Source organism: Spirillospora sp. NPDC048911, assembly GCF_043198015.1.
Taxonomy (GTDB): Bacteria; Actinomycetota; Actinomycetes; order Streptosporangiales; family Streptosporangiaceae; genus Spirillospora.
Map to the genome: position 1 here is coordinate 220695 of NZ_JBICUD010000015.1, position 57671 is coordinate 278365.

Genomic DNA, 57671 nt, shown 5'->3' on the forward strand with positions numbered 1-57671 from the left:
ACCGACCCGCCTTGACCGCCCGGATCATGCGCTCTACCAGGCGTCAACTCATCGCCGCGCCCTCGGACCCCCGCGACGTGCGCACCACCCAGACCGCTGGGGGCTCGCCTCGACTCCTGCAGCCGCCGTGCGGGGCAGTGGCTTCAGTGCCACGGCGCCGATGGTGGCCAGCGGCACTGGCAAGACCGTTCCGGCGCTGATCAGCGCGGCGGCCATGGTCCAGGTGCCCTGCAGCAGGTAAGCGACGGCCAAAAACACCAGGATCAAGACCGCCATCGTCAGGGTGACGGCGACCGCGGCCAGCCCGCAATGCCTGCGGTGAGTGCCGCCTGCAGACTCAGGCGGTCATGCCGGGGCCGGTCTGGGGGCGGCCGGCCTGTTTGGTGCGCTTGCTATCGTGCGGTTTGCTGCTCGGCCCACCACTGCTTCATGCGCATCATCTGCTCTGGTCGCCCTCGACGTGAAATCGCCCTGACACAGGAAATGATCATGAGCGGGATGGGGTTCGAAGTCGGGCGTTTCCACCCGCCGTGTTTCACGCGGCCCTATTCCTCGGACGCGGCGTGCTCCGGCGGCGCGGCGTGCTCCGGCGGCGGAGAAAATCGAGTCTCACCGGGGTCGGACGGCAGGAATTGGAGGGCCGGACTGGCCCCGGCTTTTCTGGGCACACCCCCAGGTTCCAGCGAAACCAGGCGGAGAAGAGGCGGGTGGCATGGCCGCGGCCCAGGATCCACTGGCATCCAGGTTGAACGTCAACATCAGGCCGGCCCACCGGTGGCAGATCGTGGAGGTCGGCGGGGACCTGGATCTGGTCACCGCCCCGGCGCTGAGGGACCAGATCGGTGCGCTGATCGACGCGCGGACCGCGCCCCGCATCGCACTGGAGATGTCCCGGCTGACCTTTTGCGACTCCTCCGGCCTGAACGCGTTGATCCGGCTGTGGAAACGGGCCGTCGCCGCAGGCGGCCAACTGGTGCTGCTGCGTCCCGGATCCGGTTTGATCAGGATGCTGGAGACCACCGGGCTGAACCGGTTCCTGCGCGTGGTCGACACACCGCTCGCGCTGGCCCTGGCCCAGCACTGACCACACTCACACCGCGCAAGACGGCGACCGCGATGGGGTCCGGATCGGCCTGGTTCGTCGATCGAGGCGCCTCAGTCCTCGGCCTGCTCGGCCTCGATGACGGCCTGATCCTGTTCGGCCTGCGTCGCCTGCCGATCCTGAGCCGCGTGCTGCCGGTCCACCCGCGCCCGCTTCTGATCCTCAGCGGCCGCCCGTCGATCCCGACGAGCACCCCGCCGCCCGCTCCGAGCCACCGCCAATGCCGCCCGCATCAACCCCAACTCCTGCCGCAACAGCACACGATCAGCCTCGGCTTGATCCCGGTCGGCTTCCCGAGCCAGTTCCGCCTGCCCCCGCGCCACCGGATCATCCACACCGACCGCATCGCACTCAGACTGCCCGGCGTGCCGGACCGCAGCCTGGTCCCGCAACTCGGCCGCCCACAACACATCGTGCGTCCGCCGGTCGGCCGCCGCCGCCACGTCATCGGCCACCTCATTGGCCGCGTCCCGATTGTGAGCGCGCAGATCACGCTCGCGCGCCCGCAGGTCCCGGCCCTTAGCGGCCTCATCCCGGACCCGGGCGGCATCGTCCCGGTCCAGACATGCCTCCCGCCACCCCGCCACGATCGCAGCAACCCTCCCAGTCTTCGCGGACCCGGTCTCGGAGGGCTTGGTCTCCGAGGGCTCGGTCTCCGCGGGCTCGGTCTCCGCGGGTGGGGCCGCCGCAAGCCGCTCACGCAGCAGCGCCGCCATCCGCGCCGCCGCCGGACTCAACCGATCCTGCGGCCGACTCGACGCCAACTCCTCCAGCAACCCCGCGATCTCAGCGACCTGCCGCTCATCCAGCACAACCAACACCCCTCCAACCGCCCATCCAGCCGATCGCCAACGGTGATCGGCCCGGCGCGTGCCCAGGCCCGGCCGACTCCTTGCCCTTCCCAATATGTGCCCTGGGGACAGGCCTCTGCCAACACCGGCCACACAAGCCTCTAACCAGGCACCCGACCCGATGCGGCGTCGACAGACTGGTGACGGCATTGCCGCACGGCAGCGGTACGCAACTCGGCAGCCTCCAGGCACAACTGCCGTGAGCCAGCACACAGCGCAGCCGCCCGCAGCGCCCCCTGCTCCAACTCCACCAGAAGCTCAACGTTCGTATCCCGCAAAATCACCAAGAGCTCACCGTGGAACTGCCCATCACTCATAGACACCACACTCATCCACCAGTCCGCCTCACACAAGCGCCAGGCACCCACACGTCGGCAACCCCGGCTCGCGGCGACTGGTTGGCCACCGGACGCACGGCAACTCGGGTGATTGTGTACGAGTTATCACGAACGGAGGGGTCCGATGACCCAACGAGGCAGCAGGCCAGGCGGGGCAGACAGCAGAGCGGACGGTTGGACGGACATCGATTGATGAGCCGCATCCGGCGAGGTAGCGCATCCTCGGTTCCGCTTGGCCCGCCTAGAAAGGTCTGTCCCATACCCGACCGCACTAGAATCCCCCTTACCGCCTACACGCTCACCGACCTGCGTCGGCGCCGTGCCAGAACGGTGTTCACCGACCACGAACTGCTGGCAGTCGCCGCGCTCGCCGACCGCACGACGTACGAATCATCACCGACGAGATCCTCGCGCCACTGACCTACACCGCCCGCACGCCATGTGCCCTTCCTCTTGTTGGACGCACCGGCCGCCGCCCGGTCGATCAGCCTCGTCTCGGCGTCCAAGCGTGGAACCTCTCCGGGCTGAAGGCCGCGCTGGCCGTGCCCGGTCCGGCCGCCCGCGACGTGGCCGCCGCCATCCACCACCGCACCCCGCCTGCCGGGCACGTGCCGAGCTCGCCCCGTGCGACGGGTGGACCCTGCAGCAGCTGCGGCACTCAGCCCTCACCCACGAAGCCGAAGACGGCACCGATACCCCCACCTTGCTCGCCCGGCCCGGCGTCGACGCCGTCGCCCACCACGTCGCCCGCCGCGGCACCGGCCAACGCCGATGACCTTGTCGAAGGTGCCGTCGACTCCGTTGCGGACACCATCGGAAGTGCCGTGGGCACCGTCGGCTGAAGCTTTGGCTTCTGGATTGAGTCCGGTGGCGGGTGTGCCGAGGCGAGGAAAGGTGTGGCCGATATGGGCGTGGCTCTATGCAGGACGTGGCCAGGAGGCGTAGGCAGAGGAGCAGGAAGGCCCGGCGCACCCGTGAGCGTTCGGGCTGATCAACGGGTTAAATGAGCCGAAGGTCTCCTTCCGGCTTTCTCTGGCCGACACGAGCGGTCTGCACGGATCGTGTCAGGTGTTCCACTCACGCCATGCCGGCATGGATGTGAGCGTCAGCCGTGCCGGTGCGACGGAGGTCGCCATGGGCAGTTCAGGTATCGAGGTCAAGTCGGCAAGCGAGAGTTGTTTTGTGGCCGATGAGGATTTCGGTGTTCAGCCGATCTTGACGTCGGGTCAGATCGTCACCGTCGAGCTTGCGACCACCCGCTGCGTCGGGTCGGTCGACGAGGACGGATTCCTGACCAAGGTGCAGGACCATCTGGCCCAGGAAACGCTGGCCGAGAAGCTGCTGCTCACCATCGTGGCCAGGATTACGGGCTCTGATGCCGGCGGCAAGCTGGGACGCGACAACGTCAATGTCGAGGTCTTTGTCAACAACACCCTGGGCACCGGCGGCGGCGTGCGGTCGCTCGGCAGCCTGGAGGGCGACTTCGGTCTTCACTTCGGTGCCGGAGGCTCTGGCTGGCAGGTGTTCACGCTGGACGTCGGCGTGCAGGACGTGCGCTTTCCCGCCGACCCCTGCGTGGGGCAAAGTCCGACGGGACGGTGCGGACAGCGACCCGAGCCCCGACCCAACGAGATCTCCTTTGAGTTCACCGGCAACATCCACAGCGGCCTAGGCATCTCGTTGGAGGTCGACTGGCTTGCTCTGGAACCCAAGGACGAGCCGGGCTTGGCTTGGCGTCCCTTCCTGCTGGTCCATGGCTGGTACTCCAGCGCCCGCAACCTCGACGCCGCCGAGATGGGGCCGGGCACCGCCTGGGCTGACGGCCTGGCGGCGCGAGATGTGGCCTCCTACGCCCCTGAACTCGGCGGCGGCGGCACCATCGCCACCAATGCCGCGGCGATCGGGCTGGCGGTGGCCGACCTGAAGAACCGGTTCGGCGTCGAGCGCATCAACGTGATCGGCCATGACAAGGGAGGTATCGACACACGGCACTACGTGCGCGACCACAACGACGTCGAGACGCTGGTCATGCTGGCCACACCGAACCAGGGCAGCTTCGGAGCGTTCATGCTGATGTCGACGGCCTGGTGGGGCAAGGCGTTGAGCGCCCAGAGCATCGCGGAGATGCTCAGGATCCGGATGCTGGCCTACAACGCCCTGTGCTCGGTGCGCAACACCCAGACCCGCTACGTCGCCTACTCCAGCGTCTACGATTCGATGACCGCGCTTGCTTGGAGTTCACTGTTCGGCCCCAACGATGAATTCGTCGAGGAAACAAGCGTGCAGGCGCTGCCCTACGCACTCGCGGAACTAGGACACGCCTCGACCGGCGACTCAGAAAGCCGCCGCTCCCCGCACCTGACCAACCACTCCTGCCTGCGTCACTACCCCAGCATCGTGGACCGGCTGTTCCCGCTCTACTTGACCAGGCTCACCGCACCACCGGCACCCGTGAGCGACGCTGACGCCGCGATCGGTCAGGCACGGGAAGCAGAGGCCGTCGCCGACCTGCAAGGCGTGGTGTCCGACACCGCTGTTGTCCCACCCGGCGGCGAGGTCGGGTCCCACACCGTTGTCATCGACGCTGTCGACACGGCGCTGTTCTATGTGGTCCTGGACGGTGACCCGCCAAGCGTGGAAGCCGACCTGCCGGGCGTGGAGCTCGTCAGCCCCAGCGGACGGCGCATCGACGCCGCTACCCCGCTGACCGACCCCGCCGTCGTCCATTCTCCGCTCCTGGACACCGGGCCGTTCTACTACACCGGATACCAGTTGCGCGATCCCGAGACCGGCCGCTGGACCCTGGAGGTATCGGGCACCGGCGAACCATCGGACACCACCTATGGTGTCGCCGTGCTCGCCCACCTGCCACCCGGCGCCGGGGTGGTCATGCAGGCACGAGCCGACGCAGAGGTCTACCTGGCCGGGGCTCCGGTGACGATCGCCGCGACCGTGACGGCCGACGGCCTACCGATCACCGGCGCGGCCATGCGGGCGCTCGTCGTCCACCCCGACGGCGCGATCACCGACATCGTCCTCACCGACGACGACACCGGCGGCGGCGGGGAGCACACTGGACTGTTCACCGACACCACACTCATCGGCCTGTACGCCGCCGTGGTCATCGCCGAGGGCGACAGCCCCGCCTTCGCCCGGCAGCAGCCGCTGGTGATCAGCGTCGTGCCGAGCGGCACCACGTTCTCCGGCATGTTCTCCGATCATGGCCTGGACACCGACGCCGACGGCCGGTACGACCATCTCGTCATCGACGTCGGGCTGAACGTGGACGTGGCCGCCGCCTACCGCCTGTTCGGCACCCTCACCGACAGCGCCGGAACGACCATCGAACAGATCTGCACCGACCAGCATCTGCAGCCCGGCCCGCAGACCACGCCACTCACCTTCGACGGCGCCCTGCTGGCCGCCCTCGGCCACGACGGCCCATACCTGCTCGACAGCCTGATGATCGAAGATGTCGCGACCGGCACCAGCCTGGCGCGCGGCCCGGCCTACACCACCGCCGCCTACTCCCACACCGACTTCCAACGTCCGCCATTTCTGCTGACCGGCCGTACCAGCGACCACGGCGCGCACGCCGAGCACATGGACCGGCTGCCCTACGAAGCACTGATCATCGAAGTCGAAGTGGACGGCACCGCCGCGATCGACATCGAAGCGGTGGCCAAGCTGTATGCCCAAGACGGCACCTTCATCACCACCGTGAGCGCCTTGGCCACCCTCACCCCTGGACAGGGCACGCTGGAGTTCGACGCGCCCGCCCACAACATCTTCTCCACCGGCAAACCCGGCCCGTACACCCTCAAGCTGTTCAGCATGTGGGGCACCACCACCGACGGCGTGCCGGTGTCGCTGCGGATCGACGACACCGTAGCGGTCACCCAGCCCTACCACCTCGAAGACTTCGCCGAAAGCCCCGTCTACACCGTTGGCGGAATCGTCACGGGCCTGGCCTCCATCGGGCAACTCGAACTAGAGCTCACCGCCCACAACCGCTTCGGCTCACCCACCGCGCGCATCAAACCCCGCAATGGCTTCTTCAGCTTCAGCTTCCACCCGATCGTCAGCGGAAACACCTACCAGGTGCGCGTTCTCAAACAACCCACCAACCCTGCGCAGATATGCACCATCGCCAACGCCAGCGGCACCATCGAAGACGCCAACATCACCGACATCACCGTCGAATGCACCTAGGCACCTGGGCTCTGACCCGAAGCCGAACTCAACAAGAAGACCGTCACAGGCGCACGGTCCTTCGCGGAACCGCGTCAGGCGGTGCGCCGGTCCGCGTGCGGGTAGCTCGCCGAACGGTCCTGGAAGGACAGGATCGCCGGATTCTGGACGACGCCTTCGCGGATCTCGATGGCGCGCCGGATCGTCTGATCGGCCTGCCAGGCCGCCGGCCCGGCGAGCACCGTCGGCAGATGCGAGAGCAGCGCCTGGCTGATCTCCCAGGTGGCCGAGTCCCACAGGTATGACGGGCTGTGATCGACGCCGTAGTAGCGGACGTTGTCGCCGACGGTGAACATCGGCTCGGTGAACGTGGTCGGCCGGGCCCATTCGAACCCCATTCCCGCGTCGCAGGACACGTCGATGATGAGCGTGCCCGGCGCGAACACCGGCAACTCGTCGGTGGCGGCGAACATCAGCGGGGCTGTGGTGTTCTGCAGCACGCAGTTGACGACGATGTCGTGTTCGGCGAGGAAGATCGCCATCGGTACCGGTTTCCCGTCGACCAGGGCACGCGTGCGGGTCGGGCGGTCGGCGTCATGGTCGAAGTGGACGATGTCGGAGGAGTGGATCGGCGAGGCCACCGCGGTGACCCCGCGGTGGGTGAGCACGTGCACGTCGTGCACGCCGTGCGCGTTGAGGGCGGTCACCGCGCCGCGCGCGGTCGCCCCGAAGCTGATGACGGCCGCCCGCAGCCGGCGGCCGTAGTCGCCGGTCACTCCGGTGAGCGCGAGGGCGTGCAGGACCGAGGAGTAGCCCGCCAGTTCGTTGTTCTTGTGGAAGACGTGCAGGCTGAATCCGCCGCTGGCGGACCAGTGATTCATCGCCTCGAAGGCGATGAGCGTCAGCCGCCGGTCGATGGCCAGCTGAGTGATCTCCCGGTCCTGGACGCAGTGCGGCCAGCCCCACAGGGTCTGTCCTTCGCGCAGCTCCGCCAGATCCTGGACGAGCGGCTTGGGATTGAGGATGACGTCGCAGTCGGCGATGAGCCGGTCGCGGGGAAGGATCCCGGCCGCGAAGGGGGCCAGCTGCGCGTCGGTCATGCCGAAGTCCGCGCCGTACCCGCGTTCAAGGAAGATCCTGGACCGTATGCCGGGTTCGATCAGCGGCAGGTGGAGGGGATGGATGGGCAGCCGCCGTTCGTTCTCCTTGCGGGACCGCGCCATCACCCCGAGGCTGAGCATCAACGCAGGGCCGAAACCTTGGCGCGGGACGGCCGGACGGCGCCGTGCCGGGTGAGCGGCCAGGCCAGCGCGTCGGCCACGGTCGCTCGGACGGTGAGGCCACGATCCAGGCCGGTCGCTTCCAGCAGCTTGACGACCTGGGGGCAAGGCGCAGCTAGAACGAAGGCGACGCCGAGCGCGTTGGCGCGACGCCAGGTGCCGAGCAGGACGCCCAGCCCCGCCGCGTCGCAGAACGGCACTCCCGCCAGGTCCAGAACCAGCAGCCGGGTGTCGGGACGAACGGCGGCCAGCAGCCTGTCCCGCAGGGGCGGCGCGGTGGCGACGTCGAGCTCGCCCCGCAGCCGGGCGACGGTGTGGGCGGGTCTTCGCAGGACCGAGAGAGCCTTGTCGGCTCGCTCCGGCGCGGGGCGTTGGACGGTGTGAAGCATGAAAATCTCCATCTTCGACCTGCGCCAGCAGGTCAGGGTTGTTGAGCCGGCCGGTCGGCCACACGGAACATGATGTGGGCGACGGGCCCTGGCCGATGACATCGGCGGTGTGGTCCGGAAGGCGGTGATCGCGGGCGTCTGATCGCTCCTGAGACGCCGCCGGGCCCCGCGTTGGATGTGGTGTCGACGTGACATCCCCTTCAGGGGGAGTCAAAGTGGCGAACCGGCCTCAATAGTGAGATTTCATCGTTGTCAGATATCTGAAAGTCTACGCGCATTTTCGCTAAAATGCCAAAAAAGGATCAATTATTCCGCGGCGCTCGCTTCCAATTTTCCACCCGCCACACCTGGCGGACGCCCGGGCTGTCGGCTGGCTGCCCGGTCGTTCATTCAGTGGCGGGGACAGGATTTGAACCTGCATGACCCGGCTTATGAGACCGGTGGGCTTCCGTCCGAGCTGGCAAATTGCAGAGGATCACGCTGATGACACGCGCCTTACCCGGACCCCACCTCGGCCCGCGCCCCACGTCTAGACGTCCGGACCGGGCGGTGAACAGCGCTCGCTCTCGCTCCGTCGGCGTAGCTGATCAGGCGTTACGGGATTACGGGACTCCCCTGCTCCCGTGGCGGTCTGGCTTCCACTAAGCGCCTTTTTGAGACTACCGACGGCGTACTCGCCTCCTGGTGTCCGAGCTGGGACTACCGGCCCGATTCTGTGGACGACCCCGAGCACGGGTGGTTTGCCGCGCCACCCGACAATGCCGGTCACGGTCAGACGAGCGGGGACGGTCGGCGGCGTCGGCCAGGCAGTAGAGGGGCGGGTTGGGCGGTCACAGGTATTGGCCGGTGGTGGCGCTGTCTGTGCTGGTCACGCGGACGGAGACGACGTTGTCGAGGTTGATGACCACTGCGTTGAGGTCGGGTTCGCGGTTGTAGCGGGCCTGGGTCAGGCTCAGGCTGCGGTGTTCGTCCAGGGCTTGAGTGATGGCGTGCAGTGCTTGTGCGGGTGTGTCGAAGTCGGTGGTGGAGACGGTGAGGTCCTCGCCTGCGACCGGGTGGAAGCGCATGATCAGTTCGTTGGTGTCGGGCATGACGGGCCTTTCTCTGGTTATCTTTCCTGGTCATCGATGGCCATACCCCGCCTCAGGCCGCAACTGACAGGGGTCACTGGTCGGTGGTGAGTCGTTCGATGGCCTTCTGCCGGTCTTGGGGGGTGGGCCGGCTGTAGCGGCGGGCGGTTTGGACCGAGTGGCCAAGAAGTTCGGCGACGATGACGATGTCGGTGCCCTGACTGGCCATGGTGGTGCCGGCGGTGTCCCGTAGAACGCGCGGAGTGAAGACGCCGTCGCGGCCCAGCGGCAGGCCCGCCGCGTCGGCGATGGTGCGCAGTGCGGTGTAGGCCGAGCGGGTCGACAGGCGGCCGCCGCGGCGGTTGAGGAACAGCGCGGGGCTGGTATCGGCGCCCTTCCAGCCGGAACGCTCGCGCAGCCACTCCTCCAGCACGGCGCGGAGTTTGGGGTGCAGGGGGACCTCGCGGTAGCTGCCGTTCTTGCCGTGCCGGACGATCAGCTGGCCCTTGCGAGCCGACATGCGGACGTCGCCGATGTCCAGGCCGGTGGTCTCGCTGATGCGGGTGCCGGCGTAGAAGGCGGTGAACGCGATCGCCTTGTCACGCAGCGCGGCGCGGTCGGCCTCGCGCAGCAGCCGGACCTGGTCGCGTTTGTCCAGCGCGCGGGGAGCGGCCGGTGTCAGATCGGCGCGTTCAGCGGCGGTCGGGCCGAGGCCGCGACGGCGGTAGAGATCGTCGACCGCGGTCAGGTGCGCGTTGATGGTGGCGGGTTTGCGCCTGGCGACGGTCTGCAGATGGGTGCGGTAGTCGCGGGCGGCCCGGTCGCGGGCGTCGGGCTCGGTCAACGGGTCGCCTTGCACTGTCCCGGTTGCCAGGGCGGCGGCGAGCCAGGCCAGGTACTGGCGGACCCGGGAGACATAGACGCGGACGGTGCCGGTATCCAGTGATCCGCCCGGCGCGGCGACGTCGCGCTGGTATGCGGCGAACACCGCCTGTAGCTCCCGCGGGAGCGGGGTCGGGCGGGCGCCTGGGCGCCCCCGCTCGCGGTGCGGTCGACCCGGTGGTGCGTCTGCGGATGGGCGCCGCGAAGCACCGGAAGCGGTCTGCGCGGACCGAGAACCGGCGTGTGGGTGAGGATCGGAAGCCACACCGCCAGTCTAGTTCAGATATTGATGGATATCGGAAGTCATCTCGCGTAGAATCAGGGGTATCCGGCAACGACGACATCCCACCCTGAGGCTGACCCGCCACACCGGCTCACCCCGACAAGGGGAATGTTCATGCCGACCCTTTATCGCCGCCGCCGACCCGCGTGGCCCAGGGCCGCCCTGGCCGGACGGGCCTCCTGGATGAATCAGGCCTGGCCCACCGCGATCACACTCACCGCGGCGATCGTGTTCATCCTCTTTCTGGTCCAGGCCACGCTCGCGGCGGCGCTGCTCATGGCGGTGGTCACCCTGCTGGCCGGTGGGATCCTGCTCACGCTGGTGTCGGGAACCGCCTGGATCGGCCAGCTCCGCGAACTCCCCGCGGGCCTGCGGCGACGCCACTGATCCGGCCGCTCATCTCCAGTCCGTCGACATCCCCCGGGACCATCCGAACGGGTGGCCTGGGGCGAAAGGGGGCAGTGGCCATGTGGACCACCGTCGAACGCGCAACGACCATCAGCCTGTCGCCGCCCTCGGCTCCCCGGCTGCGGCTGCAGTCACGTCCTCCGCCCGGCTCGCCGCGAACTCCTCTGGACGGCGCCTGGTGGCCGCGCTCGGCCGACCCGGTCGCCGAACTGCCCGGGCTGATCCTGGCACTGCAGACACACACCCACACCGCCGACGGCGATAGCCACCACGCCGAGCACGGCCCCATCGCCCACATCATGCTGCGGGTAGCGGATTGGACCAGCCGCCCACGCCGACTGCGCGTCGACGGCCCGGCCGACACCCGAGTAGTGCGCCTGAGCTGGTTCGACACCCTGCCCACCGGACTGCTCACCGCGATCTGGGCCGACGGCCGACGCGTCGATCTGCTCACCATCCCACCCGGCACCAACCCGGACGCCGCCGCCACAGCGCTGGACCTGACCGCCCACCCCGCCAACCACCTCCACACCCCCGACCTACTGGCCGCGCTCACTCCACCAGTGCTCACCCCACCGGCCGTCCCGGCAGATCGGGTCGCAGTCCTGGCCCCAGACCAGACCGCATCGGAAAGCAGCTGGGAAACCGAGGGCGGGCGGCTGCGAGAACCCGCGCTGTGACAGGCACTGTGAAATGCCCGGTTCACGCCCGGCCGGTCCCGCACTCCCACCCCACCCTCGACCGGAGCTCACCTTGACCACCACCATGGCCGCAGCCACCGGCACCGGCACCGGCACGTCCACCCGCCGTCCCAGGGCCCCGGCCGAAGTGACCATGCCCACCCGCCGCCGCCCCGGCCACACCATCGTCGCGCTGCACGGCGCCCTCGACATCGCCGCCGCCCCGGCCCTGCGCGAGCACCTGGCCGGGATGCTCGGCCATAGCCCCCGGCACCTGACCCTGGACCTGGGCGAGGTGTCGTTCTGCGACACCTCCGGACTGGCCGTGCTGATCGGCACCCAACGCCGCGCCACCGGGCTCGGCATCACCCTGCGCCTGACCGGCCTCAACCCCCAGGTCACCAAACTGCTGCGCATCACCGGGCTGGACCACGCCCTCACCGTCAACCCCGCACCTCATCCCACCCCGCTCCCATCGCCCACCCAGACCCGGACGGCCGCATGAGCACCTGAATACCTGTTGTGCGAGGACCGCACGAGGCTCCGGTCGGCTCGGCCGCGCAGTCCGGCCACAAGAGCCCGACCAGTCGGAGTGCGTCGTACCCACCTCGGTGTGCGGGTCGACGAACGCGTGGGTTCAGCCGGTGGAGGACACCAGCCCGACCCGGTAGGCGAGGACGACGGCCTGGACTCGGTCGCGCAGGCCGAGTTTGGCCAGGATCCGCGACACGTAGGTCTTGACCGTCTCGGGGGTGATGAAGAGCTCCGCGGCGATCTCCGCGTTCGACAGCCCCTCAGCGATCTGCCGGAGCACCTCCAGCTCGCGCGGGGTCAGTGCCCGTACCACATTCTCCCTGGCCGGCCGGGAAGTATCGGCCGGACGCAGGTGTTCGGCGAAGTGGCCGATGAGCTGGCGGGTGACGGCGGGGGCCAGCAGGGCCTCGCCCCTGGCGACCGTCCGAATGCCGTTGACCAGCTCAGCCGGGGGCGCGTCCTTGAGGAGGAAGCCGCTGGCCCCGGCACCGAGCGCGTCGTAGACGTAGGCGTCAACGTTGAAGGTGGTGACGACCAGCACCTTCGGCGGTGCCTCGGCGTCGGGACCGGCCAGTCGCCGGGTCGCCTGGATGCCGCCGAGCAGGGGCATCCGGATGTCCATCACCACCACGTCGGGACGCAGGCGCCCTGCGGCCTGGACCGCCTCGTGCCCGTTCTCGGCCTCTCCGACGACCTCCATGTCGGGCTGGGCGGAGAAGATGGTGACGTAGCCGGTGCGCACCAGTGCCTGGTCGTCGCGGTGCATCGCTCACGGAGTCACTCCGATGCGGGCTTGGACGGAATTGTGGCGTGGACCTCGAACCCGCCTTCGGGCCGGGGTCCGGCCTCCAGTTCACCATCGACCATCCGCGCCCGTGCACGCAGCCCCGACAGTCCACGCCCGCCCGCAGGGTCCGGCTTCCGCACGGCAGGCGCGGCCGCCGGGGAGGCGGCGGGCCCGTCGGTGGTCACCTTGATCTCGATGCGCTCCTCGCCGTGCCGGACCAGGACCCGGGTCGTCTGCCCGGCGGCGTACTTCATCGCGTTGGTAAGCGCCTCTTGCACCACCCGGTATGCGGCCAGCTCCACGTCCACGGACTGCGCTCGCCGCTCACCCTGCTCGCTGAACTCGACCGGCTGCCCCGACCTGCGGGCCTGTTCGACCAGGTCCCCGAGCCGTCCGAGGGTGGGTGCATGGTCCGCGCGCGCCGGGTCCGCGGACGCCGACTCGCCGGTCGCCTCCAGCACGCCGAGCAGGTATCGCAGCTCTGTCAGCGCCCGACGGCCGGTGTCGCTGACGGCCGAGAGTCCCTCGCCGACCTTGTCCGGTGCGGAGGCGAGCAGGAACTGTGCCGCGTCCGCCTGGACCACCATGGCCGTCACATGATGGGTGACCACGTCGTGCAGCTCGCTGGCGATTCGTGCCCGCTCTGCGGCCGTGGCCACTTCGGCGGCCAGCCGCCGCCGCTCCGCCTCTTCCACCCGCCGTGTGCGCACAGTGCTCCCCACCAGCCAGAACGCGGCCAAAGTCAGATAGAACGCGAGAAAGTCCGCGATACCCTGCGGTGAGCCGAGGCGGTGCAGGACGAGGGCCAGCACGGCATAGCACGCACTCACCACGCCCGCCAGGCCATGGCGGAAGCGGACCTGGTGGGCCCCAGCCGAGTACAGGGCCAGATACAGCCCCAGACTCGCGAACGTCGTCGCGAAGCCCAGCGCTTGGTGCGCGGCGAACGCGCCCGCGACGACGGCCAGACAGCCCGCGGGCCACCGCCGGCGGGCCGCCAGCGGCAGGGTCTGGGCCAGGATCAGCCCGACGCTCAGCGCGCTCGCCGGCCGCTCGGGCAGATCCCCGATCTGCCCTCCGATATTGGACAAGGTAGGCACGAAGGCCGACAGGGCCAGCACCAGGGCGAGGACGCCGTCCTTGAGGAAGGCGTCCCGCTCCTCCCACCAGTCGAGCGGCGCCCGGAGCAGCGCACGGCTCCAGGGCGCCTGAGGGGACATCACTACCGTTTCCTCCGGTCAGCCGGCCTGAGTGTGTCGTGCGGATCGACGGGGCAGCAGACGGCCGCCGCGGCGGGCGAGGACGAACATTCGGACGGCGAGCAGCACACCGATGACGACGGGCACCAGCGCCGCCTCCAGGCCGAAGCCACCGCCGGTCAGCACAGCGGAGCCATGCGCGTCGACGGTGAACAGGCCCTCGGAGGTGTGCCCGGAGACCGGGATGCCGAGCAACTGCTCGGAGGTGTTCCAGGCGAAGTGCAGACCCGCGACGAACCAGATGTTACGCCGCCACAGGAACGCGGCGCCGAGCATCACGCCCGCCTCCACCGCGATCGCCAGCGCACTCCACGCACTGGCTCCGGGAGCTCCCAGATGGGCGATGCCGAAGAACAGCCCGGTGATCACGATGGCGGTCCGGCTGCCCCACAGCTGCTCCAGAGCCTGCAGCGCAAGACCGCGGAACAACAGTTCCTCGGTGACCGCTGCGCCGATCTGCACCATGACCGCGGACCAGACGACCGCCATGAAGCCATGGCCCGCCCAGGAGAACGAGTAGCCCCCGAACGCCGTGATCAGCAAGGCGGACACCAGCACGAAGCCCAGGCCGATCGCGCCGCCCAGCAGCGCCTCCCGGCCGGCTCCCCGCCGGGCGATCTCCGGCGTCGAGCGTCGCGCGACACGGCGCATGACCAGCCAGTAGACGACCACCGCGGCCACCGCGCCCAGCACCGGAACCGGACCAGGGCCCGTGGCGGTCAGGCCCGAGACCAGGCCGACGCCGACCAGGCCCGTCAGCATCCAGCCGAGCGGAGAGCGGCCGATCCGGTCGAGACGACCGCCGCGAGCCTCGTGACCCTCGGGGCCCGTGTCCGGGCCGGGGCCTCCGGCGTGCCGTGCGGTGGACGTTGTACTCATCGTGGCCTCCCATGTAGCGGTCGCACAGGCTGCGACCTGACAGCCACGCTAGGAATCTGGCGCCGTCCGCGAATCACCCGCACATGGACAGCTCCTGTAGCTCTCGCGGGGGATGCGTCCCGAAAAGGGCCACCGGGTTCTACGTCGCCGGGAATGGCAGCGGCCTGAGTCTCCAAAATGTGGTGTCGAGGCAACCAGGCGGCTCGCCGTGCATGTAAGAGATGTGAACATCGACATAGTGGGCACTGTGGGAGATCCGCCTGCCGTGGACCCTCCCCCCGTGGATTCGGGGAGGACGCTTGCGACGCTCTTTCGTGAGCACCAGGCCGGACTCGTGTGCATGGCGTTGCTCATCGTCGGCGATCAGCCGACGGCCGAGGACGCCGTCCAGGACGCGTTCGCGGCGGTCCACCGCCGGATGGACCGGCTCGCCGACCATGCCCGGGTCCTTCCGTACATCCGGGCCGCTGTGGTGAACCAATGCCGGATGGTCCTCCGCCGCCGCAAGATCGCCCAACGTCTCGGCCGGACACACGAGCCGCCGGTCTGGTCGGCGGAGTCGGCCGCGATGCTCAGTGAGGATCGGCGTGAGGGGTTCCTGGCCCTGCGCGAACTGCCGCAACGCCAGCGTGAGGCGCTGGTGCTGCGCTACTACCTGGACCTCGACGAGGCGGAGATCGCCGAGGTCATGGGAGTCAGCCGCGGCACCGTCAAGTCAACGACGTCTCGAGGGATCGCCGCGCTCGCCAACAGACTCCGGGAGGGCTCATGATCCGCGCCGAAGACCGCTTCGCCGAAGACCGTCTCAAGGACGCGTTCAAGGGTGCTGTCGAGACCGTACGGACCGACGAGCTGCGCCCGCTCACCGCGTCCGCGCACAAGCGTCTGCCGGGCCGAGTCTGGGCGCCTGGGCTCGTGGCGGCCTGTGTCGTGCTCATCATGGTCGCCTGCATAGCGATCTTCGGGCGCCTGGGTGGGGTCGGAGCCGATCGCGCCGTACTCGGTGGCGCCCTACGGCACCTCATCGCCGTTGATTTCGACGGACGGGCGAGCGTGGTGGACGCGGCGACGGGCCGGATCGCCAGCGTCATCCCCGCGCGCAAGGGGGCTTACCGCGCGGTGGCCGGAACGGCCGAGTCGGGCACCTTCGTCCTGATGGCTGCGACATCGGACGACGCCGTTGTGCCCTACGTCGTGACCCTGAGCTCGGACGGCGTCGCGAGCCGTCCGAAGGAGATCCCGGGCGGCCCGGTCAGCCCGGCCAACATGGACCCGAACATGCGGGGATCTGCGGCGCTGAGCCCCGATGGTTCGACGCTCGCTCTCGCCGGAGTCCGCAACGGCACTGCCACGGTCACCACCGTCGATGTCAGGAGCGGCCGGCGTCGAGCATGGAGTGCGTCTCTCACCGCCGCTGCGGTGGACTCTCCGAGTGCGATCCGCAGTGTGGCCTGGTCCCCCGATAACCGCACGCTCGGCTTCGTCCTGGAGGACGGCAGCATGGACGGCAGGGAGGCCTCCGCCAGGCTCCGCCTGCTCGACACGAAACAGCAGGAGCGTGACCTGCTCGCCTCTCGCCCGCTGCGCCATTGGACGATCCGTCAGGGGCACCTGCGCAACGGGCGCATCGACCAGTTCCTCTTCAATCCCGATGGACGCACCCTCTCGGTGCTCCTCGAAGGCGCCGGGGTCCGCACCGACGACGCCGACTACCACCTCACCGGGCTGTCGATCCGGACGGGTGAGCCGATCGGCAAGGTCATCGATCTCCCGACCACCCTCGTCGTCAAGGCCGACGGGACGGGACGTCATTTTCTGGTTGTCGCCGACCGCGGGACCGGGCTGGCCCGCATCGACGGGGACAAGGTCTCCCCGATAGGCCGCGGCGCTGACCGTTCCTACGCAGACGCCGCCTGGTGACGCGCCTGCAGATCGATCCCGCTTCTATCTGACTCCCTAACGAACTCAGCCAGGCTGGGCGACCTCTCCGGCCGTCGGGTCACTTGAGGCTGCCATCCACGCATTCACTTCAGAGGGTGAGTCGTCCATGCTTCAGTTCAGACCGCGGTTTCTGTGTGGGGTGAACGGCGGCCTCGCCGCCGTCTTCCTCACTCTCTGCTGGACCGCCGCCGCTTGGTCGGTGCTGCACCGCCCCACCGTGGACCTGACTGGAGCCGTTCCTGCTCCTCGATGACTGGTCAGCCGCGCGTGTGCCCGAGGTGTACCCGAGCGTCCCGGTACCCCGAGGGATCAGGTGGGATGAGCCGGGACGCCAGCTCAGGGGCACCTACAAGGTGGTCGGTCAAGCGGGATCTGGCGCGACACCGGTTCGGCGGCTGGTTGATGGGGGTTCGCGCGCCCCGCTAACGGCGCCGGGACTCGGTGTGCCGTGGCCGTGTGGTCGGGAGAGTGCGGCCGCGGTGAGTGAAACGTCGACGCTGGTTTCTGGGCCTGCGGAAAATCGTTCGCCTGGCTTGGGCGGGCCGGTGCAGCATGGAGGGGCGGCGGCTTGGGAGGGCGTGTGGCTGGGCTAGGTGTGCGGGACGGCCAGTCGCCTCGGAAGCGAGCGGTGCTGCTGGCTCTGCGCTACTACCTCGATGTTCTGCGCCGCCAGCGGCGGATCTCGATTCCGGCGATGACTCTGCCGGCGCTCGGGAACGTCTGCCTGCTCTACCTGACGCCGTTGGTGGTGGCCGCTCTGGTCGGGCACCTGGCCGATGGTGGGCAGGGCGATTTCGCGACGATCCTTCCCTATGTCCTTGGCTTCGGCGGGCTGATGCTGGCGGGCGAGGTGCTGTGGCGGGTGGGGATCCACTTCCTCAACCGGACGGACGCCCGAGGCATCGAGTGGCTCGGCATCGTCGGGATGGACGAGTTGCTCGCCAAGGACTCCGCGTTCTTCCACGACAACTTCGCCGGTGCGCTGACCAAACGGATACTGAACTTCTCCAGCGGGTTCGAGCACTTCTCGGACACGCTCGCGTTCTCGATCATGGCGAACGTGATCCCGCTGTTCTTCGCCTCCGTGGTCTTGTGGCGCTATCACCCGCTTCTGGTCGTCGTGCTTGTCGGGCTGCTTGTCGTCACCGGTCTGCTCGTCGTTCCGTTCATCCGGCGGCGGCAGGTGATGGTGGACGAGCGCGAGGTCGCCAAGGTGCGGGTGTCGGGCCACGTCGCGGACGTGATGTCCAACATGGAGACGGTCCGCGCGTTCGCCGCCGAGGAGCGGGAGGCCGACGAGTTCCGGGATCGTGCGGCCGAACAGCGCCGGCTGTCGCTGCGTTCCTGGGACTACGCCAATCTCCGGGTCGACACCATTGTCGCTCCGATGTCGATCCTGACGAGTTCCCTGGGCCTGCTCGTCGCGGTGGCGCTGCGGGGCGGTCTTGGGGTCGAGGCCATCGTGGTGACGTTCTCCTATTACACGAACGCCACCCGGATCATGTTCGAGTTCAACCAGGTGTACCGGCGTATCGAGAGCACACTGACCGAGGCCGCGCAGTTCACCGAGTTGCTTCTGATGCCGCCGGCCGTTGTCGACACGCCCGACCCGCAGCCGTTGCGGCCGGCCGATGCGGCGGTTCGTTTCGAGCGGGTGTTCTTCGCGCATGGCGATGGGCCGCTGTTGTTCGACGGGCTGGAGCTGGAGATTCCCAGCGGCACGAAGATCGGTTTGGTCGGGCGGTCCGGGGGCGGCAAGACCACGCTCACCCGGTTGCTGCTGCGGCTGATGGATGTGGACGGGGGCCGGATTCTCGTCGGCGGCCAGGACATCTCTCGGCTGAGCCAGGCCGACCTGCGGAGTCTGATCGCGTATGTGCCGCAGGAACCCGCGATGTTCCACCGGTCCGTCCGCGACAACATCGCCTTCGCCAGGCCGGGCGCTACCGAAGCAGAGGTTCTCGAGGCCGCGCGGGCGGCACACGTCACCGAGTTCGTTGAAGGTCTCCCGGACGGCTTCGACACCTTGGTCGGCGAACGAGGCGTCAAGCTCTCCGGAGGGCAGCGTCAGCGGGTCGCGCTTGCCCGCGCCATCCTGAGGGACGCCCCGATTCTGCTGTTGGACGAGGCCACCAGCGCGCTGGACTCCGAGAGCGAGCTTCTCGTCCAAGAGGCTCTTTGGCGCCTGATGCGCGACCGCACCGCGCTCGTCGTCGCACACCGCTTGAGCACGGTCGTGCGGATGGATCGCCTGGTCGTTCTCGATCGGGGCCAGATCGTCGAACAGGGCTCGCACCGAGAGCTCCTCCAAGCCGAGGGCCCTTATGCCCGCTTGTGGCACCACCAGTCGGGCGGCTTTCTCACCGAGGAGTCCACCTCGGACGATCTCGACCGCCGCCCGGCGTGACGCTCGTTCCGGGGCGGCGGTGACCGATTGTTTGTGGTTCGGCGGCCGTGCGAGAAGATCGGCGGCATCTGCCACTTTCGGACCCTCAGGAGGACCCGTGGCCAGAGACAAGATCGCCGCACTTCGCGACTACCTCGTCGAGGTCGCCGGGGACTTCCCGGGCGCCGTCCGGGCGGAGGTCGTGGAGGACGAGACGGGCATGTTCAGCGTCGAGCTCGAAAGCGGCGAGGAGTTGTTCGTCGCCATCGCGGCCGTCGTCGCCTGACGGATGGGTCTCGGGCGCCCCGCAACGTGGTGGGGACCGCAGAGGCCCCGACCTCAGGGGGTCGGGGCCTCTGCCTGTCAGCGGTCGGGGTTCGTTACTAGCAGCGGCTCCCTCGGTTGATGCAGGAGACCGCGCGGTTCATGAGCCTGTTGGACATGACGTTGACGAAGTCGCCGTGGTCGGTGACCGGGTTGTGCAGCTGCTCGGGGAAGCTGTCCACGGCGTAGACACGGCCCTGGGCGACCTGCTGGCGGCTGAGGTTGATGTTGTAGGTGAGCTTCATCTGGAGGCGGGGGACCGCCCGCGTACCGGCGGGGCAGTTGCCGCGCTGGTCGGCGAAGGCGACGTGCGTCCTGTGGTTGGCGCTGTCGGTGTTCTTACCGTCCCAGCAGCTCGGGAAGTCCAGGATGCGCGTCACCCGGCTGCCGCGGGGGCAGAGCGGGTACTTGTCGGTCAGCCGCCGGTTCTCGAAGCCGGTGCAGGTCCAGGAGGCGCGGGCGTTGGCCGGGCCGTTGGTGGCGGCCTTGGCGTCGCCGGTGATGACGCGCATGAAGCGCGGCATCGCGGTCACCTTGCTCTTGGCGTTGCCCTGGAACTGGAGGGTGACCGAGGCGGGACGCTGGATGCGGCCGATGTTGCCGTCCGCGGCGCTCTGGTCGTTCTGCGGCGGGTCGTTGGGGCTGCGCAGCCGTACGACCGGCCAGAAGTAAGGCGACTTGTCGCCGTTGGAACAGGTGGTGCCTGCCGCGGCGAGGCTCTCATCGGTGGAGTTGCCGTCGGTGCTGAGGTTTCCGACGTAGTCGTGCTGGTGGTGCGCGCCGTTCGCCACGCCTGGCGCGACGATGAAGTTGTCGGAGTTGAAGTGTCCGTTCTCGTTGCGTCCACAGCGTGAGGTGAACGTGCCGCGCGATCCGCGAGATTGGGTGCGGGCCTGCTGGGCGTTGGGCCGAACTTGGCGGATGTCCACGAAGTCAGAGGCGACCGGGCGTTGCTGCCCCTGGTTGCCGTTTCCCTGGCCCGGATTGTTGTTCCCCTGACCGGGGTTGTTGTTCCCTTGGCCCGGATTGTTGTTGCCCTGGCCGGGGTTATTGCCCTGGCCACCGCCGTTCTGGCCACCGTTCTGGCCGCCGCCTTGGGCGCCGTCGTCAGCCACCGTGCAGGTGGCCAGGGCGTCCAGGCCGGCGGGACGCTGCGCCACGCGACCGATGGCCGTGGCGATGCGGTTGATTGCGGCAACACGCTTGTCCCGTAGCGGACCAAGGATCGCGTTCTGGACGAAGTTCGGACCGCCCTGGCCCACTGAGTTGGCCAGGCGTGTGTTCGCCTCTTGAATCTGCGTGTTGAGGGCCGCGAGGTTGCGGTCCACTTCAGCCTTGGCCTGCGCGGGTACTGCAGGAAGCTGGCTGGCCACGTCCGGGCAGTTGATGGTCTGCGCCCTGGCCGCGGACAGCGCGGGGACGCTCGCCTGGGCCGTTACCGGCCCGAAGCTCGCCGTGACGAGACAGCCCCCGGCGATCAGGGTGAGTGTGCGCGAAAAAGAGCGCGGTCGCCGTGCATAGCGCATGCGGCGCTCCCTCCTTTTTAAGGGTGTGAGGAAGTGCACCCGGCTCCGATCAAGTGGTACGCACCATCGGTCACTCTGGTTCAAGGCGATTTCAGAATTTCCGAAGCCCCACTCCGTCGTCACACTCGGCGACCGCACGGTGCTCGGATGGCGACACACGCTTAGTGGCCGCTCAGCCTTGGTTCAAGTGAGGCTTAAGAGGACGGGTCAGGGGCCTGGGGCGGTCTAATCTCAGCCGCGACGTCATCAACGTTGAGCGAGTGGCCCGCGCGGCCTCCATGTTCACCCGGCTTCCTACCGCGCGGGCCGCTCGCTCCTCTCCACCACAACTCGCGACGACGTTCGCCGCACATCGCACGACGTTCACTTCTCTCCGCTGTGAGAGGTCCAGAAGGTAGGTGATGAAGGAGGGGGCGATGCAGGAGAAGGCGGGGGACGGGAGCTGGCCGTTCACGCGTCGAACGTTCCGTTCGCGCGGCGAGCTGTCGATTCGTCCGTCGAACCGTTCGTTCATCGGTCCAACGGTCATTGACGCGTCGATGAGTGGTACGCGTCCATCGCCGCGCCCGTTCAACGCCGGTCCGCACCGAAGGAACATCCACGCCGACGGTTGAGTCCGCCGTGAGGTGAACCGAACGTCCGGGATCACCCGTATGACATCTCGACGGGCTCGCCCGAGCCGACGACCGCGCTTCCCGGACACCTCGCGGAGGATCGTGTGCAGGCAGGGAATACGGTCCCCAGCAACGAGACGTACGGTGGCGATTGGGACCAGCGCCAGACGGCCGTACGCCAAGCCCCCGATCTGCCCTGGCCTGTAGGCGGGGCAGGCGGCGGAGCCGAACGCGACTCCCGCTTCGACGACGGCCGGGAGGAGTTCAGGCCCCCGCCTCCCGACCCGGCCCTGGAACCGCAGCAGCGATTCCAAGCGCCGGCGACGAAGGTCGCCGGCAACAAGCTGCTGGTGGTCCTGCTGTTCTGGGGGATGCTGGCCACCAGCATCGCGCTGTGGGCCTTCGGCACACCGCGCAGCACGCTGAGCGGTACGCCCGAAATGGTCATCGCCGGTGGACGGGTCACGGGCCTGATCGCCGGGTACCTCCTTCTTGCGCAGGTGCTGATGATGAGCCGGGTCGCCTGGCTGGAGAACTGGGTCGGCGGCCATGACCTGATGCGCTGGCATCGCCAGGTGGGCATCTACCTGCTGCTGTCAGTACTGGCGCACGCCGGTTACATCACCGTCGGCTACTCCATGCTTGCCGACGTCACGTTCGTCGACCAGACGGTCACACTGTTCGAGACCGTTGACGGAATGGTCGGGGCGTACACCGCCACCGGCATCATGGTGGCCGTCAGCATGCTGGCGATCCGGGCCATCCGCCGCCGGATGCCATACGAGCTGTGGCACTGGCTGCACCTGACCACCTACGCGGTACTGATCCTGGGCTACGGTCACCAGTTCTCCCAAGGCACGGAGCTCTCCAAGGGGAGCTTCGCCCACTGGTACTGGCTGAGCCTGTACGCCCTAGTGATCGCCTGCCTCTTCTGGGGACGTCTGGTCGAGCCGCTCTGGCTGAACCTGCGGCACCGGTTCGAGGTCATCGACGTCGTCCCAGAATCCGAGACGATGTTCTCTGTCTACATCGGCGGACAGCGACTGGACCGGCTGGAGGCAGAGGCCGGGCAGTACTTCCGCTGGCGGTTCCTGACGAGCGGAGGCTGGTGGCAGTCCCATCCGTTCTCACTGTCGGCGAGCCCCAACGACCAGTGGCTGCGGTTGACCGTCAACGCGGTCGGAAGCCACACGAACGAGCTGCGAAACCTGCGTCCGAGCACCCGGGTCTGGGCCATCGGCCCGTCCGGGACGTTCACCGCCGGTCACCGCACCCGCCAGCGCGCGCTGCTGATCGCCGGCGGGAGCGGCATCGCACCGATCCGCGCCCTGCTGGAGGACCTCCCCAACGGCAGCGTGGTCATCTACCGGGCCTCCGACGCCGACGACATCGTCTTCCGCGACGAGCTGCGCAGCCTGGCGCAGCGGCGCGGGCACGACCTGCGCTACGTGCTGGGCTCCCGTCACGAACCCGGCCCGCGCGACCTCTTCACCCCCAAGGGACTCCGGGAACTGGTCCCGGACGTCCGTCACCGCGACGTGTACGTATGCGGCCCGCCCGGCCTGGTCGAGGCCGCGGTCGTGACCCTGCGCCGGCTGCGAGTGCGCCGCCGGCAGATCCACCTTGACCCGTTCGAGTTCTGAAACGAGGGACGTGATGCGTCGAACCACGGCGGCCATCGCCGGCACGCTGAGCGGGGCCGCCCTGCTCCTCGCCGCCAAGTACGGAGCGGACGCCGCGTCCGTGGAGACCGGACAGGTGGCGGGCGAGACAGGCGATCTCGGGGCTGCCTCGCCGGCCCCCGGTGCGGCCGGCAATGCCCCGGCCGGAAACGGTGCGGGAGGGAACGGCACGGCCGGAAACGGCGCGGCCGGCAACGGCGCAGCCGGGAACGGCACGGGCGGAAACGCTGCGGGCGGCGGCAATGGCGCGACCGGTAACGCTCCGTCTGGGAACACCCCGGCCAGAGCTGCCAACGGGATGAAGGACGGTGTGTTCCGGGGAGCGGCCGCGCGCAACCAATACGGGCCTGTCCAGGTCACGATTCGCGTGGCCGGCGGACGAATCACGGGTCTCACCGCGACCACCGCCACGTCCCCGGCCATGACGGCGCAGGTCAACGGACGAGCCATCCCGCTGCTCAGGCAATCGGCACTGACCGCTCAAAGCGCCCAGGTCGACGCCGTCTCGGGAGCGACCTTCACCACCGGCTCGTTCAGGACCTCCCTCCAGTCGGCGCTCGCCGCGGCAAGGGCCTGACCGTGCGACACGTCGAGAACGTCATGGGCACGGCGGTCAGCATCGAGATCACCGATCTGCTCCCCCGCCGTACCCTCGCCGAGCTGATCGACGACACCTGTGCCTGGTTGCACGAGGTGGACCGCCGCTTCAGCACCTACAAGGACGACAGCGAGGTCAACCAGATCGAACGGGGCGAACTGGCCGTCGACCGGTGCTCGACCGACATGCGCACCGTCCTGGACGCCTGCGCGGCGCTGCGACGCGAGACCGACGGCTACTTCGACGACCGAGCCGCCGGGAGGTTCGACCCGTCCGGCTACGTCAAGGGCTGGTCGGTCGAGGTCGCCTCAGCGCGCCTGGCGCAGGCGGGCTCTCTCAACCACTGCATCAACGCCGGCGGCGACATCCGAAGTCGCGGTTGCCCCGAACCCGGCCGGTCGTGGCGCTTCGGGATCCGCCACCCCTGGGAGCACGACAAGCTGGCCTGGGTGCTGACCGGGACCGACCTGGCGGTGGCTACTTCTGGCACCTACGAGCGCGGTCTGCACGTGTTCGACCCGCACTCAGGCGAACCGGTGCGGGCCCTCCGCTCAGTCACCGTCACCGGTCCCAACCTGGCCTTGGCTGACGCGTACGCGACTGCTGCCATGGCGATGGGATCGAAGGGCCTCCTGTGGCTTGCAGGCCTTTCCGCGTCCGGCTACCAATCCGCCGCCATAACCCGCGACGGCCACGCCTACACCTCCGACCAACTCCCCATCCTCAAGGAAACTCCCAGCCCCAAGGACGCCGCCAGTACTGAGGGCGTCCCCAAGCCCCAAGCCGCCGCCAGAACCTGACCTGCCGAAGCCGCCGGGACCGCGAGACGTGGCCTTGGCCGCAGGGACGTCGCCAGAGCCAAGTCGCGGACGCCGGCAGAGCCGCGCACGCCATCAGAGCCGCGGACGCCGGCAGAGCCGCGGACGTCGCTGGTATCTCGGGCGTCCGTGGGGGCGTTGTCAGGCGGTTGTCCATCGGGTGTCAGCGAGGGCCGCGATCGTCAGGGTCATCGAGAACGACAAAGACCCTGATGGGAGTGGACGTAATGATCACCTTCGCCGCTGTGATGCAGGTTCTCATCGCGTTGGCCTTCGTGAGCATCCCGCTGGTGCGCCAGCGCTACGGGGGGAGCGCGGCGGCGAACGCGGAGGCGGAGTTGGAGCGCCAGGGCGTTCCAGCCCGCGTCCTGAAGGAGAACAAGATCAACTTTGACGCGAGCGGGCACGAGACGTGGGCGCCTGTTTCGATCGCTTCGGTGATGATGGCGCTGGCGGTCCTCAACCTGGTGGGAAGCAACTGGGGAGAGGTTCTGTCCTGGGTCTTCATGCCGCTCGTCTTCTGCGGCAACCTCGTCATCCTCTACAGCCAGCTGACCGCCGTTGAGTCGGTGCAGGCCGCGTTCAAGCGCAAGGGCGACCCGATGCTCCAGCGCATCGATGTGCCGGCGCTGATCGAGGCGGCGGGAAAAGGCTTCCCCACCTGGGTGATGCCCGTCCTCCAGAACGTTCGGCACGCGGTGGCGCTCGGCGGCGCGGTCCTCGCGGTGGTCGCGTTGATCATGGCCTGACGAAGCGGGCGGCCCTCCCTCTCTGGTTTTCAGAGGGGAGGGCTTTTGAGTTGCGGGACGTCCGCGCAGGTCGTGCGTGGGGCTTGGAGGGAGAGAGGCGATTGTCAGGATCAAGTTACTCGCGAGTAGGGCATCCTGGTGCTCATGAAGTCGAAGCCCATGCTCGCCGTTGCCGGTGCCGTCGGCGGTACGGTCCTCGCCACCGCGGGCGTTGCCGCGTTCCTCCTGTCGGGTGACGACGGCGGCGGGACGTCGGCCAGGCCCGGCGCGAGCGCCCGCGCCTACGGCGACACAGGAGAGATCGCGGCGGCCCTTCGCGAGCGGAAAGCGACCGGTTGCCGAGTCGATCGAGTACGTGTCGAATGCCGGTTCGGCGGGCGTTATGTCGCGGGGACGGTCCTGGGCTCGGGCTCCGGCTCGGGACTGACCATGGACACGGCCCTGGAGAGCTGGAAGACCGGCATCGGGCAGAGCGCCCTCGGCGAGCAGGGCGCCTTCGCGATCCTGTACGGCCCGAACTGGCTCGTCACCGGCCCGGGCGCGCTCATCGACAAGGTCCGCCCGACGCTCGGCGGGCAGGTCCTCCACTGCGATCGTCCCTTCGGCACCTGCGCCTGAGGCTCGACCTCCGTGACTCGGGGTCACAGGGGTGTCCGGGTTAGGGCAGGTCGGGTGGGGACAGTGGTAGATCCGTCAGATCTGCGGGCTGTCCTGGACCGTGCCTGAATGTGCCGAGTGCCCGAGCCGTGCTGTCGCATCGTGGCAGAATGAGGCCTCGCGCCCCCGAGGGTTCGGTGGGGCGGGATGAGGGGCCTGTGTCCGCGGAGGCGCCGGTTGCCGTCACGCTCCGTGCTCACGATCCTTCCCGCCTGAGGTGGGGGCGGCTCCAGCAGACCACGGCCGACGCCGGGAGGAGGTTCGGTGGGCGTGTCGCATGCCGGCCGACGCCGTACTCGACGTACCCGACCTGTCGGCCGCTTCGGCGTGCGAGCGACCGCGAGTCTCACCGCACTGACCCTCGCCGCGGCGGTCGCCGTCCCGGTGGCCCTCGCTCCGGACGGTTCCACCGGACGTTCGGCGGGCCAGTCCGACCAGGCGCGCCCGGCACGCGTCGCGGCGCGCGGAGCCGTCACCGGGGTCATGCGGTCCGCACCGGATCAGATCCGGCAGCGGGAGTGGCATCTCGACACGATGCGCATCCCCAGGGCATGGAAGTGGTCCAAGGGCCTCGGCGTCACCGTCGCGGTGCTCGACACCGGCGTCGACAAGCGCCACCCCGACCTGGTCGGCCGGGTCACCAACGGCCCCGACCTCACCGGCGGGACGCGGCGTCCCGGCGGCAAGTTCTGGGGCCTGCACGGCACGTCCATGGCCAGCATCATCGCCGGGCACGGCAACGGGCCGGGCTTCCAGCGCGGCGTCATCGGCGTCGCGCCGCAGAGCCGGATCCTGTCGATCCGGGTGACGTGGGAGAACGACGATCCCCTTCGCGGCAACGGCGGGACGAGCGGGCGCAACCGCGACGCCGTGGCGCAGGGCATCCGTTACGCCGTCGACCATGGCGCTGACGTCATCAACATGTCGCTCGGCGGCGGCAGGCTTTTCTATGACGGCGACAAGACCGAAGAAGAAGCGGTCCGGTACGCGCTGGGCAAGGGCGTCGTTCTCATCGCCTCGGCGGGCAACGACGGAGCCGGTTCCAACCGCCGCAACTACCCCGCCGCGTACGACGGAGTGATCGCCGTCGGCGCGCTCGACAATCGCGGGCGGGTCTGGAAGGACAGCAACCGGCGTTCGTACGTGGCGGTGTGCGCGCCCGGCGTCGAGATCGTCAGCGCGGACGCCAGCAACGGCTATGTGGTCGGCACGGGCACCAGCCCGTCCTCGGCGATCGCCGCCGGAGTGGCAGCCCTCGTCCGGGCCCGCTACCCGAAGCTGACGCCGGACGAGATCCGCCAGGCCCTCGTCCAGGGTTCCGTGCCACGAAGGCAGAAGGACGCGTCCAACTGCCCGGGCGTCCTCGACGCGACCCGCACCATCCTCGCCGCGAACAAGATCAACAAGACGGCGCACGGCCCGGGTGCCGCGCCCAAGCGAGCCGCGAAGCCCTCGCCGGTCGCCGACGCCCCGGTGGACGAGGGCACCGGCACCCTCGTGATCGCCGTCGTCGCGGGCGGTGCCATCCTCGTGCTCGTCGGACTGGTCCTCGGCTGGCGGCAGCGTCGCCGGCCCGACGAGGACGTCGACGAGGTCGACTACCTGCGGCACTCGGAATCCGAACGCCCGCGCGAGCCGATCGGAGCCATGACGGGCGGAGGCGCGCCGGGCGATTCCGACCCCGCGCCCGTTCATGTGCCGTTGTGGCAGAGCGGCGAGGTTTTCCCAGGAGGAATGCCGTCGGGTCCTAATACCCCGGAGGCGACGTCCCGGATGGGTGACGCGCACACATCACCTCCGCCGGGAGTGTGGGCTTCGCAAGACCAGAGCAACCATCCCTCCTGGCCGCCGCGTACCGCCTCTGGCGAGGGCAACGGTCAGGGCCAGGAAGGCGCGTACGGCTCAGCAAACGGCCATCAGCAGGGAAGCCCGTACGGCGCAGGTAACGGCCAAGGCATGGAGAGCCCGTATAGCGCAGGGCACGGCCAGCACCAGGAAAGCGCGTACGGGGCAGGGCACGGCCAGGCCCAGAACGATTCGTACGGCGCGGGGAACGACTCGTACGGCGCAGGAAGCGGCCATGACCAGAAGCCCGCACATGGCCGCAACGACAACAGCACGTATGGCCACGAATTCGGCCCGGTAGGACGCCCGCGGCGCCTTGAGCGCGAATACGGAGCCTTCGGCGGCGGGCAGAACGTAGAGCCCGGCGATGAACAACAGCACGACCGCGACCACGGGCTTGAACGCGGTGACGATCTGGATCGCGGATACGGCGAAAAGCGCGGCCGCAGGCACAAGCCTGAACCCGGCGACGACGACCGAATGCGAGAGCTCGGCGGTTATGGCTCGGAACCCATCCCGGAGCCGAACGGCGGGCCCCGCAGGGCCGAGGAGAAGCCTCCGTTCAGCCTCGGAGACCTCCGTCCCTACCGCCCCGGCGAGTTCACGGGTTCGGACAACGGACATGGCTCAAACGGCTCGGGTTCCCTGAACGGATTCGGGACCGCCGCAAGTAACGGCAATGGCCATGGGCTCAACGGCCACTCTGCTGTGAACGGCGAAACTGAGTCTTACAACGGAACCGCCTCCGCTGAATCTGAATCTGAATCTGAACCAGCCGAGCAGAATCCCCTGGACGACGAGAGCTGGGAACGTTTCCGCAGGAGCGCGCTTGAGGAGCCCAGCACAGCGGACGACGAGCCCAACTTCGACTTCGTACCCCACCAGGAGGACGAAGGCGCAGAGGGGCCGACAGACGCGATTCCTGTGCTACCTCACTTGGACGACTTCCCGGACGAGTCGCCCACCGCCACCTTCCCGGTGGTGCCACCCGCGGGCCTGGATGACGATGACCAGCACGGGAATCACTTCCCCGAGCCCGGATCGTCGGACGATGACCAGCCAGAACGCCGCGTCAGGCGCCAGCATCCCGAGGATGATGACGACTACCGCCCGCCGTGGTGGTGATCGCCGCACGGCTACCCGGTCGTCCGCCGAACCACCTCGACCAGCGCTGTGGCTTGACGCGCTTCCGCTCCCTACTCCACCGGGCGTAGCGGAGAAGCCTCCGGCCGTACGACGCCGCGCCCCGAACCTGTCGCCGAGCATCGACTTATCCGAAACAAGGAGGTCGATGACCATGCTGACCACGTTGGCGATGCAGGTTCACCCGGGTCCCTGGCACGAGAGCGGCACCACGGACGCGCCCGCTTGGTGGCCGGTGTTCCCGATCACGTTCGGGCTGTTCTGGTTGGCCGTAGTGGTCGCCGGGTTCTTCCTGGTGCGCCGCCGCATCGCGGCCGGCGCCGCGCAGTCCGACCCGATGGCCCGAGCCCAGTCGGTGCTCGCGGAGCGCTTCGCCCGGGGCGAGATCGACGAGGACGAGTACTACACCCGCCTGTCGACGCTGCGTAACGGCGCATGACGTCCGTACCGTGCCCGCCGTGCCTTCGTGGTCAACGAAGGCACGGCGGCCGGTCGGCCGCAGATTGGCGACGCAACCCGGCGAAAACCAAATCCGACCGCCATCGATAGCTGCAGGATCTCAGCCGGTCAAACCGCTGCTACTGGCTCTCACAACGAAGCCGAAACGCAGCCACTGGAACGCCGCGCCGCGCCTGCGAACGCCGCGCCGTGCCGCCTGGGAGCTCCGCATCGCGATGTCTGGGGGCTTCGCACCGCCACGCCCGAAGACTGCGCACCGCGACGCCACTCTGGCACCGCGGGCGCGTTCGGCGCGGAGCTCATACGCTCCAGGCCGGGCGGTGCAGGCGCCGCGGGGGAGTGATGGTCAGTCGGCCTGGGCCTCTTCGAAGATCTTGTCGATGCCGTCGAAGTCCATGGGACACCGGGCGGCGGCGTCGGCGAACCGGGTGAGGAGCCGGGCGAAGTCTTCGCGGTCCTCCTCCGACCAGCCCGTCATGAGCTCGCCCAGGTAGGCGCGGCGGAAACGGTCGGCGACCTGCTTGACGCGCATGCCGGCGTCGGTCAGCCCAAGGTTGGCGCGGCGCGCGTCCACCGGGGAGGGGCGCCGGGAGACCAGGCCCGCGTCGATCGCATGACCGACGAGCCTGCTGGCCGTGGACGGGTCGATTTCGAGCCGCTCGGCAACGGCCCCCACCGTGACCTCAGCGCCGGACTGCCGCTCGTTCTCGCCTTCACCGGGCTGGCGCTCACCTTCGGCCCCGTCGGCTCCGTTGACGCCGCTGAAAGCCTCCCGGCCATTCCTCTCGCTCGACTCCGCGGGTTCGAAGCTCAACGCGGCCACGGCGTGGACGACCATGAGATTGGAGAGCTGGAGCGGCCTGCCGCCGGGGCCGCTGGAAGTCTGTGCTCGGATGCGCTTCATGAGGTCGGGCTTGGCCCAGACCCGCCGGAGATGAAAGAGGGCGAGAGCGATGTCGGACAACGCCGGGTCAGAAGAGCCCCCGGTGTGATCGCCCTTGGAGGCGTTCTCGGTCTCCATGCAGGGCCTCCGTTCCGCGAGACGTCTCCCGACCGGGTACCCCGGTACAGATGCACGATACATGCTTAACGCATGCAGCATGCATGTGTCTGTGGTCGTGCCCCTCTCGAACGCGCCGGTCTAGTCGCCGATCACACCGTCCGTCCCCACTTCAGCCATGCCGCATCAAGCGTACGCAAAACGGCCAACTCCCCGAGCTTGCTTGGACGGGACGAGCCGGAAGGGGTTCACCCATACCGAGCTCGTCAGTACGCGACCGTCCCGGCACCTTCGTCCGAAAGGCAGGGTGAGCTACCGCTCCTGCCAGGAAGACCAGGCCAGTCAGAAAGCAAGAGAGACCAGGCCAAGCCAGCGCCATGGCCAAGCCAGGCCAGCGCCAGGCAGGCCAGCAGGTCGGCCCAAAGCCCAAGCCGGCGTAGTCGAAGCGGCGCAGAGCAAGCCAAGCGGGCGCAGCCAGACCAAGCCAGCGCAGGGCCCGGGCCAGCGCGAGCCAAGCCAGAGCAAACCAGGCAGAGCCAGCGCAGGCCAGCGCAAACTAGGCCTGGCTCACCTGCCGCGCTTTGCCATGTGGGAACGTGCCCAGCCTGCCGCGCCCAGGCGACCGCACCGTCGCGTCCAGGCGACCGCGTGGGATCTGATCAGGGGGTGCGGGAGATACGGATACGCGCGCCCGGCGGGAGACCAAGTCGCTGTGCCGCGTCACCGGAATTGACGGCCAACGCCACGCAACCGACCGAGTCGGCGTAGGCGACCAGTTCGCCGGGAGGTACGGAGCCGAAGGTGTCACGGTACGGAACGCTGAAGGAGCGACGGTGCTGCGGCTCAGCGCCCTGGAGGCGAGCCGTGACTCCAAGGGTGACCGTGAGGGACTCGCCGGAATGGGCACCGAGCTGGTCCAGGTCGGACTTCGTCAGTGAGAGCTGGATGTTGCCGAAGCGGTCGACCGTGAGCACCTCGCCCTCGGCTCCGCCGTTCTGGACGCGGCGCGTCGGGGCGGGAAGGGTGAGGAGGCCGGCCGGGTCCAGCGGCGCGCCGACGGCTGAGATGTCGAGCCCAGTGGCCAGCTGGGCGGCGACGGGCGTGAAGATGTCGCGTCCATGGAATGTGGCGGAGACCGGCTCCAGCCAGAGTTTGGAATTGGTGAGTTCGAACGCCCGCGGCTCGCTCGCCGCCGGTGTGGTCTCTCCGGCGGGGGTGCGCCATGGCGCCAGCGTGTACGTTCCGCCAGGGGCCAGGCCATGTGCGGCCCACGACAGCAACCCGTTGTCGGGACCCACGAAGATCCGGTCACCGGCCTCGATCGCGACGCCGCGCCGGCTCGTCCCCACACCTGGGTCGACGACCGCGACGTGCACGCCGGGCGGCAGGTACGGGACGGTCTGCGCCAGCACCGCCGCGCCACGCCGGACGTCGCCCGCCGGAACGAGATGGGTGATGTCGATGATCCGGACGTCCGGGGCGATCCGTGCGGCCACGCCGTGACATGACGCGACGAAGCCGTCGTCGAGCCCGTAGTCGGTCAGAAAAGTGATGCATTGATGCGCCTTGGCGCTCGTACCGTCGCCCAACGGAACCCACCTCCGTCGCCTGAGCGTAACGTTGGGCCGTTCCGTCAGAACACCCGAAAGATGTCGGCGGGGACGCGTAGCATGGCACCGGCCGAACCCGGACGACCCGGGATTAGTGACCACAGAGGGGACCTCATGCGAGAGGCTAACGCCCCCGGTGACGGCCCTCATCAGGACGGAAGCATGAACGATGGCTCAACCCTGCAACCACCCGTAACCGACGGCCTGGAAGACGACGACGCCTTCCCTGCCGAACTCCTCTCCGAGCGTGACCGCCAGATCCTCGCCTTCGAGCGACGGTGGTGGAAGTACGCCGGAGCCAAGGAGCAGGCCATCCGCGAACTGTTCGACATGTCGGCGACGCGGTACTACCAGCTCCTCAACATCCTCATCGACCGACCCGAAGCACTTGCGCACGACCCGATGCTGGTCAAGCGCCTCCGGCGAATGCGCTCTCAGCGTCAGCGGCAACGCGCCGCGCGCCGACTCGGCATTCGACCGTAGTGTGACCAAAACTGGTCACGTGAACCTTCCTTTGACCGCCGTCGGTACGGACGGCCTCGACGCTATCCGCAACCGACCTCGCGGAGCCGTGCTCGGCTTCGACTTCGACGGCACACTGGCGCCGATCGTCGACGATCCCGACACGGCCCGAGCGCACCCCCGGGCGACAGCGACCCTGGCCCGCCTGGCCCCGCTCGTGGGCTCACTGGTGATCGTCACCGGGCGCCCCGCGGCCACCGCCGTGGAGTACGGCGGCTTCGAGGGCATCGACGGCCTCGTGATCCTCGGGCTGTACGGCCTGGAGCGCTGGGAGTCGGGCACGATGACGGTGCCCGACCCGCCTCCCGGCGTCGCCGAGGCACGCGCGAAGCTGCCCGACGTCCTCGCGGCCGCCGGCGCCCCGGACGGCACGTACATCGAGGACAAGGGCCAGGCGCTCGCCGTGCACACCCGCCGCACCGCCGAGCCCGAGGTCGCCCTCGAACGCCTGCGCAGCATCATGAACGCCCTCGCCGAACGCACCGGTCTCGTCGTCGAGCCCGGCCGCCTCGTCCTCGAACTGCGCCCGCCCGGCATGGACAAGGGCACGGCCTTCCGCAGCCACATCGACTCCCTCGACGACCTCCCGTCCTCAGTCCTCTTCGCGGGCGACGACCTGGCCGACCTGACCGCCTTCGCCGCCATCGACGCCCTCCGAGCCGAAGGTATCCCGGGCCTCAAACTCTGCAGCGGCTCGACCGAGGTCACCGCCCTGACCGAACACGCCGACCTGGTGGTGGACGGCCCACTAGGCGTAGTCGAGTTCCTAGAAACCCTGCTCCCTTAACTCCCCGCCGGGAACGGCCGCCCCGAAAAGGCGGCCGCTCCCAAGGGCAACGCCCCAACACTCCACCCCAGCAGGCACCCCGCATCTCTGCGCGCCTGGCACATCACCCACATGCCTAACCCCGAGGGACGCCACCACCCGCTCAGGCGCGCTAAGAGATCGACAGTGCTGCGCGCTCTTGAACGTGGCGTGCTCAACGTGGCGCCCGCGTCCGAAGTGGCGCCTGCGCGTGGCGTCTGCGTCCGAGGTGGTGCCTGCGCCCGAAGTGGCGCCTGCGAACACCGCGTCCCGTCTGCGAAACCGGCGTCGCCTCTGCGAACAAGGCGTCGCGTCTGCGAACGCGGCGCCTGCGTCCGACGTGGCGTCTGCGAACACCGCGTCGCGTCTGCGAAACCGGCGCCGCGTCTGCGAACACGGCGTCTGCGAACGCGGCGTCTGCGACACCGAGCCTGCGACCTATCCGTGCGACATCGCATTTGCGACGCCGCGCCCGCAATCTGGCGCGCTCGACGTGGCATGCCCAACGAGGCGTTCTCAAGGCGACGTCTGAGCGCGGCGTCCTTAACGCCGCATGCCCAGCGGCGGTGGACGGAGCGCACCAGGAGCGTCCTTAGTCGACGCCCTACTGGGGCATTCTCGTGCCCGAAGTGGCGCCGCGCCCTGCAACGCCGCGCCTGGTGTGTGGTGGCCTCTCCTGGCGCAGCGCCTCGAAGGTGTGAGTTCTGGACGCGGTCGTCTGGACGGCAGTGCCCTGACGCGGTTGCTCCAAGGGTGCTCAAGTTGTTGGCCTAATGCGGCCGCTCACTTGGTGGCATTCCGGGCGTCCGCAAGATGATGTGCCTCTGCGGGTTCTGTCATTGCCGACTTACTAGCAGTAAAAGTACCGCCTGGCCTCGATGGTGTGCCTGGGGCGCTGATCATTCGTTTTCCTGGCTCAGGGAGGAAGCGCGGGCTGGGATGTCTCGGCCATCGGGTCTGTGGGTGGTACGCGGGCGGGCTCTTCTCTTGGGTGTGGCTCGTTCTGGAGGTGGGTGGGTGACTTGGTGTGGATGTGACGTGAGGGTTTTACCTGTGTCCATAAGTGACAACAGGGTCGTGACTGATTAGCGTCTTTTGTGTTAATCCGGGGTCCCGTGTTGATGCTGCGTCCAATTGCGTCAAACTGTGGGCGGCATCTCGGTGAAGTTCAGGGGGGCGGGGAGCGTTGAACATGCAACCAGGAGCACCGCGAAGACCCGGCGACGACTGGCAGCCGGAGGGGTCCGGCTCGTTCCAGTACGAGCAGCAGCCCTACGGGGCTCGTCCGGTGGATGACGGGGTGGCCGGCACGACCGGGCCGATCGGGGTGCGCGAGACCAGCGGTGTCGAGGTACGGCTCGGTACGCGGGGAGCGCGGAGCCGTGCGCGTGCCGAGCGGCGGAAGCGCACGGGCCGCCGCCAGGGGATCATCGTGACATCGGTCGGGGCCGGCGTCGTCGCGATCCTCACGGGTGGTGCGCTGATCGCGACCGGGGTCGGCGGGAAGAGCGGTGGTGCCGGGGGCACCACGCTGGGTTCGCAGTCCGAGGGCCAGGGGCGCGTGCCCAGAAGCGGGCAGCCGGTCGCCATCACCACGGCCGAAGGCGCTCAGTATCAGGTCGCGGCCGTGAGCGGTGGAGTGGCCGCGGGCGGGGAGCCGACCGTGCAGTCCTCGCCGCTGCCTTCGGGGTCCGCCGTCGCCTACATCGACTACGTGTTGAGCAACCCGTCGAACCAGAAGGTCCTGCTCGACCCTCCTGGCGATGTGTTCGTGAAGCGCAATCTGGTCGGGAGGCAGGCGCGAGGTCGCTGCATGTGGCAGGCGGGTGTCCCAGAGGACATGTGCACTCCGCCGACGCAGAGCAGAGTCTTGCGCCGTATCTCCGGTGGCGAACTCGAGGCGGGCGATGGCGGCGACAAGTACATGCCTGCCCGCTCGTCGTATCTCGTCCGCGCCATAGTCGAGGTGCCGGTCGACAAGCGACTCAAGCGGAACGATCTGCGGCTCTACATCTGGCAGAAGCGTTTCATCTCCGGGCAGTACGCCCAGGCCGCTCCGTTCCCTGCCTGAGCGCGTCCGCCGTCGATCTCGTGGTGGCCGTTCATGGCTTCGTGCGGGAAATGGAAGGGCCGCACCGTGATCTGATTCGGGTGATCACGGTGCGGCCGGGACGGGGTTACTCGGCCGCGGGGTCATCGGCGAGGATTCCGTAGAGGCGGCGGCGGGCGTCGTTGACGACGTCCAGGGCGCGTGCCTTCTGGCTTTCGCTGCCGACGTTCATGACCTGGTGCAGCGCGCCCATGAACTGTCCGATGGCCTCGCGGCCGCGCAGGGCGTTCTCGCCCGCGGCCTCGGTGACCTCTTCCCATGGGGCGACGGTCTGCTGGGAGGCCTCTTCGCGGCCCGTGTCGGTCAGGGAGAACAGGCGCTTGCCGCTCTGCTCCTCACTGGTGACCAGGCTCTCGTCCTCCAGCATCTGGAGCGTCGGGTAGACCGAGCCCGGGCTGGGGCGCCAAACCCCGCCGGTTCGGTTGTCCAGCTCCTGGATCATCTCGTAGCCGTGCATCGGCCGCTCGGCCAGCAGGGCGAGCAGCGCCGTCCGCACGTTGCCGCGCCGGGTGCGCCGCCCGCGCCCACGGCCGCCGCCGTGGCGGCCGGACCCGAAGCCGGGTCCGCCGAAGCCTTGGCCCCAGGGGCCGAACGGATCGCCGCGCCGGGGGCGCTCTTCGGGGTTGGTGAATCGTCCGTGTCGGGAGTGCATCGCATGTCTCCTTCGGTAGTGATCGGTTGCGATGCATTAACGATATATCGGAACCGGTCGCGATGCAACTGTTACGCTGGCTATGAATCTCACCGCCCGTTGAGTTTTGGAGGACGTGCGTCGCCTGCCTGCGCCTCCACATTCGTCGGCTCATCTCGGCGGCGGCGTTCACTTACCTGCGCGCACGCCTGCGTAGCCGGTCGGCTCGCGCCCGATCGACCCATCGGCACCTTCGCGAACGACGTCTGATCCGGCGCGGTGAGATGCATGGGGAATGCCCCGGCGCGTGCGGGCGCGGCCTACGCGTGGCTCTGGTGCCTGAGGCGATGCGTTTCGGCGAAGAGAGGTGTGTACGGCAGGGGCGGCGTGTACGGCGGGGTGGATAGGCGCGGCGAGCGCGCGTGCACGGCGACGGCGGCGTGCACGGCGAAGAGCGGCGTGCACGGCGAAGAGAGGTGGTCACGGAAGGGGGCGGCGTCTACGGCGGGGGTGGGCGGGCGCGGCGAGGGCGCATGCACGGCGAAGAGTGACGTGCACGGCAGGAGCGGTGTGTACGGCCAGGCGGGTGGACGCGGCGGGGGAACGTGCACAGCGGAAGTAGGCGGGCGCGGCCAGGGCGCGTGCACGGCAGGGTGGATGGGCGAGGTGGGAGCACATGCACGGCGAGGTGGACGAGCGTGGCGGGGGGCGCGTGCACGGCCATGGCGGTGTGCACGGTGATCACGGTGTGCACGATGAGGGCGGTGTGGGGCGACAGGTGTTTGTGCTTCCGGGGATGTGAAGGCGTGTGTCGCTTGCTTGTTTAGGTGTCGGCGCAGCCGCCCTGTACCCGTGCGCCCTCTACTTTGGCTGTTAGTCGAGTCGACTGCAGGGTGCCGTGGACGCAGGCCCCCTGCCCTGGGTAGACCTCGAAAGCCACTGCCTGCATTGCTTGGGCGGCGGTTGCTTTTGTGGTGTCGGCTGAGAAGCCCAGTCCCAGAAGTGCCTTTCGTACCGAGTCCGCGGTGAAGCCGCCTTGGGTGCGGAGCCGGTCAAGCTCGGGGTAGAGCCTCCTGAAAGCCAGCTCGCCCACCAGCCGTTCAGCCGGCCCCAGTTGGACGCGTCGCAGCCAGGCCGGAAGGTCTGCGGGACGCGGACCATTGTCACCCGCCTTGTTGTCCTTCGCCTGGCGAACCTTTTGCCACGGGCCGATCCCCACCTTCCGGGTGGTGCCCAGGTCGATCCCTACGCCAGGCAGCTGATCGGTCGGCTCGCCCGGCAGCGGTGCGATCTCCATGAATTCGGCGGTGACCGCCTCTGCCGCGTCTCCGGTCACGAGGTTGCGCCACAGGACGCCTGCCGAGGCCACCTCGCCGGGCTTCAACGTGACTCGGCGCGGCGGGCGATCGTAGGAGTCCACCGTCGCCACGGAAGACGACCCGGGTTTGGCCGATGCCTTGATCGGTCTGCGGTCGACGTCCAGGAGCTTGATCTGCGGGTAGCCCTTGAGCACCCGGTTGCGTCCACCACAGTTGTAGAGCTCGACGTTCATCGACCGCAGGCCCATCGCCGCGGACGTTTCGCCGATCCACAGCGCGATCCCCGACTTCGGGCACGTCGTCAGGTCGGCGGGCGCCGGCGACGCGGAAGCCGTCGGCCGGTCGGACCGCCCCGAGTCGCCGGGCGGCGCAGCCGCCTTCTCGCCTTCGCAAGCCGTCAAGGCCAGAAGGACGATCAGAGCTGCGGCGACGTTCGGGATCTTCATGTCGATATACAACCAGGTGCCGCGAGTCCGTACGCCCACGCGGTACGCCTCGGTGACGTGGGCCGGTGTCGTTGCCGGGCCCACGCCGTTCAACCGGGTCCTTTCCGCGGCCCTCGAACGTGATCGAAGCTCGGCCGGTCACTCGGAGGCCGGTCGTTCGGAGGCCGGTTGCTCGGAGGCCGGTCGTTCGGCTGCCCGTCACTCGGGGGCGGCGAGCTTGAGGCTGTCGAGGATGGTCTTCGTGAGGTTGCGGTTGTCGATCTCCTTGATCCGGACCCACGCGCCGAACTTGCCGCTCTTGTCACGCAGGCCGATCTCGGTGACGGACGGCGTACCGAGCTTGCAGGCAGTGAAGCGGGTGATCGTGCCAGAGAGAGCCTTGTCTGGGGAGACGTAGTTCTCCGGGGTGCCCTTCGTGCACTGGGAATGGCCGATGAGCCCTGGCGGCGGTAGCTTTCCGGCCGCCGTGTCCGTGGTGAGGCCGACGAAGACACCGGGGCTCTTGCCGTCGCCCTTGAAAGCGGCCGCGCTCGGTGTCGCACGCAGGACCGGTCTGGCCTTGCCGTCGGTCAGAGCGGCGATCGACGTGGTCCAGGTCCTCTCCGCGGACTGGAGCCGCCAGGCATTGGGCGCCGCCAGCTTGATCTTGCCGGACGGGTCGGCGATCTGGACGAAGTCCTGCGGGAGGGCGGGAGGCTGAGGCGGCTTCTTCCCGCCGCCACCGCCGCCTCCGTTGAACAGCGTGCCGAGCAGAAGGCCGCCGACCAGCGCGATGGACAGGACCACCGCTGCAATGATCATCGGCGTCATGAGCTTGTTCTGCTTGCGGCCGCCGCCGCCGGTTTGCTGACCTGCCGGACCACCGGTTCCGCCGGAACGTCCGGGAAGACCGATGTTCTTGAGCCTGTCCATCGGCCCGCCGGACGGACGCGACGGTTGCTCGGAGCCTGCCTGCGGCGTTTGGAACCCTGTGGGCAGCGGGCCCTGCGGTGGCTGCGGATGCCCGGGACCTCCGCCGCCGTGCGGGGGCTGAGGAGTCGGCAGAACAGTCGTCCTGTCCTCGTCGGCGGACGGCTGCTGCGGACCCGGGCCGGGAGGCGCCTGGTAGGCGGAAGGTAGCGGGACGGCCACCGTACGGTCGTCATCGGGAGACCCAAGAGACTCTCCGGGGCCATACCGCGGACCGCCCCCCGGCTGGCCGGGCGCCCCGGGGTGGTCGACGATCGTCTTCTCGTCGTCCGCGACGCCCCCGTGAGGCCCTGGCTGACCGCCCGGACGCGGCGGTACACGCATCTCGGAGGTCCGAATGTCGTCGTCGGAGGCTGCATGGTCATCGCGCGTGGCGGGCTCTGGCTCGACTGAGAACGGGCCTCGCTGTTGCCCGGGCGCACCCGGTTGCGGCTGTCCAGGCGTTCCTGGCTGCGCGGGCCCGGGCGGCACAGGGCCGCCGCCGTGCTGATGCTCAGCCGGATAACCCCCGCCAGGAGGGCCGTACTGCCCCGCCTGACCTGGCTGCCCCTGCTGAGGCCCACCAGGCTGAGCGCCGCCAGGCTGGCCGCCTCCGGGACGGGCTTCACCCTGCTGAGGCCGACCGGGTTGAGGTCCGCCAGGGTACGCCCCGCCCTGACGTCCACCGGGCTGGACATCGCCGGGGTATGCCCCGCCAGGAGGCACCCCTGGCTGGCCGCCGCCAGGTTGCTGCGGTCCGCCAGGCTGAACTCCCCCACCGGGGTAGGCCCCGCCCTGGGGCGAGCCGGGGCGAGCGCCGCCGCCCTGAGCGCCGCCACCCTGAGCGCCGCCGCCTGGGGGGCTGCCGCCCGGAGGCCCAGCGCCCTGAGCACTGCCTTGAAGCCCAGCGCCCTGAGGGCTGTTGCCCTGAGCGCCGACGCCAGGTTGGGGGGAGTCCACAGGCTGCGGGGCGCCGCCGCCGTGCGGAGGGCCCTGCTGTCCAGCGGCGGCGGCCGCACCATGGGCAGGCCGGTCGCCGGCGGCGGGCTGCTGGGGGCCGACGTGCTGGTCCTGGAGGGTCGAGTCCAGGTTCACCGGGCTCTCGGGGTACATGGGGTGTTGCGTTCCGGGCGGCATGGTCGGCCGGAGGGTGGAGAGTGCCTCGGCGAAGGCTTCGGCGGTCGGCCACCGCTTCTCGCGTTCGACTTCCAGCGCCCGCAGGATGACCTGGTCGAACGCGGGCGGCATGCCTTCGCGGAGATCGCTGGGCGGAACCTTGACCGGTGCCGGCCCCGGGGGACGCCCGGTGATCATGTGGTACGTGAGTGCGCCGAGCCCGTAGACGTCGGCTCGCACGTCGAGCCCGCCGCCGAACCGCGCCTGCTCGGGCGACATGTATCCGGGCGTGCCCACCGGCAGGGTGAACGCGCCGGAGGCGTGGGCGAGGGCCTTGGCCAGGCCGAGATCGGCGATCAGCAGCTTCTCGCCGCCGTCCCGGGTCGACTGGAACAGCACGTTGGAGGGCTTCAGATCGCGGTGGATCACACCGAGGGTGTTGATCACCTCGACGCCGTACGCGATTTCCTCAGCGAGCACAAGGGCCTCGAAGACCGGAAGTGGCCGCTCTCGCATCCGGTCGGCGAGCGTGCCCCGATCTGCGTACGACATCACGAAGTAGGGGCGTCCGTCCGGTAGCTCACCGATGTCATGGACGCGAACGAGCCGTTCCGAGTCGGCCCGACGCAGGATCCGAGCCTCCTCCAGGAAGCGATTGCGCACGTCGAGGTCGTCGATGAGGCTCCCGGACAGCACCTTGATGGCGACATGGGCGTCCAGTGCGTCGTCGTGCCCCAGCCACACTGAGGCGAACGCCCCGGATCCGAGGACGCGATCGATTCGGTAACGACCGACGGTTGGTGGGAAGGACACTCCCGTATCATGCCCAACAAACGGGGTGTGTGTGCGAACGAGCATGAGGCGCGACGATGGCATTCGACGAGCGGACCGAAGAACTGGCCGTCAAGGCGGCCCAGGGGGATCAGGCGGCCCTCAACGAACTTCTGCGTGCGATCGAGCCTGATGTATTGAGACACAGCTCACGTTTCCTGCCCTGCCGGCAGGACGCGGAGGAGGCCTGCCAGGACGCGCTCCTGCAGGTGGCTCGGAACATCCACCGGTTCGAAGGGCGGTCCAGGTTCAGCACCTGGCTGCATGTGGTGGTGGCCAACTCGGCGCGTTCGACCTACCGGTCGCTCAAGCGCCGTTCGGTCGAACAGGCGGGCGAGCTGCCCCAGCAGCGCCCTGACCCGCGCCGTACCAGCGTCATCGCGGGATCGAGGGTCGACATCCTCGACGCGATGGAGGACCTGGAGGCACGCAAGCCGGACCTCATCCAGGCCCTGGTCCTGCGCGACGTCTCGCAACTGGAGTACGCGGAGATCGCCGAGCAGCTCAAGCTGCCGCTCGGCACGGTCAAGTCGCGCATCCATGAGGCCCGCAAACAGGTCCGCCAGACCCTAGGCGAGTCCTACACCTGACGCGACGCCCCCGGACCGTCCGCGTCGGCACCGAGCCGACACGGACGGCCCAGGCCTGACCCAACCGACAGCCCCGCCGAGGCCGTGCCCACGGCTCCGCTGGCAGGGCTACCCACGGAACCTGCCACCGGTATGCCCACGGCCCTGCCGAGGCCGGGCCCACGGCCCTGGCATCGGCACTGTCGCCGGTACTGCTCACGGTCCCGCAGTGGTCCCGGCCTATGGGCGTGCCAGTGACCCTGCCGCCGGTACGACCCATGGAGCCGCCAGTACGACCCATGGACGTGCCGACGGCGCTACCCACCCGTTACTCAGGGCCCGGCTGGCCGCGCTGCCCATGGCCCTGTCAGCGGCATTGCCGCCGGTACTGCACGCGGTCCCGCGGCGGTCCCGGCCCATGGGCGTGCCATTGGCCCTGCTCACGGCCCAGTCCGCAAAACCTTCCCACCAGTACAGCCCGCCGACCGTCAGTGGCCTGCTTACGGCCCAGCCCACGGGCTTGTCGGCGGCGCGGCTCGCCGACGGGTTGGCGGCACGGCCAATGGGCCTATCGGAGGGCTGATCGTTCGCGATATCGGATGCTCGCGGAGTCGGTCGGTCAGAGGTGCGCGGGCTCGTCTGCTACGTCGTCGACGCTCGTGGTGCGTGTGCCTCCAGCGGTCTTGGCGTTTCTTTGACTACGCCTGCACGCATGTGACCTGGGGATTCGCGAGCGCCGGGCCGAGTGCCGGGACGCTTCGTCCAAGGTTGGTATGGGGCGTTCGGCGGCCGTCAAGCATCGGTAATGCCTCGGCAAGTGTGCAGCTAGGCGCAATGTGTCGCATGAGCGGGTCGACCAGCATTCCCTGCATGTCATCAGACATGGCTTCCCAAACCCACCGGCCGATCTTCGTCATCGGATGCCCTAGGTCGGGCACAACACTGCTGCAGTTGATGCTGCACTCGCATCAGCGGATCGCGATCCCGGCCGAGACGCGCTTCCTGCTCCCCGCATATTCGGCCCGGTGCGACTTCGGTGACCTCCGAGACAGCGACAACAGGCGTGCGCTCGGGGAGTGGATCACCGGTCGCAAGGAGACCAAGTTCAGGGATCTCGGACTCGACGCAGGGGAGATCGTCGAGGAGATCGTGGCAGGCCCTCCCACGATGGGCTCGGCGCTGGGCATCGTCTTCCGCGCGTACGCCCGGAGATTCGACAAGCCGCGCTGGGGCGACAAGCGGCCCAGCTACTTCAAGCACGTCCCCACGCTCATGCGCATGTGGCCGGACGCCCAGTTCGTGCACCTCGTCCGGGATGGCCGGGATTGCGTCGCCTCGCTCAAGGAGATGCCCTGGTACAAACTCGACGTCCACCATGCGATCTCCGCGTGGCGCGAGGCGATCGACTTCGGGCGGCGGTACGCGCCGAAGCTCGGCCCCGAGACCTACTACGAACTGCAGTACGAGCGGCTCGTCATGGACCCGGCGGACGAGCTGTCGCGGCTCTGCGCGTTCCTGGGCGAGGACTTCGACCCTGCGATGACGCAGCCGCAGGGAATCGCGAAGCTGACCGTTCCGCCGCAGAAGAAGTGGCACGACCGGACGCAGGCCGCAGTCACGACGGGCCGGGTCGGGTCATGGTCGACCCGCCTCGAGCCATGGGAGATCGGACTGGCCGAGGCCGTGCTGGGCGAGCGGCTGAGCGAGTACGGATACGAGCTCAGCGGTGCGCCGCGGCCGAGCCCGGCCATGCTCGCGCGGTTCGCCAAGACGGCCACGCACCGGCGAGTGGCGCAGCGGAAGAAGGACCTCCGGGATCGCTGGCAGCGGCGGTACGAGCCGGGCCCGGTGGAGTGCGGGCTCACCGCAGAGACGCCCGCACTCTCCTGAAGCTCGCTCTCTCGGGGCCCCGCGCTCACCCGAGACGTGAGCTCTCAGGAAATGCACCCCTTCAGGCTCGCGCCCTCCAAGGCACCGCGCCCTCCAGGGCGCCGCGCCCTCCAGGGCGCCGCGCCCTCCGAGGCTCGCGCCCGCTGGGGCTCGCGCCGTCTGGGGCTCGCGCCGTCCGGGGCTCGCGCGTTCCTGAGAGCTCATGTTCTCGTGAGGCTGAGGCTCGTGCCCTATCGAGCTCGCGCTTGCCTGGGCCTGCTCTTCTGCGGTTCGCGTCCGCTGGGCTCGCGCTTTCCTGAGAGCTCGCGTTCTCATGAGAGTGAGGCTCGCGCCCTGTCGGGCTCGTGCTCGCCTGGGCGCGCTCTCCTGAGACCCGCGTCCTCCAGGGCTCGTGTTCTCCTGAGGCTGGGGCGCGTGCCCCTGCCTAGCTCGTGCTTGCCCGGGGCTCGAAGGCCCGCGTTCTCTGAGGCACGCGCTCTCTTGAGGCCTGTGGTGGCTCGGTTGCCTGTGCCGTTGGGTGGCTAGCTCTAGGCTCGCCACGCTTTGCGTGCGGCGGAATGCGTCCGTGGCGTCCGACCTGCGGGCGGGTTGGCCAGGTTCGGCCGGTGTGGTGGCGGTCACACCGGGCGAGCCTTCAGGGCGACTGCTGGCCGCGTTCAGTCGAGGGCGGTCAGCTGGTCGGCGAACCACTGTTGCGGGGGCAGGGCGGTCGCTGCGGCTGCCAGGCGGGCGCAGCGTTCGGCACGTTCGTCCTGCGGCATCAAGAGCGCCTGGTGAAGCGTCTCGGCGGTCTGCGAGACGTCGTACGGGTTGACGACCAGAGCGTGTTCGGCCAGTTCCGAGGCCGCACCCGCCTCGCGCGACAGCACCAGGGCCGAGCCGCGTTCCGACAACACGGGCCCTTCCTTGGCGACGAGGTTCATACCGTCGCGAATCGGATTGACCAGAAGTACGTCCGCCATCCCGTACGCCGCCAGCGAGCGCGGGAAGTCGTCGTTCACCTGCAGGATCAGCGGCTCCCAGTCGGACGTCCCGAACTCGTCGGTGATCTGCTCGGCCATCCGCTGCACCGCGGCCGTGTACTCGCGGTACTCCGGCAGATCGTGCCGGGACGGGTAGGCGAAGGCCAGGTGCACCACGTGGCCGCGCCATTCGGGGTGGTTGGTGAGCATTTCGCGGTAGGCGGCGAGGCCGCGGACGATGTTCTTGGAGAGTTCCGTCCGGTCGACCCGCACGATCAGTTTCCGGTCGCCGACCTGCTCACGCAGCGCCTCGGCCCGTGCCGCGACGTCCGGTTCGGCGGCGCGCCGGCGCAGCGACTCGCCGTCGATGCCCAGGCCGTGGACGCCGATCCGCGTGACGTGCCCGGCCCTGGTGACGGTACGGGCGGCGCGGTCGACCCGGACGCCGGGCAGGAATCGTTCGCAGCAGTCGAGAAACGCCGATGCCCAGCGTTCGGTGAGGAATCCGGCGTGGTCGGCGCCGAGGATGCCCTCCAGCACCTGCGCGCCGATGTCATCGGGCAGCAGCCGGTAGTACTCCGGCGGCGCCCAGGGCGTGTGCGAGAAGTGCACGATTTTCAGGTCGGGACGGCGGTCGCGGAGCATCCGCGGGGCCAGCGACAGGTGGTAGTCCTGGATCGCGGCCTTCGCCCCTGGCGCGGCGTCGCGGGCCAGGGCGTCGGCGAACGCCGCGTTGTACGCCTCGTACGACTGCCAGTCCCGCCGCGAACGGGCGTCGAAGTGCGGCGTGCGCGGGGTGTCGTACAGCAGGTGGTGGACGAACCACAGGGTCGAGTTGGCCACGGCGTTGTAGGCACGGTGGAAGGTCGCTGCCGGTATGTCGAGCATCCGTACCGCTGCGCCGCCCGTATCGTGCCCTGCCTCGTCCAGACGTCCGTCTGGCGCCTGCCGGGTGGCGGCCCGGTCGGCCTCTCCGAGCGCCGCGCATACCCACAGCACGTTCGCGGCAGGCTCCCGCGCGGGCCGTCCAGGGCCGCCGGTCACCGCGGCCAGTCCGGAGACGAGACCGCCACCGCCGCGCCGCATGGTCAGCGCGCCGTCATCGGACAGGGAGAACGAGACGGGCCCACGGTTTGACGCCACCAGCACTTGGCTCATACCGGAAGGGTCTCAGTTGTTGCCACGCCACATCAAAGTGACCCAGGTGAAACTGAACGTCACGTCCGCAAGACGCACTGCTGCCCCAGCTAGTGACCTTGGTCACGTAGCGCGGACGTGACGGATTGGTCGCGGTGGTGGGTCGGCATCTTGGGGTGCATTGCGGGTAAGCGGTGCGAATGAGTAGGGCCGAGACGAAGAAGACAGTTCTCATCGCTGGCACCGCGAACCTCATCCTTGCCATCACCAAACTCGTGGCGGGCGCGGTCGCGGGCTCCTCCGCGATGTTGGCGGAGGGGGCGCACTCGGTCGGCGACACCCTCAATCAGGCGTTCCTGCTGACCTCGTTGCGGCGCAGCGCGCGCCCGCCAGACCGGCGGCATCCCTTCGGGTACGGGAACGAGAGGTATTTCTGGTCACTGCTCGCCGCGTTCGGGATCTTCGTCGCGGGGGCGGGCTACTCGATCTTCGAGGGCATTCTGACGATCACCGGCCATGGGCGCGGCGGTGAACAGGTCTGGCTGGCGTTCGCGGTGCTGGGGCTGGCGGCGGTGCTGGAGGGCGCGGCCTGGATCCGCGCGTACACGCAGGCACGGCAGGAGGTCCGCGACAGCGCCGTCGACCGTGACCTCATGGAGCACGTCCGCCGTACGCCCGACATCACGTTCAAGGCGGCGCTCTTCGAGGACACGGCCGCGATGATCGGTCTCGCGCTCGCCGCCGCCGGGCTGACACTGCGGGAGCTCACCGGCTCGTCGTTCTGGGACGGCCTCGCATCGATTCTGATCGGCCTGCTGCTGGTCGTGGTCGCGTTCGCGCTCGGCCGCGACAGCCGGTCCCTGCTCATCGGCCAGGCCGCCGACCCGGCCGACCAGCGCGCCATCCGGAACGAGATCACCTCTGCGCGTGGCGTGGACGGCATCAACGAGCTGCTGACCATGCACTTCGGCCCCGACGATCTCCTGGTGGCCGCCAAGGTCCACTTCTCGGACGAGATCAGCGCCGACGAGGCCGAGGACATCGCCGGCGAGATCGACCGGCGGCTCCGGGAGCGGCTGCCGATCGTCCGCCATGTCTTCCTCGATCCCACCCAGGAGGAGCCCGAGTCGCAACCGCCACAGGGCTCTGACCAGGAGGTCGACGTGGATCTCACCCAGCGGGTGCCCGAGGCCGGCGGCTCTGATCCAGTGTGGAGAGGTTGACCTGGCCCGACCGGCCAGGGTGATCTAGATCGCGCCTGGGTAATGTCTCACTCGGTGAGACTCGACTGTCTGGCATCCGGTCAGATCAGGTAAAGTCACGCACACGGCTCGAAACCACAACTGAATAACGCTCATCCAGAGGGGTGCAGGGAGCACAGCGGCCATCGGGCCGGTCTTCCAGAGCAACCCCCGCACAACTGAATACCGCTCATCTAGAGGGGTGGAGGGACCGGCCCTACGAAGCCCCGGCAACCACTTGGCTCATGCGCGCTCGCGATCCTGCGAGGCCGGCCAAGAGATGGTGCCAACTCCGGCCTGTGACCAAGGCGGCACAGGGAAGATGGGAAGAAAGGCCTCGCCCTCATGGCACTTACGGCTGCCACCAACCTCGGACCCGCTACAGCTCTCGTGTGCCGCGAATGCGGGAACACCAGGGATCTCGGTCCGCACTACGCGTGCGAAGAGTGTTTCGGTCCCCTCGAGATCAAGTACGACTTCGGTGACGTGTCCCGCGCCTCGATCGAGGCCGGCCCCCGCAACATCTGGCGCTACCGCGGGCTGCTGCCCGTCCCGGAGAACGTCGCGGACACGCCCAACACCGAGCCCGGCCTGACCCGCCTCGTGCGCGCCGACCACCTCGCCGAGTCGCTCGGGCTGCAGCGGCTGTGGGTGAAGGACGACAGCGGAAACCCGACCCACTCGTTCAAGGACCGCGTCGTCGCGGTGGCGCTGGCCGCCGCGCGCGAGCTGGGCTTCAAGGTGCTGGCCTGCCCGTCCACGGGCAACCTGGCGAACGCGGTGGCGGCGGCCGCGGCCCGCGCGGGCATCCGCAGCGCGGTCTTCGTGCCGTCCAACCTGGAGTCGCAGAAGATCATCACGACCGCGGTGTACGGCGGGACGTTCGTGACGGTCGACGGCAACTACGACGACGTCAACCGCCTCGCATCGGAGATCGCGGGCGAGCAGGAGGACTGGGCGTTCGTCAACGTCAACGTGCGGCCCTACTACGCCGAGGGCTCCAAGACCCTGGGCTACGAGATCGCCGAGCAGCTCGGCTGGCGGCTGCCCGACCAGATCGTGATCCCGGTCGCGTCCGGCTCCCAGCTGACGAAGATCGACAAGGCGTTCCAGGAGCTGATCAAGCTCGGTCTGGTCGAGGACAAGCCGTACCGGGTCTTCGGCGCGCAGGCCGCCGGCTGCGACCCCGTGTCCGCCGCGTTCAAGGCCGGGCACGACGTGGTCCGCCCGGTCAAGCCGGACACCATCGCCAAGTCCCTCGCCATCGGCAACCCCGCCGACGGCCCGTACGTGCTCGATGTCGTCCGGCGCACCGGCGGCGCGATCGAGGACGTCACCGACGAGCAGGTCGTCGAGGGCATCCGGCTGCTGGCCCGTACCGAGGGCATCTTCGGCGAGACCGCGGGCGGCGTCACGGTCGGCACGCTCAAGAAGCTGGCCGAGAGCGGCGCCCTCGACCCGTCCGCCGAGACCGTGATCATCAACTCCGGCGACGGCCTCAAGACCCTGGACGCGGTCGCGCCGGTGGTCGCGCCGACCGCCAACATCACCCCGTCGCTCGAGGCCTTCCGCGCCGCGGGCATCGCCTGACATCACGCCGCCGCCATGCGGCCACGCCGCCGCGGACACCCACATACCGTTCGACCTGGTGAGGAGTTTCTGAAATGAGCACGGTCTCTGTGCGGATCCCGACGATCCTGCGGACCTACACCGGCGGCGAGTCGGAGGTGAAGGCCGAGGGCGAGACCCTGCGCGCCGTGGTCGCCGACCTGGACGCCGGCCACGCCGGGATCGCCGCCCGCATCCTCGACGACAACGGCAAGATCCGCCGGTTCGTCAACGTGTACGTGGGCGACGAGGACGTGCGCTTCGCCGACGGCCTGGACACCCCGACGCCCGAGGGCTCCCAGATCTCGATCATCCCCGCCGTGGCGGGCGGCTGATCCCCGAAAGAACCGAAGCCCGACTCGAGTTCGAGCGGGCACCTGAAGCCCGACTCGCTGCCCCGCTTTCAGAAGAGGCGTGGACGTGAGGTGCGTCATGGGAACCTCACACGCGGCGCGCGGCCACGGAGACCGGGACGCGCGCCGCATGTCGTCCACGAGACCACCGGACCGTCCGCAAGACCGCCGCGCCGTCCCAAGAGCACCGGGTCGTCCGCAAGAGCACCGCGCCGTCCGGAGGACCACCGGGCCGGGTCGCCCTCGGTGACAGCGACCTGGTAGACGGGTGCGTGATGACCGTCGGGTCAAGGCGGACGGTTGTGGCATGAGTGCGTGTTGGGGCGCAGTGGGTCGTCGAGACGAGCCCCGGGGATCGCCGCGGCGATCCTTGCCGGTGAGGGCCGGTACACAGTTCCTGTGAGAGCGCTTTTGTGCTGATAGTTCGGGTAAGAGGCCCGCATGGGGATCGCGGAGGACATTGCGGGTGTCGTGCTGGCTCACCCCAGCGTGCGCGAGGTGGAGCTGGTCGGATCCCGGGCGCGCGGCCGTGCGACCGAGTTGTCGGACTGGGATTTCCACGTCGCCGCCGAGGATTTCGGTCAGGTCGCTTCGGACCTGCCAAAACTCGTTTCCCCGTACGAGCCGCTCGCCGCGCAGTGGGATCCGCTCGGCGACTACGAGAGCTATCTGCTCATCTTCGCCGGACCGGCCAAGGTGGACCTGATCTTCCCGGACGTTCCGCGCAGCTGGAATCCGCCGTGGCGGGTCGGGCCCGACACTCTCGCCGCGGTCGACGCGCATTTCTGGGACTGGTCGTTGTGGCTGGTCAGCAAGCGGCGCCACGGTATGGCCGATCGGGTACGAGGCGAACTCCTCAAGATGAGCCGGCACCTTCTGGAACCACTCGGCATCGCTGTCATTCCCCGTTCACTCGAGGAGGCAGCGGCTCGATATCTGCGGGCGCGGGACCGTTTGGAGACGCGTTACGGGCTCCGTTTGTCCCGGCGTCTCGAGGAGGAAGTGCTGCCTCTCGTACGGGCCTCCGATGGTGACCATTACCGGCCGTCAAGACTTCGGTCGTAAGGGCTGTCACCGGCATCGGGTCACCTATATGGTCGACCCCGATCACGCCGGGTCGACCCCGCCGCGGCCCTTGAGGTCATGGAGACCCGGGCGCTGGTCGACGGGTCTCGCGGTAGAAGGGGCGAGACCCGCAAGCGTTGACCGTGGCCGGGGGTCACGGACGAGCGGCAGGGTTTCGGTATGGCTCAGGGCACAGTCAAGTGGTTCAACGCCGACAAGGGGTACGGCTTCATCGCGGTCGACGGCGGCCGGGATGTGTTCGTGCACTACTCGGCGATCCAGATGGACGGCTACCGCAGCCTCGAACAGGGTCAGCGAGTCGAGTTCGAGATAACGCAGAGCGACAGAGGCCCGCAGGCGGACGGCGTGAGAGCCGTCTGACGCAGCCATTTGATGCCATGCCCATACGAAGTCCGGCATGGCCGCTTTTCTGTTCCCCGCTGACCAGATTGACCTAACCCTCCGAACCATGGGAAGCGAACCTCGGCGGCGAGGCTGAGACTGGTTCTGGCCGTCGGCGGTGCGACGAAGAGGGCAGGGGCGGAGTGAGACGACGAGTAGACAGCCCTGACCTGCGAACGGACGACCCCGTCCTGCACAACCAGGGCCGTCCGTCCCGCCATGGCCTCGCGTAGTGCCCGGCCTTGGGGCGTGCTGTCAGGAGTCTGCGAGGGCGCACGCATTCCGGGCGTTGTAGGCGTCTACTCCCGCGTTGGCCGTAAGCCAGCTCCGGCAGGCACCAACAAAACCGGCTCCGCCGAGATTGCATCCTCTGACTCTCTCGACGGTGGTGGGAAAACCGGCGCGATTGAGGTAGTAGATGCAGTCGGCCGAGGTTCGCGGTGCGATCTGCTGGTTGCTGGCATTGGCCACGGTCACGGCTTGTGCGGGGACGGCGGCGACGCCGAGCGTGAGCGCGGCCAGGCTTCCAGTAACGGCGATGGTCTTGAACGTGCGCATGCGTGGACCCTCCCAGGGTGCTGATTGCAAGCGGCACCAGTGAAGCCCTCGGCAGCTTCAGATCGGCTTCACCGCTGGCCTGAGCGGTGGCGGCTCTGCCAATGCCGAAGGCGCCCAGAGGGGCGAGTTCGCTCGTCGACCGGAGACTTATGGCTGGACGTGACCGCCGTCCGGTCGGCAGCACGGACCCCGTGACCAGCCGCACCCACCGGAGTGACCAGCCGCACTTGGCGGACCCCGTGACCAGCCGCACCAGGGCGACGCGCGCTGGTGGCGGTGTGGGTACTTGGTCGCCTGGCCAGGAGGGGTCTGTTCCGCGAGCGTTCCGTGAACGACGGATTACGGTGGCTTACAGCGGCGGTCAGCAGGGCCGGTCTTATCAGGATTTCGTGGTCTTTGTCCCAGGTGAGGCCGGTTCCGGGCAGGTAGATCGGCCTGACCTTGGTGGGGATGTTCGAGGCTTGCACTCGGCAGGGTAGAGTGCTAAACAAACGGTTGGCACTCACCTGTGGAGAGTGACAATCCCACAGTCTGGGTCGGGGCGATGAGGCCTTGTTCTCGGCGGCGGAATGGAAGCCGTTCGAGGTGGGGCCGTCCGTCGCGGGCGTCGGCTCGATCCGTCATAGCCACCTTGTTCCGGGAGGACTGGAGCCTATGGCTGCAAAGATGATCGCGTTCGACGAGGAGGCCCGCCGCGGCCTTGAGCGCGGCATGAACCAGCTCGCTGATGCCGTAAAGGTCACCCTTGGGCCGAAGGGCCGCAACGTCGTTCTGGAGAAGAAGTGGGGCGCTCCCACGATCACCAACGACGGTGTGTCGATCGCCAAGGAGATCGAGCTCGAGGACCCGTGGGAGAAGATCGGGGCCGAGCTGGTCAAGGAGGTCGCGAAGAAGACCGACGACGTCGCCGGTGACGGCACGACGACGGCGACCGTCCTTGCTCAGGCGCTGGTCCGTGAGGGCCTGCGCAACGTGGCCGCCGGCGCCAACCCGATGTCCCTCAAGCGGGGCATCGAGGCCGCGGTGGAGCGCGTGAGCGAGGAGCTGTCCAAGCTCGCCAAGGACGTGGAGACCAAGGAGCAGATCGCTTCCACGGCCTCCATCTCCGCCGGCGACGCGCAGATCGGCGAGATGATCGCCGAGGCGATGGACAAGGTCGGCAAGGAAGGCGTCATCACCGTCGAGGAGAGCAACACCTTCGGGCTCGAACTCGAGCTCACCGAGGGCATGCGCTTCGACAAGGGCTACATCTCGCCTTACTTCGTGACCGACCCCGAGCGGATGGAAGCGGTCCTCGAGGACCCGTACATCCTGATCGTTCAGGGCAAGGCGTCGGCCAACAAGGACCTGCTGCCCGTGCTCGAGGGCGTCATGCAGTCCGGCAAGCCGCTGCTGATCATCGCTGAGGACGTCGAGGGCGAGGCCCTGGCCACGCTCGTCGTCAACAAGATCCGTGGCATCTTCAAGTCCGTGGCCGTCAAGGCCCCGGGCTTCGGTGACCGCCGCAAGGCCATGCTGGGCGACATCGCCACGCTGACCGGCGGCCAGGTCATCAGCGAGGACGTCGGCCTCAAGCTGGAGGGCACCACGCTCGACATGCTGGGCCGCGCCCGGAAGGTCGTCGTCTCCAAGGACGAGACCACCATCGTGGACGGCGCCGGTGACGCCAACGAGATCGCGGGCCGGGTCAACCAGATCCGCACCGAGATCGACAACACCGACTCCGACTACGACCGCGAGAAGCTCCAGGAGCGCCTCGCCAAGCTGGCCGGCGGCGTCGCCGTCATCAAGGCCGGCGCGGCGACCGAGGTCGAGCTGAAGGAGCGCAAGCACCGCATCGAGGACGCCGTTCGCAACGCGAAGGCGGCCGTCGAAGAGGGCATCGTCCCCGGCGGTGGCGTGGCGCTGCTGCAGGCTGCGGGCCCGGCGTTCGACAAGCTGGAGCTGACAGGCGACGAGGCCACCGGTGCCGCGATCGTCAAGCGTGCGCTGGAGGAGCCCCTCAAGCAGATCGCGGTGAACGCCGGCCTCGAGGGCGGCGTCGTGGTGGAGAAGGTGCGTGGCCTGACCCCGGGCGAGGGCCTGAACGCCGCCACCGGCGAGTACGTCAACATGTTCGAGACCGGCATCCTCGACCCGGCCAAGGTGACCCGCTCGGCGCTGCAGAACGCGTCGTCGATCGCGGCTCTGTTCCTCACCACCGAGGCCGTCATCGCTGAGAAGCCGGAGAAGAACGCTGCTCCGGCCATGCCGGACGGCGCCGGCGGCATGGACTTCTGATCGGGTCCTAGCCGTACGACTCCGTACGCATGAAAGGGGCGGCTCCCACCGGGAGCCGCCCCTTTTGCCATATCCCGACGGCTGACGAGGGGCGCACGCGGACGGGGTGAAGGCGGAACGCGCGAAGGCGGGGCCACATGGATGGGGCGGACGCGGACGCCCGTGTGGATGGCCGCGCGTGGGTGAAGCGGCCGCAGACGGAGTATGCGTGGGGCAGGGGAGTGTGGGGACGAGACGCGCATAGGCGAGCACGCGCACGTGACGGGCACGTGCGCGGGGCAGGGAGTCTGCGGGACGGGGCGCGCATGGACGGGCGCGTGAATGGGGCCGACGCGAGCGCGAGTACGGATGGCCGTGCGTAGCTGAAGCGGGCGAAGATCGGGGCAGGGCATAGACGGGCATGCGCGCCTGACGGGCACGTGGGCAGGGCGTGTGTGAGGTGAGACACGCAGACGGGCGCGTGGCGGGACGGTCCGGGGCGAGGCGCGCGCAGACGGGACGCGCGTGCAGGGGACATGCGTGGACGGGACGTGCGGTTGGGCGTGTGAGCGACGCGGGTGTATCCGGAGGGTGGGGGCATGTGGGTGGGACGGGGTGTCTTCAGGAACGAGACGCGCCGTGCGGTCCGCTCCAGTGACTCGGGGTCGTGCGAAGGACGCAGGTGTGCTCGTCGACCGGCTCCAGCTCGATGCCGCGTACGCGGTTGCCCACGTTCTGGTCAGTGGCGTGAACGGGCGGGCGCCCAGCTCGCGCAGCCGGTCGGCCAGCTTGGGCGGCTCCTGACCTCGGAGTCCAGCGTGTGGGGCAGGGCGTGCGGATGGCCGTGTGGGCAGAGCAGGCACAGGTGGAGTGTGCGTGTGGCCGGGCGTGTGCGGAGGGGACGCGCCTAAACGGGCGCGCGTGGTCGGGAAGGGCGTGGAGCTGGGCGCATGTGCGGGGTGGGCCACCCGTGGGCAGGACGGGTGTGGCCGGAGCGCAGACGTCGTGCGGGGACGGGAACCGGCTTGGGCGGGCATGCGTGAGCGGGACAAAGGTCGTGGGCGTTTCATCGCGTTGTACGGATGGCATAGGGAGTTCGGCGGTTAACGCAGTGGGGGCGCCGGGGAGGAGTGGTGGTCCCCGGTGTCGCTCGGAACGCGTGCGTGGATGTTGTGGGCTTAGCCGCGGGGGCTGGCGTGAGCACAGGTCTCCCGCCTCGACCCCCTCGATCGTGAGATGCCCGTGGCCGATCTCTAGCGGGACGAAGACCATGGGTGGACCTCACGTCCAAGGTGCTGCTGATCGGTTGTGGCAGCGTGGCCGGCTCACGGGCAGGGATGGGGCGCGGCCGTCGGTGTACGACTGTGCGCCGAGGGTTCAAGCTTCGTGCCCGGCAAGGCTCCGTCTGAGTTCCGGCCCGGCTCCAGGCTTGGGTGGGCTGCACGGCTAGGTGGCGGCGACCAGGTAGCCGGATCGGGTGACTACGGTGGCACACTCTTGATCGATGATCCGGCTCCCAGAGCATGAGGACACGTGAACGATCTCTTCAACTCCCCGGTCCTGAAGGTCGAGCAGCCGCGCCGCCTCCCCTCGGCCAAGTCGCAGTACACGATCTCCGACGGTCACGGCGCGCTCCTGGCCAAGGCGGCGGAAGGTTCCGTACCGCTGCACCGCCAGGCGACGCGGACGTTGTTCGGCAACGGTGACGACCGGCGCGTGGTCCAGGTCGAGAACGCGCGGGGCGGTGCGCCGCTGCTGGTGATCGAGCGGCCGAAGGCCACGCTGGGGACGTGGGTCAGCGCCCCGAACGGCGCGTTGATCGGGTCGATTCGGGTGGACCGATTCAAGTGGCGGTATGCGCTGCTGGACGCGGCCGAACGTCCCGTCGGCAGGCTGGAGGGCAACAAGCTCGCCCGGAAGTTCAAGGTGCTGGACGGCGCGGGCGCGCACGTCGCTCAGGTCGACAAGAAGTGGAAGGGCGCGGCGACCGAGGTCCTGACCACCGCGGATCGTTATGCCGTGCAGTTCTTTCATCCGCTGCCGGACCCGTTGCGCGTCCTGGTCGTGGCGGCGCCGATCGCACTGGATCTCATGTTGTACGAGGGCAAGGACCTGCCGGATCTTGGAACGTTGGCCTGACAGCCGCCGGAAGCACTTCCGCGCACCGCCGGAGCTTGGCAGGATCGCCGGGTGAGCGATCTCTTCAACTCCCCGGTGCTCAGGGTCGAGCAACCCCGCAAGGGTCCGTTCTCCAAGACGCAGTACAAGGTGATGGACGGCGAGGGCACGCTCCTGGCCCTCGGCGCCGAGATCAAGATCCGGTCGCGCGGCGAGTCCCTCAAGGCGGTCTTCCCGGGCAAGTCCGAAATGGACGCCCGCGCCATCGAACTCGCCACGCCCGAGGGTGAGCCCCTCCTGCACGTGGACAAGGCCATGGGCAGGATGCTCACGGCCGTCCGGCGCCCCGACGGCGAGATCATCGGGTCCTTCCGTACCGAACGCGTGGGCCGGCTCTACTCGTTGCGCGACGCCGATGACAAACGTTTCGGCGAGGTCGTGGGCGACGTGCCGAGACGTAACTTCGCCGTGAAGGACACCGAGGGCAACCAGGTGGCGCACGTCCAGAAGAAGTGGGCGGGCGTGGCCACGCACCTGCTGACCACCGCCGACCGGTACGCGGTCGAGATCACCGACCCCGTGCCGGAACCGCTGCGAACGATGGCCGTGGTGACCGCGATCGCCATGGATCTGCTCCTCCACGAGTCCAAGGACATCACTTAGCGACCGACGGGCTTCCGGGCCGCCCGACCGCGAGGTACGTTCCGTTCGTGCAGGCCATGCCCGGGCGTTCGAACGGCTGGTGGATCTCACCGGCCATTCCCACGATCGCCAACGCCGTCCTGGCCACCCTGTGGGCCTTCTCGGCCCTCGGCGGCTGGGGCGACGCGGCCTTCTGCGGCGACGCCGACGAGCACGACGCGGCGTGCGGCGCCGACTTCGACATCGCGGTCCGCTTCTCTGTGGCTCCCGCCGGCCTGGCCGCAATGATCGCCCTCGCCGCATGGGCCCTTCCGCATGTACGCCGCAACGACGACCGTCTCGACGCCCTCCTCACCGTCGCGGCCTTCATCTGGGTCTTCGCCGAAGGAGTGCTGTTCATCGGCGGCCTCGTCGCCAAGCCCTGAACTCGCCCGTGGCGACTTTGGCCTCCGGCGAGGCCATGCGTCCAGGACGTTCCGGCAGCGTCAACGTGCTTCCCGCAGGTCGTGCATTCGTCATCGCCACGGTCAGGCCAACTGACGCCAGATCTTCGGAGGGCGCACTTCAAGCAAGTGTGCATGTGGGTCCATGGCGGTTACTGCCCCCGGTCGTGGAAGTCGTGCATCCCGCGTGGCGGACGGAAACGACGGCGGCGGAGGCGAGAACGGCTGGAAGGGCGAGGACGAACGGCGACAGGTGGACGGCGGAGGAGAGCACTTCATCAGCCGACGTGCTGCTGCTACCGGTCATCGATCGGTGCGGCTCACGTGTGCGCCCACGGCTGGCCCCTGCAGAGCTGCGCCAGGAGCCGTGTTCGTAGATCCCGCTCGGCGGAGAGCGGAGCGAACGCTGGGAGGCGAAGAGCAGGATGCGGTCGGACGTGGCCGGCAACGACCTCCACAGCGATGATGCGGGCTCCTCTGCCGTGCCCATTGAGAGGTACAGAGCCGTCGACGCGCGGCGCCCGCTTGGCGGGACGTGCAGCACCATGGTGGTGTTCGAACGTGCGAGACCCGGCTGCCTTCTCTCTTCGGTCGCGCCGCCGCGCAGGTCATAGCCGATGAGCAGCCAGGTCTGCCAGGGGCCCGGTATCGGCTGTGAGGTCCGCTACCTAGGGGAACCCGTCTGGCAGGCGCTGGAGGTTCCGGTCGTGGCTCGTCGTCCGCCAGGCGGTCAGCGCGGACGCGTCGAGGAGCAGCACGACGACCGCCAGGGCCAGTCGCACCGGCATGAGGCGCGGCAAGCGAGCAGTGGGAGGCGGAAATCGGGGGTTTGAACGGGGGCGGAGGGCGGGAGCGGTCGGGATGATGGGACTCGATCGCCGACCTCAGATGGCGCGTACAGCAGCTCGCGTTGCGCGCGAGGCGGAGAGCCATCCAGAGCAAGGTTCCTGAGTACGCCACACGGCAGGGAAGCGGGAACACGCCTGCTGATGACCTGGGCGCTGATCCGGCTTCCGGATCAGGGGGATGGGTGTGCGGCCACAGCCACGGACATGCATGACCGACAGCAGTGCGTCTGGATACTGCCTTGATCGCTGCTGGAGGGCCGCTGCCCGATCCTGCGACGACGCTAGGGCGGCAGCGGCCGCACCCTGCGCGGAGCCGCCTCACGTGGCGGGCTCGGACGGGCTACTTCTGGCCGTTGGTCGGGTGCCCCAAGCGCGACTTGTCGCGTCGCTCCATTGCCTGCCTGACTCGATGGACGGCGGGAATAGGGGGCGGCGCGTCGTCGTTACCGAACGGGGACAGGGGCAGAGAAGTCACACCTTCGGCCCGCCTGACCAGGCTGTCCACCGTGCAGATGCAGCGTCGTGGTGCTGGGGACCGCAACACGTCGGATCCTCTTGCGCCG

47 protein-coding genes and 1 riboswitch are annotated in these 57671 nt (G+C 68.8%); of the genes, 31 read left to right on the forward strand and 16 right to left on the reverse strand.

The window, feature by feature from the left end:
* Positions 1-712 precede the first annotated feature (712 nt).
* Positions 713-1084 carry an STAS domain-containing protein gene (locus tag ACGFNU_RS47075; protein ID WP_392603246.1) on the forward strand — a complete coding sequence of 124 codons (372 nt, stop codon included), beginning with the start codon at positions 713-715 and terminating at the stop codon, positions 1082-1084.
* 71 nt (positions 1085-1155) lie between these two features.
* Here the strand turns inward: ACGFNU_RS47075 and ACGFNU_RS47080 are convergent, their stop codons facing one another.
* A complete protein-coding gene (locus ACGFNU_RS47080; protein WP_392603247.1) occupies positions 1156-1923 on the reverse strand; it encodes a hypothetical protein in 768 nt (255 codons plus the stop codon).
* A gap of 1502 nt (positions 1924-3425) precedes the next feature.
* On the opposite strand from ACGFNU_RS47080, the gene ACGFNU_RS47085 reads away from it, so the two are divergent.
* On the forward strand, positions 3426-6503 hold the full coding sequence (locus ACGFNU_RS47085; protein ID WP_392603248.1) for a hypothetical protein: 3078 nt from the start codon (positions 3426-3428) through the stop codon (positions 6501-6503).
* Positions 6504-6577: 74 nt separating this feature from the next.
* On the opposite strand, the gene ACGFNU_RS47090 is transcribed toward ACGFNU_RS47085, so the two are convergent.
* The 4 genes from ACGFNU_RS47090 to ACGFNU_RS47105 all read right to left on the reverse strand — a co-directional run bounded on the left by ACGFNU_RS47090 (position 6578) and on the right by ACGFNU_RS47105 (position 10209).
* Entirely contained in the window at positions 6578-7705 is a 1128-nt protein-coding gene (locus ACGFNU_RS47090) for a N(5)-(carboxyethyl)ornithine synthase (RefSeq protein WP_392603249.1), read from the reverse strand.
* A 17-nt stretch (positions 7706-7722) separates the two neighbouring features.
* A complete protein-coding gene (locus ACGFNU_RS47095; protein WP_392603250.1) occupies positions 7723-8151 on the reverse strand; it encodes an STAS domain-containing protein in 429 nt (142 codons plus the stop codon).
* An 830-nt stretch (positions 8152-8981) separates the two neighbouring features.
* Positions 8982-9242 carry a hypothetical protein gene (locus ACGFNU_RS47100; protein ID WP_392603251.1) on the reverse strand — a complete coding sequence of 87 codons (261 nt, stop codon included), beginning with the start codon at positions 9240-9242 and terminating at the stop codon, positions 8982-8984.
* A 73-nt stretch (positions 9243-9315) separates the two neighbouring features.
* Positions 9316-10209, reverse strand: coding sequence for a tyrosine-type recombinase/integrase (locus tag ACGFNU_RS47105; protein ID WP_392603252.1), 894 nt, complete (start codon positions 10207-10209; stop codon positions 9316-9318).
* A gap of 291 nt (positions 10210-10500) precedes the next feature.
* On the opposite strand from ACGFNU_RS47105, the gene ACGFNU_RS47110 reads away from it, so the two are divergent.
* From ACGFNU_RS47110 to ACGFNU_RS47120, 3 genes are all read left to right on the forward strand, one after another.
* Positions 10501-10773 carry a hypothetical protein gene (locus tag ACGFNU_RS47110; RefSeq protein ID WP_392603253.1) on the forward strand — a complete coding sequence of 91 codons (273 nt, stop codon included), beginning with the start codon at positions 10501-10503 and terminating at the stop codon, positions 10771-10773.
* 80 nt (positions 10774-10853) lie between these two features.
* Entirely contained in the window at positions 10854-11474 is a 621-nt protein-coding gene (locus ACGFNU_RS47115) for a DUF5994 family protein (RefSeq protein WP_392603254.1), read from the forward strand.
* 73 nt (positions 11475-11547) lie between these two features.
* Positions 11548-11979 (forward strand): STAS domain-containing protein, encoded by a 432-nt coding sequence (locus ACGFNU_RS47120; protein WP_392603255.1) that lies wholly within the window; start codon positions 11548-11550, stop codon positions 11977-11979.
* 132 nt (positions 11980-12111) lie between these two features.
* Here ACGFNU_RS47120 and ACGFNU_RS47125 read toward each other — a convergent pair whose 3' ends face one another.
* The 3 genes from ACGFNU_RS47125 to ACGFNU_RS47135 are packed head-to-tail and all read right to left on the reverse strand — an operon-like array spanning position 12112 to position 14933.
* Positions 12112-12774, reverse strand: a complete 663-nt coding sequence (locus ACGFNU_RS47125) for a response regulator (protein ID WP_392603256.1) — start codon at positions 12772-12774, stop codon at positions 12112-12114.
* A gap of 11 nt (positions 12775-12785) precedes the next feature.
* Positions 12786-14015: a sensor histidine kinase gene (locus tag ACGFNU_RS47130; RefSeq protein ID WP_392603257.1), complete on the reverse strand. Its 1230-nt coding sequence runs from the start codon at positions 14013-14015 to the stop codon at positions 12786-12788.
* 18 nt (positions 14016-14033) lie between these two features.
* Entirely contained in the window at positions 14034-14933 is a 900-nt protein-coding gene (locus ACGFNU_RS47135; protein ID WP_392603259.1) for a CPBP family intramembrane glutamic endopeptidase, read from the reverse strand.
* 280 nt (positions 14934-15213) lie between these two features.
* Here ACGFNU_RS47135 and ACGFNU_RS47140 point away from each other — a divergent pair, with 280 nt between their 5' ends.
* The 4 genes from ACGFNU_RS47140 to ACGFNU_RS47155 all read left to right on the forward strand — a co-directional run bounded on the left by ACGFNU_RS47140 (position 15214) and on the right by ACGFNU_RS47155 (position 19546).
* Entirely contained in the window at positions 15214-15705 is a 492-nt protein-coding gene (locus ACGFNU_RS47140; RefSeq protein WP_392603260.1) for a SigE family RNA polymerase sigma factor, read from the forward strand.
* Complete coding sequence (locus ACGFNU_RS47145; protein WP_392603261.1) at positions 15702-16853, forward strand: hypothetical protein; 1152 nt, start codon at positions 15702-15704, stop codon at positions 16851-16853. The genes ACGFNU_RS47140 and ACGFNU_RS47145 overlap by 4 nt, the downstream gene beginning before the upstream one ends.
* Positions 16854-17454: 601 nt before the next feature.
* On the forward strand, positions 17455-19281 hold the full coding sequence (locus tag ACGFNU_RS47150; protein WP_392603262.1) for an ABC transporter ATP-binding protein: 1827 nt from the start codon (positions 17455-17457) through the stop codon (positions 19279-19281).
* A gap of 97 nt (positions 19282-19378) precedes the next feature.
* Positions 19379-19546 (forward strand): hypothetical protein, encoded by a 168-nt coding sequence (locus ACGFNU_RS47155; RefSeq protein WP_392603263.1) that lies wholly within the window; start codon positions 19379-19381, stop codon positions 19544-19546.
* A 97-nt stretch (positions 19547-19643) separates the two neighbouring features.
* Here the strand turns inward: ACGFNU_RS47155 and ACGFNU_RS47160 are convergent, their stop codons facing one another.
* Positions 19644-21149, reverse strand: a complete 1506-nt coding sequence (locus tag ACGFNU_RS47160) for a DUF1996 domain-containing protein (protein ID WP_392603264.1) — start codon at positions 21147-21149, stop codon at positions 19644-19646.
* Between the two features lie 377 nt (positions 21150-21526).
* Here ACGFNU_RS47160 and ACGFNU_RS47165 point away from each other — a divergent pair, with 377 nt between their 5' ends.
* The 8 genes from ACGFNU_RS47165 to ACGFNU_RS47200 all read left to right on the forward strand — a co-directional run bounded on the left by ACGFNU_RS47165 (position 21527) and on the right by ACGFNU_RS47200 (position 29655).
* On the forward strand, positions 21527-21724 hold the full coding sequence (locus ACGFNU_RS47165; protein ID WP_392603266.1) for a hypothetical protein: 198 nt from the start codon (positions 21527-21529) through the stop codon (positions 21722-21724).
* Between the two features lie 104 nt (positions 21725-21828).
* On the forward strand, positions 21829-23367 hold the full coding sequence (locus ACGFNU_RS47170) for a ferric reductase-like transmembrane domain-containing protein (RefSeq protein WP_392603268.1): 1539 nt from the start codon (positions 21829-21831) through the stop codon (positions 23365-23367).
* 13 nt (positions 23368-23380) lie between these two features.
* Complete coding sequence (locus ACGFNU_RS47175; protein WP_392603270.1) at positions 23381-23983, forward strand: FMN-binding protein; 603 nt, start codon at positions 23381-23383, stop codon at positions 23981-23983.
* Positions 23984-23985: 2 nt separating this feature from the next.
* Complete coding sequence (locus ACGFNU_RS47180; protein ID WP_392603272.1) at positions 23986-24804, forward strand: FAD:protein FMN transferase; 819 nt, start codon at positions 23986-23988, stop codon at positions 24802-24804.
* Positions 24805-25049: 245 nt separating this feature from the next.
* Positions 25050-25571 (forward strand): hypothetical protein, encoded by a 522-nt coding sequence (locus ACGFNU_RS47185; RefSeq protein WP_392603274.1) that lies wholly within the window; start codon positions 25050-25052, stop codon positions 25569-25571.
* 144 nt (positions 25572-25715) lie between these two features.
* Positions 25716-26189, forward strand: a complete 474-nt coding sequence (locus ACGFNU_RS47190) for a hypothetical protein (RefSeq protein WP_392603276.1) — start codon at positions 25716-25718, stop codon at positions 26187-26189.
* Between the two features lie 366 nt (positions 26190-26555).
* Complete coding sequence (locus ACGFNU_RS47195) at positions 26556-29198, forward strand: S8 family serine peptidase (RefSeq protein ID WP_392603278.1); 2643 nt, start codon at positions 26556-26558, stop codon at positions 29196-29198.
* A gap of 166 nt (positions 29199-29364) precedes the next feature.
* Positions 29365-29655 (forward strand): SHOCT domain-containing protein, encoded by a 291-nt coding sequence (locus tag ACGFNU_RS47200; protein ID WP_392603280.1) that lies wholly within the window; start codon positions 29365-29367, stop codon positions 29653-29655.
* 366 nt (positions 29656-30021) lie between these two features.
* Here ACGFNU_RS47200 and ACGFNU_RS47205 read toward each other — a convergent pair whose 3' ends face one another.
* Both ACGFNU_RS47205 and ACGFNU_RS47210 read right to left on the reverse strand, forming a co-directional pair.
* Complete coding sequence (locus ACGFNU_RS47205; RefSeq protein WP_392603282.1) at positions 30022-30696, reverse strand: MarR family winged helix-turn-helix transcriptional regulator; 675 nt, start codon at positions 30694-30696, stop codon at positions 30022-30024.
* Between the two features lie 638 nt (positions 30697-31334).
* Positions 31335-32264, reverse strand: coding sequence for an S-adenosyl-l-methionine hydroxide adenosyltransferase family protein (locus tag ACGFNU_RS47210; protein ID WP_392603284.1), 930 nt, complete (start codon positions 32262-32264; stop codon positions 31335-31337).
* A gap of 183 nt (positions 32265-32447) precedes the next feature.
* On the opposite strand from ACGFNU_RS47210, the gene ACGFNU_RS47215 reads away from it, so the two are divergent.
* From ACGFNU_RS47215 to ACGFNU_RS47225, 3 genes are all read left to right on the forward strand, one after another.
* Complete coding sequence (locus ACGFNU_RS47215; protein WP_392603286.1) at positions 32448-32768, forward strand: DUF3263 domain-containing protein; 321 nt, start codon at positions 32448-32450, stop codon at positions 32766-32768.
* Between the two features lie 19 nt (positions 32769-32787).
* Positions 32788-33594: a trehalose-phosphatase gene (gene otsB / locus ACGFNU_RS47220; protein ID WP_392603287.1), complete on the forward strand. Its 807-nt coding sequence runs from the start codon at positions 32788-32790 to the stop codon at positions 33592-33594.
* Between the two features lie 1210 nt (positions 33595-34804).
* On the forward strand, positions 34805-35683 hold the full coding sequence (locus ACGFNU_RS47225) for a hypothetical protein (RefSeq protein WP_392603288.1): 879 nt from the start codon (positions 34805-34807) through the stop codon (positions 35681-35683).
* A gap of 106 nt (positions 35684-35789) precedes the next feature.
* Here ACGFNU_RS47225 and ACGFNU_RS47230 read toward each other — a convergent pair whose 3' ends face one another.
* The 3 genes from ACGFNU_RS47230 to ACGFNU_RS47240 form a co-directional block, all read right to left on the reverse strand.
* The gene (locus tag ACGFNU_RS47230) at positions 35790-36374 is read right to left on the reverse strand and encodes a PadR family transcriptional regulator (RefSeq protein ID WP_392603289.1); all 585 of its coding nucleotides are present in this window, start codon (positions 36372-36374) and stop codon (positions 35790-35792) included.
* A gap of 802 nt (positions 36375-37176) precedes the next feature.
* Entirely contained in the window at positions 37177-38202 is a 1026-nt protein-coding gene (locus tag ACGFNU_RS47235) for a DUF4232 domain-containing protein (RefSeq protein ID WP_392603314.1), read from the reverse strand.
* 114 nt (positions 38203-38316) lie between these two features.
* Entirely contained in the window at positions 38317-40995 is a 2679-nt protein-coding gene (locus ACGFNU_RS47240) for a serine/threonine-protein kinase (RefSeq protein WP_392603290.1), read from the reverse strand.
* A 56-nt stretch (positions 40996-41051) separates the two neighbouring features.
* On the opposite strand from ACGFNU_RS47240, the gene ACGFNU_RS47245 reads away from it, so the two are divergent.
* A complete protein-coding gene (locus ACGFNU_RS47245) occupies positions 41052-41603 on the forward strand; it encodes an RNA polymerase sigma factor (RefSeq protein WP_392603291.1) in 552 nt (183 codons plus the stop codon).
* An 861-nt stretch (positions 41604-42464) separates the two neighbouring features.
* Complete coding sequence (locus ACGFNU_RS47250) at positions 42465-43472, forward strand: sulfotransferase family protein (protein ID WP_392603315.1); 1008 nt, start codon at positions 42465-42467, stop codon at positions 43470-43472.
* Between the two features lie 656 nt (positions 43473-44128).
* Here the strand turns inward: ACGFNU_RS47250 and ACGFNU_RS47255 are convergent.
* A complete protein-coding gene (locus tag ACGFNU_RS47255) occupies positions 44129-45592 on the reverse strand; it encodes a trehalose-6-phosphate synthase (protein ID WP_392603292.1) in 1464 nt (487 codons plus the stop codon).
* Positions 45593-45771: 179 nt separating this feature from the next.
* Here ACGFNU_RS47255 and ACGFNU_RS47260 point away from each other — a divergent pair, with 179 nt between their 5' ends.
* The 5 genes from ACGFNU_RS47260 to ACGFNU_RS47280 all read left to right on the forward strand — a co-directional run bounded on the left by ACGFNU_RS47260 (position 45772) and on the right by ACGFNU_RS47280 (position 50219).
* Entirely contained in the window at positions 45772-46794 is a 1023-nt protein-coding gene (locus ACGFNU_RS47260; protein ID WP_392603293.1) for a cation diffusion facilitator family transporter, read from the forward strand.
* Positions 46795-46999: 205 nt separating this feature from the next.
* Positions 47000-47141: riboswitch (SAM riboswitch) on the forward strand.
* 16 nt (positions 47142-47157) lie between these two features.
* Positions 47158-48402 (forward strand): threonine synthase, encoded by a 1245-nt coding sequence (thrC, locus tag ACGFNU_RS47265; protein ID WP_392603294.1) that lies wholly within the window; start codon positions 47158-47160, stop codon positions 48400-48402.
* 74 nt (positions 48403-48476) lie between these two features.
* Entirely contained in the window at positions 48477-48755 is a 279-nt protein-coding gene (locus ACGFNU_RS47270) for a MoaD/ThiS family protein (RefSeq protein ID WP_392603295.1), read from the forward strand.
* A 459-nt stretch (positions 48756-49214) separates the two neighbouring features.
* Positions 49215-49838 (forward strand): hypothetical protein, encoded by a 624-nt coding sequence (locus ACGFNU_RS47275; protein ID WP_392603296.1) that lies wholly within the window; start codon positions 49215-49217, stop codon positions 49836-49838.
* A gap of 180 nt (positions 49839-50018) precedes the next feature.
* On the forward strand, positions 50019-50219 hold the full coding sequence (locus ACGFNU_RS47280) for a cold-shock protein (RefSeq protein ID WP_392603297.1): 201 nt from the start codon (positions 50019-50021) through the stop codon (positions 50217-50219).
* A gap of 276 nt (positions 50220-50495) precedes the next feature.
* Here the strand turns inward: ACGFNU_RS47280 and ACGFNU_RS47285 are convergent, their stop codons facing one another.
* Positions 50496-50798, reverse strand: a complete 303-nt coding sequence (locus ACGFNU_RS47285) for a hypothetical protein (RefSeq protein WP_392603298.1) — start codon at positions 50796-50798, stop codon at positions 50496-50498.
* A 654-nt stretch (positions 50799-51452) separates the two neighbouring features.
* On the opposite strand from ACGFNU_RS47285, the gene groL reads away from it, so the two are divergent.
* The 4 genes from groL (at position 51453) to ACGFNU_RS47305 (ending at position 56242) form a co-directional block, all read left to right on the forward strand.
* Positions 51453-53078 (forward strand): chaperonin GroEL, encoded by a 1626-nt coding sequence (gene groL / locus ACGFNU_RS47290; RefSeq protein ID WP_392603300.1) that lies wholly within the window; start codon positions 51453-51455, stop codon positions 53076-53078.
* Positions 53079-54590: 1512 nt separating this feature from the next.
* Entirely contained in the window at positions 54591-55196 is a 606-nt protein-coding gene (locus tag ACGFNU_RS47295; RefSeq protein WP_392603301.1) for a phospholipid scramblase-related protein, read from the forward strand.
* Positions 55197-55247: 51 nt separating this feature from the next.
* Positions 55248-55838 (forward strand): phospholipid scramblase-related protein, encoded by a 591-nt coding sequence (locus ACGFNU_RS47300; RefSeq protein WP_392603302.1) that lies wholly within the window; start codon positions 55248-55250, stop codon positions 55836-55838.
* Between the two features lie 47 nt (positions 55839-55885).
* A complete protein-coding gene (locus ACGFNU_RS47305) occupies positions 55886-56242 on the forward strand; it encodes a hypothetical protein (RefSeq protein ID WP_392603303.1) in 357 nt (118 codons plus the stop codon).
* Positions 56243-57671: the final 1429 nt, after the last annotated feature.

Bases quoted from the DNA above. Each gene is read 5' to 3' on its own strand.
- ACGFNU_RS47255 (WP_392603292.1), bottom strand. From the start codon at position 45,592: ATGAGCCAAGTGCTGGTGGCGTCAAACCGTGGGCCCGTCTCGTTCTCC.
- ACGFNU_RS47280 (WP_392603297.1), top strand. From the start codon at position 50,019: ATGGCTCAGGGCACAGTCAAGTGGTTCAACGCCGACAAGGGGTACGGC.
- ACGFNU_RS47130 (WP_392603257.1), bottom strand. From the start codon at position 14,015: ATGTCCCCTCAGGCGCCCTGGAGCCGTGCGCTGCTCCGGGCGCCGCTC.
- ACGFNU_RS47250 (WP_392603315.1), top strand. From the start codon at position 42,465: ATGGCTTCCCAAACCCACCGGCCGATCTTCGTCATCGGATGCCCTAGG.
- ACGFNU_RS47090 (WP_392603249.1), bottom strand. From the start codon at position 7,705: ATGGCGCGGTCCCGCAAGGAGAACGAACGGCGGCTGCCCATCCATCCC.
- ACGFNU_RS47115 (WP_392603254.1), top strand. From the start codon at position 10,854: ATGTGGACCACCGTCGAACGCGCAACGACCATCAGCCTGTCGCCGCCC.
- ACGFNU_RS47145 (WP_392603261.1), top strand. From the start codon at position 15,702: ATGATCCGCGCCGAAGACCGCTTCGCCGAAGACCGTCTCAAGGACGCG.
- ACGFNU_RS47165 (WP_392603266.1), top strand. From the start codon at position 21,527: ATGCAGGAGAAGGCGGGGGACGGGAGCTGGCCGTTCACGCGTCGAACG.
- ACGFNU_RS47215 (WP_392603286.1), top strand. From the start codon at position 32,448: ATGAACGATGGCTCAACCCTGCAACCACCCGTAACCGACGGCCTGGAA.
- ACGFNU_RS47285 (WP_392603298.1), bottom strand. From the start codon at position 50,798: ATGCGCACGTTCAAGACCATCGCCGTTACTGGAAGCCTGGCCGCGCTC.
- ACGFNU_RS47085 (WP_392603248.1), top strand. From the start codon at position 3,426: ATGGGCAGTTCAGGTATCGAGGTCAAGTCGGCAAGCGAGAGTTGTTTT.
- ACGFNU_RS47075 (WP_392603246.1), top strand. From the start codon at position 713: ATGGCCGCGGCCCAGGATCCACTGGCATCCAGGTTGAACGTCAACATC.
- ACGFNU_RS47100 (WP_392603251.1), bottom strand. From the start codon at position 9,242: ATGCCCGACACCAACGAACTGATCATGCGCTTCCACCCGGTCGCAGGC.
- ACGFNU_RS47230 (WP_392603289.1), bottom strand. From the start codon at position 36,374: ATGCACTCCCGACACGGACGATTCACCAACCCCGAAGAGCGCCCCCGG.
- ACGFNU_RS47125 (WP_392603256.1), bottom strand. From the start codon at position 12,774: ATGCACCGCGACGACCAGGCACTGGTGCGCACCGGCTACGTCACCATC.
- groL (WP_392603300.1), top strand. From the start codon at position 51,453: ATGGCTGCAAAGATGATCGCGTTCGACGAGGAGGCCCGCCGCGGCCTT.
- ACGFNU_RS47190 (WP_392603276.1), top strand. From the start codon at position 25,716: ATGAAGTCGAAGCCCATGCTCGCCGTTGCCGGTGCCGTCGGCGGTACG.
- ACGFNU_RS47270 (WP_392603295.1), top strand. From the start codon at position 48,477: ATGAGCACGGTCTCTGTGCGGATCCCGACGATCCTGCGGACCTACACC.
- thrC (WP_392603294.1), top strand. From the start codon at position 47,158: ATGGCACTTACGGCTGCCACCAACCTCGGACCCGCTACAGCTCTCGTG.
- ACGFNU_RS47275 (WP_392603296.1), top strand. From the start codon at position 49,215: ATGGGGATCGCGGAGGACATTGCGGGTGTCGTGCTGGCTCACCCCAGC.
- ACGFNU_RS47095 (WP_392603250.1), bottom strand. From the start codon at position 8,151: ATGCTTCACACCGTCCAACGCCCCGCGCCGGAGCGAGCCGACAAGGCT.
- ACGFNU_RS47225 (WP_392603288.1), top strand. From the start codon at position 34,805: ATGCAACCAGGAGCACCGCGAAGACCCGGCGACGACTGGCAGCCGGAG.
- ACGFNU_RS47200 (WP_392603280.1), top strand. From the start codon at position 29,365: ATGACCATGCTGACCACGTTGGCGATGCAGGTTCACCCGGGTCCCTGG.
- ACGFNU_RS47135 (WP_392603259.1), bottom strand. From the start codon at position 14,933: ATGAGTACAACGTCCACCGCACGGCACGCCGGAGGCCCCGGCCCGGAC.
- ACGFNU_RS47245 (WP_392603291.1), top strand. From the start codon at position 41,052: ATGGCATTCGACGAGCGGACCGAAGAACTGGCCGTCAAGGCGGCCCAG.
- ACGFNU_RS47205 (WP_392603282.1), bottom strand. From the start codon at position 30,696: ATGGAGACCGAGAACGCCTCCAAGGGCGATCACACCGGGGGCTCTTCT.
- ACGFNU_RS47175 (WP_392603270.1), top strand. From the start codon at position 23,381: ATGCGTCGAACCACGGCGGCCATCGCCGGCACGCTGAGCGGGGCCGCC.
- ACGFNU_RS47260 (WP_392603293.1), top strand. From the start codon at position 45,772: ATGAGTAGGGCCGAGACGAAGAAGACAGTTCTCATCGCTGGCACCGCG.
- ACGFNU_RS47185 (WP_392603274.1), top strand. From the start codon at position 25,050: ATGATCACCTTCGCCGCTGTGATGCAGGTTCTCATCGCGTTGGCCTTC.
- ACGFNU_RS47110 (WP_392603253.1), top strand. From the start codon at position 10,501: ATGCCGACCCTTTATCGCCGCCGCCGACCCGCGTGGCCCAGGGCCGCC.